Origin of the sequence: Paraburkholderia guartelaensis, from assembly GCF_004353905.1 — a bacterium.
Lineage (GTDB): Bacteria > Pseudomonadota > Gammaproteobacteria > Burkholderiales > Burkholderiaceae > Paraburkholderia > Paraburkholderia guartelaensis.
On record NZ_SMOD01000001.1, the window covers coordinates 461,374 to 510,699 of the forward strand.

The following is a 49,326-nucleotide window of genomic DNA, read 5'->3' on the forward strand; positions in this document are numbered from 1 at the left end:
ATTTTTTTGTCGGCCGGCAGATCACCAACCGGCTCGGCTTCATCAATGTCGCCGAAGAGCGGCGCATCGCCAACGATATTTTGAAGCAACAACTCGGTTTTCGCGGCGTGGGGATCGACGCGGATTCGTTGATCGCGAAACTCTCCGGCGGCGAGCGCCAGGGCATCGCGATCGGACGCGCGATGTATTTCGACAGCGATCTGATCATTCTCGATGAACCCACGGTGGCGCTTGCCATCAGCGAGGTGCGCAAGGTTCTCGACTTCGTACGCTCGATCAAGGAATCCGGCCGCGCCTGCATCTACATCGAACATAACCTCGCCCATGTGCACGAACTCGCCGATCGGCTGGTCGTGCTCGATCGTGGCCGGATTGTCGCGGATATCAAGTCAGGTGAGATGAGCCTCGAGGATCTCACGCGGTATTTGATTTCGCTACAGCAGAGCGGGCACGGTCCGGCGCCGGTTGCGGGGACAAAGACGTGAGCGATCCGATAAAAGAAAAACGGCCGGCGCGCTTAGTGCTTTTTCGCCTGCCGGGTTTTGCTCGCATGGAGGGATTGCCGAGCCTGGTCGTGTTTGCGCTCGTGGTCGGCCTGTTCATGGCAACCGCGCCGCGCGTCTTTCTGGGCTGGCCGATCTACTTCTCCTTCCTGACCACCGTGCCGCCGCTGGTGGTGTTGGCGATCGGGCTGACGCTGGTGATTGCGGCGGGGGAGATCGATCTGTCTTTCCCCTCGGTGATGGCATTCTCGGGCTTTCTGTTCGCCTGGTGCGTGAACACCACCGGATCCGCCTGGCTGGCCATTCTTGCGGCGTTGGCAGGCGGCGCGCTGGTCGGCGTGGTGAATGGGGTGCTGGTCGCGGTGGTCGGGATGCCCTCGATCATCGTGACGATCGGCACGCAGTTCCTCTGGGCAGGTGTTGCTTCGATTCTTTCCGGCGGGCTCTCCTATGCGCTACAGCAGCTCGCCAGCGGTTCAGCCTATGCAGTCTTCACGGGCACATTGTTCGGCGTGCTCCCGATGCAAGCGCTCTGGGCGCTCGGGCTCGCCATATTCATGTGGTTCATCCTCAATCGCCACCGATTTGGCGAGCACGTGCTGTTCATCGGAGACAACCGCAACGTAGCGAAGGTCGTGGGCATCAATGTGCTGCGTGAGACGGTGAAGCTGTTCACGCTGATGGGTGTGCTGGCCGGTTTCGCCACGGTTCTGCTCACGCTCGAGAACCTGAACTATTTCTCGACCCAGGGGCAAGGCTACCTGCTGCCGGCGCTGGCCGGCGTGTTCATCGGCGGAACCTCGGTGTTCGGCGGCACGGCGACGATCGTGGGGACGTTCTTCGGCACTTTCGTGATTGGCATGCTGGAGGCCGGAATCGTTGCAACAGGCATCGCCGGCTTCTGGGTACAGGCGATTGAAGGGGTGGTGTTCATCGTCGCCGTGATCCTGCATCTGTTGGTCGAGAATCCCGCCAGGCTGCGCGCGTTGCGCGAAAGATTCAGGCTTGGGCGGTGATAAAGCCGTTAAATCAGGAGATAGGAGAGAGAGATGAACAAGATCATGACGGGATTCCTCCTGGGGGCGGGCGTGCTTGCGTTCGGCCTCTCGCCGAACGCTGGTGCCACCGATCCGACCACGTCAGGGCAGCTCGGCGCCGGTATGACGATGTATATGCAGATGGGCGGAAACCCCGGCGATGGCGCGACGCTGCCACGTCAGACCGGGGCTGCCGACGCGGGGCATGCCTTCGGCATCAAGGTGATCGAGCAGTTCTCGGCGTGGAGCCCGGAGACGATGCTTGCGCAGTTTCGCCAGGCGATGGCGGCAAAACCGACGTGCATCGGCATCATGGGCCATCCGGGCGATCCAGCCTTCGCACCCCTGATCAAACAGGCGGTAGACCAGGGCATCATCGTGACGGTCGGCAATACGCCGCTACCCGACAACCAGAAGCTTTACGACGCGAAGGGCTTCGGCTACGCCGGCGTCGAACTCTACGTAGGCGGGCAAATTACCGCTCAGGCCATGCTCAACGCCGGGCTCAAGAAGGGCGACGAGGCGCTCGAGTACGGTGTCTTCAACGAGAGTGTGCGCAGCCAGTCCGACCGCGGTCTTGCCGAGACACTGGAAAAGGCTGGCGTGAAGGTGACGCGGCTCAATATCTCGCCTCAGGTGGATTCCGATTCGTCGCTCGCCGTGCCTATCCTCGTCGCCTTTATCCAGGCGCACCCTGATCTGAAGGCGATCGGCACCCAGCACGGCGGCGTGACCGGGTTCATTCCGCAGGCGCTCCAGCAGGCTGGCAAGAAGCCGGGGCAAATCATCGTGGGCGGCATCGATCTGGCGCCCGCCACGATTTCCGGGCTGCAGAGCAAATTCATCACCGCGACGCTCGATCAGCAGCTCTATCTGCAGGGCTTTTTGCCGGTTACGCAGTGCGTGCTCTCGGCGGCTTATCACTTCGCGGGACTGACCATCAACACCGGCGCAGGTGTGCAGACCCCCGCGACGATCGACTCGCTCATTCCGCTGATCAAGCGAGGGATCCGCTAAGGACGGATGGTGCGAGACGGGGCGGCCTGAGTGGTGCCGTCCAACTTTTGAACTGACTGCCAGCGCAACCGCTTTACAATGAGCGCTCTACGACTGGACCAACCGGATGAAACGCCTTTCAGTGCTGGCTATCGTTGCAATCGTGGCGCCGACCGCCGTCCTGTTCGGCGCCGCCTTGCTTTCATCGCCGGCCATCGCAGACGTTACGGCACGCCAGGAGGACGTCGCGCAACGCGGCGCGGAAGTCATGCCGTTCTCCCTGGCGGCCACCACTCACATCTTTACGAAGACGGCCGATGGCGGGGTTCAGCAGGTCATCACGAAGCGTCATGATCCGAAGCAGGCCGCGCTGATCCGTGAGCATCTGGCGATGATCGCCCGCCAGTTCTCGGCGGGTGATTTTGAGGCGCCGGAGCAGATCCATGGCAACGATATGCCGGGCATCGCCGCGCTGCAAACCGCACAGCCGGGCGAATTGAAGATTCAATATCGCGATTTGCCCGATGGAGGCGAAATCGTCTATCGCACGCACGAGCCTCGCCTCGTCGCGGCGCTGCACACATGGTTCGATGCACAGTTGTCCGATCACGGCCATGACGCGATGGCAGGGCACGATGCCGGCATGATGCACCACCATCATTCAATGGACAGCGCCGCAGCGGAGTAAACCGCGCATACGACCGGGATACCGGCGCAAGACTGTTCGCAGCCTTCTCCGCGCCTCGTCTCAGGCTGTGTTGATATGAACGCGCAAATGCAGCCGTCGAAATGCATTCGGCGTCATGCCTTTACTCTTCTTGAACAGCCTCCGGAAATATCCGCTGTCTTCGAAGCCGCATTCGTAGGCGACCTGCGCGATCGTCAGCCGGTCTTCGGCAAGAACGATGGCCGCGTGCAGCATACGGCGTTCGTGGACGGCGTCGGTCAGCGTACGGCCATAGACGGCGCGATAGATCCGCCCCAGATAGTCCGCGTTGCAGCCAAGGTGCGCTGCAATCGACGATGCGCTGACCGGCTCGTGAAAGTGCGTGCGAATCCACCGGTCGGCGCTGGCCGCCAACTGCTGCGGGGCCCCGTCGACAGCGGTAGCCGCGACGCGCGAGCGCTTCAGTTCCCAGAGCATCTGCAGGATCGTGAGGCTGTCCGGCAATGGCTGGACGCCATAGATCTGCTGGTCGTTCAAGAGACGCTGGAACATCCCCGATAAATGATCGGGCCGCTCGACGCGCGCGTGCTGGGGAAACTCCAGCACCTCGGCGGATGCCGAACCAGAAAGCGGCGTTTCGGGCACGGTGAAATGCACCCAGTAAAACTTGAGGTCGGGGGCAAACGGCGACGTGCCGCCGTGCAGCCGGCCCGGCCAGAGCAACAAGGTTTCCCCTGCATTCACGTCGAATTGCTTGCCGTCCTCGTGAAGTTTCAGACAGCCCTGCCGGACATAGATCAACTCGTAAGACTGGATGCGCCGCGACGGGTGCACGCCCACGCCGCGCGATACGAACAGGCCGCCATTGCTCGCTTCGACAGGCGGTGACCAGGCCACGCGGAGTGCAGGATCAGTCATGGGCGGAAAAGTCGGAATTGTCCTGTTTTACTGCGGTTTCTTCATCTTGCGGTGGCAAATGGGGCATGTCAATCTCTGCGCACCGGGCGTTCGTGGACAGCCGGAAAAGGCTGCTGCAACGCACAAAGGTAGAAAAAAGCCCATTTTCCCGAAGTTTGGCGGCACCTCCCGAGCGGCGAAGCCAGCATGACGGTGCGTGTCGATGACAAGAGGAGACATCCATGAATCGATGCAAGCGGTGGCTTGGCCGCCTGGCATGCGTGGCGCTGTTCGCCGCGACCCACGCACAGGCCGATGATGGCATTTCCTTCTGGGTGCGCGCGTCGGATGCCGCGTTCGTCACACCGCTCGTCGCCGCATGGAATCAAAGCCATCCCACCAGGGTCAATCTGACCGTCATTCCGAACGACGACTTCGTGACCAAGTTCGGCACTGCATCGGCAGGCGGCGCAGCGCCCGATGTGATCGCTATCGACCTGATTTTCGTGCCCGAGTTTGCGCGGGCGGGTCAACTCACCGACATCACGGACCAGGCCAAAAAGCTGCCGTTCTATCAGAGCCTCAGTCCCTCGCATCTGCGGCTTGGGAATTACCAGGGCAAGCAATACGCGCTGCCTTTCAGCGCGGAAAGCTCGATGCTTCTGTATAACAAAAGCCTCTTCAAACGCGCGGGTCTGAATCCCGATCAGCCGCCGAAGACGTGGGCCGAACTCGAAACGGACGCCAAAAAGATCACCGCGCTCGGCAACGGAATCAAGGGCTTCTATTTTTCCGGCGCGTGCGGCGGCTGCAACATCTTTACGATGACCCCCTATGTCTGGGCTTCGGGTGGCGACCTGCTCTCGGCGGATGGCAAGACGGCGACGCTGAATAATCCCGCGCTGGAAGGCACGCTCGCCATGTATCGCCGCATGTGGGAAGCAGGCGACATTCCCGCGAGCGCGAAAACCGACAGCGGTGCGAACTTCATCAATGCGTTCCTGACCGGCAAGGTCGGCATGGTCGGTTCCGGCGCATTTTCTATCGGAATACTAAAGAAGACGCATCCCGAGATCGATTTTGGCCTCGCCTATCTGCCCGGGCAGAATGGTGGCTGGGCGAGCTTCGCCGGCGGCGACTCGATCGCGATCCCGGTGGGCTCGCAGCACAAGCCTCAGGCGCTCGAATTCATCAAGTGGAGCCTCGGCGAGCAGGTCCAGGTCGACCAGTTTGCGAAGAACGGCAGTATTCCCGTGCGTGTCGACCTTGCCGACAACGCCTATAGCAAGCTCGACAGCCGCTATCTGCTGGCGGCCACGGCGATGAGCAAAGGCCGCACGCCGTACAGCACGAAGTTCAATCAGTTGATCAACGATCCCAACGGCCCCTGGCTCGCCATGATTCAGGAGGCCGTCTTCGGCAAGGGCGTCGATGCAGCCGTTTCGACTGCGCAGGCACGGTTCACCGAGATTCTGAACGCGCAATAACGCCCGATAACACTCATCTGGAGGGGCGAAGACGATGGACGTCCTGAACGAAGCGCCGCCCAGCGGCACGGGTTTCGCGTTGCCGGCCAGGCGTCGGCAGCAGCGTGGGGGAGTGGGTCGGCGCGGCGCAGGGTACTGGTTCGTGCTGCCATGCTTTGCCTTCACGGTGGTGTTTTTCCTCCTGCCGCTGGCGATGACGATCGGCATGTCGTTCTACAACTGGCCGCTGATGGGCGTCCCCTCGTTTGCGGGCTTGCGTAACTATCTGGAGCTGCTGCACGACGCGTCGTTCTGGGGCGCGCTGTGGTTCACGACCGAGTACACGTTGCTCGTGACGCCTGCCATCTTCGTGGTGGCGTTCCTGCTGGCGTTGCTCGTGAACCAGGCGAGTCGCTTCGTCGGCATCTTCCGGACGGCGTTTTTTCTGCCCGTCGTTATCGGCATGACGACGGCGAGCCTGCTGTGGGTCTGGCTCTTCAACGACCAGGTCGGCATCTTCAGTGCGATCCTCATGCAACTGGGCATCGTCAGCGAACCGGTTCAGTGGCTCGGCGACACCAACTCCGCGCTCGCCTCGCTGATCGTCATGGTGGTGTGGAAAGCCTGCGGCTTCACGATGGTGATCCTGCTGGTCGGCATGCAGGCCATCCCGCGGGATCTCTACGAAGCAGCGCGCATCGACGGCGCGCGGTGGTGGGCGCAACAGCGCTACATCACGCTGCCGATGATGCGGCGCACCTTCGCGCTCGCGCTGATCATGGCGGTGATCGGTTCCTATCTCGCGTTCGAGCAGTTTTACGTGATGACGCGAGGCGGCCCGATGAACAGCACGATCACGGTGGTCCACTGGATCTATCGCGCGTCGTTCACGTACTTCAAGCTCGGCTACGGCGCCGCGATGTCCGTGGTGCTGCTGATCGTGTTGCTCGTGCTGAGCGTGGTCCAGATGGTTCTTCTGCGAGACGACGATGAGTAACAAGCTACGTTCCGCCGAGACCGGCTTCGTGCCCATGCCGCCGGCCACGATAAAGGCAAGCGTGGCGGCCTTGAGCTATGCCGGCCATATAAGCCGGCTGAAGAAACGGCTTTCGGTGGCGCTTTACTACCTGATCTGCACTGTACTGACGTTGCTTTTTCTGTTTCCGATCGCCTGGTCCGCGCTGACCTCGTTCTATTCGGCAGCCGATGCGAGCGCGTCGCCGCCTCGCTGGATTCCGTCGCGTTTGTCGTTCGAGAACTACCTGAACCTCGCGGCCTACGGGGAAGGGATCTGGCGATATCTCGGCAACAGCGCATCCGTGTCGCTGATGACGGTTGCGATGACACTCGTGCTCTCGACGCTCGGCGGCTATGGGTTCTCGAGATTCCGCTTCCGCGGGCGCAATCTGATCTTCGTCGTGATCCTGGCGACGCTGATGATTCCGTTCCAGTCGATCCTCAACCCGCTCTTCGTGTTGCTGCGCTGGATGCATCTGCAAGGCACGCTGTTCGGGCTCGCACTCGTCTACACGACGTTCCAGTTGCCATTCGCCGTGTTCATGATGCGCAACTCGTTCGACTCGGTGCCGCTTGAAATCGAGGACGCTTCGCTGATCGACGGATGCAGTTCGCTTCAGTCGCTGCGCATGATCATGTTGCCGCTGGTCATGCCGGGGCTCGTGACAGCTGGCCTTTTCGCGTTCTTCGGTTCCTGGAACGAATTGCTGGCGGCGCTGATCCTGCTCGGCGACGCCAGACACTACACGCTCCCGGTCATGCTGCTGAACGCGCAAAGCGGACAGCTCGGCGCGATCGACTGGGGATTGATGCAGGCGGGCATCACGATTTCCATCCTGCCGTGCGCGCTCCTCTTCCTGCTGCTGCAGCGCTTTTACATCAACGGTCTGATTGCTGGCGCGGTCAAGGCATAACCTTCTCCATACATCATGAACGACACAAGAACCTTGCGACAGCCCGTAGTCGTCGATTCCGCCTCCACCCGCTACGCGCGCATCAAACCCGTTGCCGTGACCGCAGTTGAACTGCGCGGTGACTTCTGGGGGCCGCGGTTTGCGACGAACATCGACAAGACCTTGCCGAGCCAGTGGGACCTGCTCGAAACCACCGGGCGGCTCAACAATTTCCGCCGCGTGTCCGGCGATTACGATGGTCCGTTCGAAGGCATCTTCTTCAACGACTCCGACCTGTACAAGTGGCTCGAGGCCGCGTCGTGGGCGGTGGCGCGCGGACCTCACGCGCTGCTCGAAAAGCGCATCGATGAAGGCATCGCGCTGATCGAACGTGCGCAGGATGAAGACGGCTATATCGACAGCTATTTCAGCGTGGAGCGCAAGGCGGAACGCTGGAGCAACCTGCGCGACCTGCACGAGTTGTATTGCGCGGGCCATCTGATTCAGGCCGCGGTCGCGCATCACCGCGCAACCGGAAAGCGCCGCTTGCTGAACGTGGCGATCCGCTTCGCCAACCTGTTGTGCGATCGCTTCGGCCCCGAGGCGGAAGGGAAGGTCGAGGCCATCGACGGGCACGAGGAAATCGAAATGGCGCTCGTCGAACTCGCGCGCGAAACCGGCAATGACCAGTATCTCGCGCTGGCGCGCTTCTTCATCAAGGCGCGCGGCCATGGCCTGCTCGCGGGCGGGCGGTTCGGCGACGCGTATTTCCAGGACGACGTGCCGTTCGAGCAAATGGAAACGCTGGCCGGGCATGCGGTGCGCGCGTTGTACATGTCGTGCGGCGTGACCGATCTCTATCTGGAGACCGGCGAAGCAGGCCTGCTGCCACGGCTGGAAACGCTGTGGGAGCGGCTGGTCGCGCATCGCATGTATATCACTGGCGGCGTCGGCGCGCGGCATGACGGCGAGTCGATCGGCGCGGACTTCGAGTTGCCGAACAGCCAGGCCTACACCGAAACGTGCGCTGCGATCGGCAGCATGATGTGGTGCCACCGCATGCTTGCCGCGACGGGCGACGCACGCTATGCCGACCTGTTCGAGTGGACGCTGTACAACGGCATGCTGCCGGGCTGGTCGCTCGGTGGCGATGCGTATTACTACGTGAATCCGCTGGAGGACGATGGCGGGCATCGCCGGCAACCGTGGTACTACTGCGCGTGCTGTCCGCCAAACGTCGCGCGCACGATTGCGTCGCTGCCTGGCTACGTCTATGGGACCGACGCAGACTCGATCTACGTGCAACTGTATATGGAGAGCGACGCATGTATCGACTTCAACGGGCGCACGGTGGCGCTGCGCCAGCGCACGCGCTATCCCTGGGACGGCGCCATTGAAATCGCCGTCGATGCGCAAGGCGACTTCGCGCTGAAGTTGCGCGTTCCGGGATGGGTCGACGGCACGGCCGGTTTCGTGAGGGCTCGCGAGGGCGCAGCCGCCGCCGCGCGAGCGAATGCGTCGATCGGGCTGACCGTCAACGGCCAGGCGATCGACGCAACTGCGGACTCGCACGGCTACATCGTGGTCATGCGGCTATGGCAATCGGGCGACGTGGTCCGCATGACACTGCCCATGACGCTGCGCGCCTGGCAAAGTCACCCGAAGGTGCCCGACAATCGCGGCCGGATTGCGTTGAGTCGCGGGCCGCTGCTGTATTGCATCGAGCGCGCCGACATGCCGGGAGTCGATCTCGACGAGCTTTATGTCGATCCAGAATTGCTCGATGCGGAGTGGCGAGAGGAGCAACTCGGGGGCGTGGTCGTGCTCAAGGGCGCTGCATACAAACACGCAATCGATCCGGACTGGACGGGGGCGCTCTACCGGCCCCTTGCTGAAGCCGCCGATGCAACGCCGCGCAACGATGCAACCTTGATCGCCATTCCATACTTCGCCTGGCATAACCGCGAAAGCGGACCGATGAAGGTCTGGCTGAACTATCGGGGGGAGTGAACGCGCGAAGCGTTCAGGTGCGAAGGGCCATGCCACATGGCCTCCCGTGTCCCGTCACCGCGAAAGCGGGATCACGCGGATGGCGCTTGCCGTAGGGCTCGTGGACTTCGCGCGATCGACGACGTACAGCGTATGTCGGGCGTCGTCGATGGCGACGCCACGCGCGTCCTGGAAGTCATCGGCAAGGCTTGTGACAGTGCCATCCGGCTCGACGCGACACACGGCGTGCGCATGGCATTTCGTATAGAGCGTGCCGGCGCTGTCGATGGCGAGCAGGTCCGGACTCTCGACTTGCGCGACCATCGCGCCGCTTTGCGCAGGAACCGGCGCCTGCGCGGCGAGTAACACACGCAGGTCATACCGCAGAATCACATTCCTGCTCTGATCGGAGACCAGCAACGCGTCGCCGCGGACAGCGAGGCCAACCGGCTTTGTGAGGCCCGCGATCAGGTCGCGCTCGGTGGCTGCGTGCGTCGCCACGTCGTAGCTCACGAGGCTCACACCGCCCGTGATGGGCTGGCCGTCCCGCTTGATGAACCAGCTCGACAGCACGCGTCCCGGCCCGATCGGCGCAAGGCCCAACCTGCGCCGGTCGGTTGCGAGTCCGGTAAGCGGCTGCGCGCCGCCGTGCGAAGAAACGATGAACAATGCACCGGTTTCGCCGAAGCCAAAACGCGCGACAAGCAGGGCGTCGGGTTGCGCGAGCACAAGCTGGCTGAGGCCGTTGGGCTGTCCTGGGACGACCGGCACGTGCGCATAGGCTTCGTAGGTGCTGCGGTCCTGCGACCACAGGATGGCGTTGCTTCGATCATCGGTAATGAAAAGGCCGCCGTCGCCCGGACTTACCGCGACGCCGTTTGGCTGGGCGCTGAGTTCGATGCGCGCGGGCGGGGTGCCGGGCGCAACATGGCAGCCGGCGACGAACACCACGAGTGCGCAGGCAACGAGCCGGCGCAGGACGCGGCCTGCCAGTGGGACTGAGGGCACTCCGGGCAGCGGCATGGAGACTCCTGGCGGCACAGCGCGCACGGCCGCGTCGTGTTGTGAACGGGAACTCGATGGAGGTACCGGCGGATTTTACTTCGCCGCGCGTGACGTTACGTCGGCCGGCCACGCCTGTGGCCAGGCGCCATGGTCGCATGCACTTCGTTGTATCCGTTGTAATATCTCGGGCGAGCGTATTACATTTCTTTCGAAAAGGAAAATCTGACCATGCGCAATTCCCATCGCCCTCTGAGGCGCGCGTTGCTGATAGCCGGCGCCGCCATGCTTGCCGTCTGTTCGAACGCACGCGCCGACGAATTGATCGTGTCGGCCGCAGCGAGTCTCACGAACGCGTTCAAGGCCATCGGCGAAGCGTACGAACAGCAGCATCCGGGCACAAAGGTCCTGCTCAATTTCGGCGCCTCCGACGTGCTGATGCGGCAGATCGCGAAGGGCGCGCCAGCGGACGTATTCGCGTCGGCGGACCAGAAGGCCATGGACAAGGCCGTCGAGGAGAAGGTGGTCGACCCCGCTACGCGCCGGGATTTTGCCGCCAACGCGCTAGTGCTGATCGTGCCGGCCGACAGCCGCTTTACGCCTGCGACGCTGAAGGACCTGACCTCGGCGGACATCAGACGCGTGGCCTATGGCGATCCGGCCTCCGTGCCGATCGGTCGGTACGCGCAGGGCGCACTTCAGGCGGCGGGCGTCTGGGACGCGGTGAGCGCGAAGAGCGTGCTTGCCTCCAACGTGAGGCAGAGCCTCGACTACGTGTCGCGCGGCGAAGTCGACGCGGGCTTCGTGTTCGCCACCGACGCGGCCATCATGCCCGATCGCGTGAAGGTCGCGCTCACTGTTCCCACGCAAACGGCCGTGACCTATCCCATTGCGCTCGTTGAAGGCAGCCGGCACGCGAGCGATGCCAAAGCCTTCATTGCGTACGTGCTGTCGGCCGACGGCCAGGCCGTGCTCGCGAAGTACGGCTTCAAGCCCGCCGGCGCGGCGCACTGAGCCGGAGCACCACGTCATGGAGCAAGCCTGGATTCCCTTGTGGCTCTCGCTGAAAGTGGCGGGCTGGGCGACAGCGCTGAACGTCGTCTTTGGCGTGGCGGCGGGCTACGGTCTCGCGCGCTGGCGTTCCGGCGCGCGAGACGTGATCGATTCGCTGCTGACCTTGCCGCTCGTGATGCCGCCTACGGTGCTCGGCTACTACCTGCTCGTGCTGCTCGGGCGGCGCGGCGTGATCGGCCGCTGGCTGGACAGCATCGGCATCCAGCTCGTGTTCACGTGGCAGGGTGCCGTCGTGGCGTCGATGCTGGTGGCCTTTCCGCTCGTGCTGAAATCGGCGCGCGCCGCGTTCGAATCGGTCGATCCGCAACTCGAGCGCGCCGCGCGCACACTCGGCATCAGCGAGACCGCCATCTTTTTTCGCGTGACGCTGCCCCTCGCCACGCGCGGCCTGCTTGCGGGCGCGCTGCTCGCATTCGCACGCGCCCTCGGCGAATTCGGCGCGACGCTCATGGTCGCCGGCAATCTGCCCGGCCGCACGCAAACACTTTCCGTCGCGATCTACGCCGCCGTGCAAGCGGGCGACGACAGCACAGCGAACTTTCTCGTGCTCGTCACCTCGGTCACGTGCGTCGTGATTCTCGTGCTTGCCGGGCGGCTCGTGCCGCAGCATACGTTGCTGACTTCGCGCTGATCGACATGCCGCTGACCGTCGCCATCCGCAAGACGCTCGAAACGGCCGGACGCCGTTTCGCACTCGACGTCGCGTTCGAGACACACGCGCAGCGCGTCGTGCTGTTCGGTCCGTCCGGGTCGGGCAAGACGCTGACGCTGCAGGCCGTCGCGGGGCTGCTGCGCCCTGACGAAGGTCTGATCCGGCTCGATGAGCGAACGTTGTTCGACAGCGCGGGCGGCATCGATCTCAAGCCGCAGTTGCGCCGGATCGCCTATCTGTTCCAGGACTATGCGCTGTTCCCGCATTTGAACGTGCGGCAGAACATCGCCTTCGGGCTGCACAGGGGCTGGTTCAATCCGGCGCGGCGCGATGCGCATCCCGACGTCGAATACTGGCTCGATGCGCTCGAACTGCGCCACGTGGCGGGCAGTCATCCCGTGCACCTCTCTGGCGGGCAGAAGCAGCGCGTCGCTCTCGCTCGCGCGCTCGTCCCGAAGCCGCAACTGTTGCTGCTCGACGAGCCGTTCTCGGCGCTCGATCACGCGCTGCGCGAACGCATGCGCAGCGAGCTATCGGCCATGCTGACGCGTCTCGACATTCCCATGCTGCTCATCACGCACGATCCCGAAGATGTCGCCGCGTTCGGCGACGAGGTCGTGCGGTTCGTCGACGGGCATGTCGATCCGGAGGCCGGTGCGATCGTTTTCAGGCACGGCGTGCGTGCTATGCCCTAGCTTTGTACACGCTCGACGGGATGACGTTCCAGCCACGCGGATTCGCTGTCGTCGAAGAGGCGGGAGCGGGTGAGGAAGCGCAGGCCGGTCGGACGTTCGAGCGAGAACATGCCGCCGTTGCCGGGCACGCAGTCGATGATCAGTTGCGTATGCTGCCAGTATTCGAATTGCGATTCGCTCATGTAGAACGGCGCGCCCGCAATCTCGCCGAGCTTCACGTCCGAGCCGCCGACCATGAACTCGCCGACGGGAAAGCACATCGGTGCGCTGCCGTCGCAGCAGCCGCCGGATTGATGAAAAAGCACCGGGCCATGCTCGGCCACGAGCTTTTCGATCAGCGTGATCGCGGCGGGCGTCGCGACGACGCGTTGCACTTCGTCGGTCATGGCATGTCCTCGCGGGCCATGCGCCCCGCCCGCCAGGGCGAGGCGCCCGCACTCCGTTAGAAGAAACCGAGCGGCTTGTCGCTGTAGCTCACCAGCAGGTTTTTGGTCTGCTGATAATGGTCGAGCATCATCTTGTGATTCTCACGGCCGACGCCCGACTGCTTGTAGCCGCCGAACGCGGCGTGCGCGGGGTAGGCGTGATAGCAGTTGGTCCACACGCGGCCGGCCTGAATCGCCCGACCGAAGCGATAGGCGCGCGTGCCGTCCCGAGTCCAGATGCCGGCGCCGAGACCGTACAGGGTGTCGTTGGCGATCTGCAGCGCCTCTTCCTCGGTCTTGAACGTCGTGACTGAAACGACAGGCCCGAAGATCTCTTCCTGGAAGATCCGCATCCGGTTGTTGCCGCGGAAGACGGTCGGCTTCACGTAGTAGCCGTTCTTCAGCTCGCCATCAAATGCGTTGCGCGCGCCGCCCGTCAGGCACTCGGCGCCTTCCTGTTTGCCGAGATCGAGGTAGGAGAGAATCTTCTCCATTTGCTCCTGCGAAGCCTGCGCACCAATCATCGTCTTCGGATCGAGCGGATGGCCCTGCGCGATCGCGGCAACGCGCTTGAGCGCACGCTCCATGAAGCGGTCGTAGATTTTCTCGTCGATGAGCGCGCGCGACGGGCACGTGCAGACCTCGCCCTGATTGAGCGCGAACATCGTGAATCCTTCCAGCGCCTTGTCGAAGAAGCTGTCGTCCTGCTCCATCACGTCGGCGAAGAAGATGTTCGGGCTCTTGCCGCCCAGTTCCAGCGTCACGGGTATGAGGTTCTGGCTCGCATACTGCATGATGAGGCGGCCTGTGGTGGTCTCGCCCGTGAAGGCCACCTTCGCGACGCGCTTGTTCGAGGCAAGCGGTTTGCCCGCCTCCAGACCAAAGCCGTTCACCACGTTCACGACGCCGGGCGGCAGCAGATCCTCGATCAGCTCGATCAGCACGAGGATCGAGGCGGGCGTCTGCTCGGCGGGTTTGAGCACGACGCAGTTGCCGGCGGCGAGCGCGGGCGCGAGCTTCCATGTCGCCATCAGGATCGGGAAATTCCACGGAATGATCTGCCCCACCACGCCGAGCGGCTCGTGGAAGTGGTACGCGACCGTGTCGTCGTCGATCTGCGAGATGGCGCCTTCCTGGGCGCGGATCGCGCTGGCGAAGTAGCGGAAGTGATCGATCGCGAGCGGAATGTCGGCCGCCATGCTCTCGCGCAGCGGCTTGCCGTTGTCGATGGTTTCCGCCACGGCGAGCCGCGTGAGATTGGCCTCGATGCGCTCGGCAATCTTGTTCAGCAGATTCGCGCGATCGGTAGGCGAGGTGCGGCCCCATGCGTCTTTCGCCTTGTGCGCGGCGTCGAGCGCGAGTTCGATATCGGCTTCGCGCGAACGGGGAATGGAGGTGAACGGCTCGCCCGTGATTGGCGAGATGTTGTCGAAGTACTCGTTGCCGGCGGGCTTGACCCACTGGCCGCCGATAAAGTTCTCGTACTGTTTGCGGAAGGGATATTCGGTGGTGAGGTACTGCAGTTCTGCGTGGTTCATGGGCGTGCTCCTCGCATGTCGACGGGACAGGTGTTCCGCTTTCCGTTATATCGCAAGGAATATTACGCGCCTCTACGGCGATTTTTCGAAGTTTCGATTTTGCGCTGCACAAGCCGGAGTCGGGCCGGTACGGTGGGAGGCCGCGCGCTCGCCTGCGCGACGCACGGCCTCGGGGACTACGCCGGCTGATAGCGGCTCGCTTCCTCCGACCCTGTCGTCGCGTTGCCGGCGCTGTACGAATGCGCGCCGACACCCGCGAGACGTCCGCCATCGACGATCAGATACTCGTCGCGAATCGGCTTGCCGGCGAACCAGCATTCGAGAATCTCGCGCGTGCCTGCCGCGTAGCGTGCCTGCGCCGAGAGCGTCGTGCCGGACGTATGCGGCGTCATGCCCTGATGCGGCATGCTGCGCCACGGATGGTCGCGCGGCGCCGGTTGCGGGAACCAGACGTCGCCCGCGTAACCGGCGAGCTGGCCGCTTTCCAGCGCACTCACGATGGCGTCGCGATCGCAGATCTTGCCGCGCGCGGTGTTGATGATGTACGCGCCGCGCTTCATTTTCGCGATCATCTTCGCGTCGAACAGGTGTTCCGTTTCCGGATGCAGCGGACAGTTGATCGTCACCACGTCGCACACGCTGACCATCGACTCGACGCTCGGGTGCCACGTCAGGTTCAGTTCGCGCTCGACCTGCTCGGGCAGGCGATGGCGGTCGGTGTAGTGGAGCTTGACGTCGAAGGGTTTCAGGCGGCGCAGTACCGCGGTGCCGATGCGGCCCGCGGCGACGGTGCCAACGTGCATGCCCTCGAGGTCGTAGGCTCGCGCGACGCAGTCGGCGATATTCCAGCCGCCTTGCTTCACCCACTCGTGCGACGGCAGATAGTTGCGTACCTGCGAGAGGATCATCATCACGACGTGTTCCGCCACGCTGATGCTGTTGCTGTACGTGACTTCCGCCACGGTGATGCCGCGCTCCACCGCGGCCTGCAGGTCCACATGGTCCGAGCCAATCCCTGCCGTGAGCGCGAGCTTCAGCTTCGGCGCCTTCGCGATGCGCTCGGCCGTGAGATAGGCAGGCCAGAACGGCTGTGAGATCACGACTTCGGCGTCGGCGAGTTCCTTTTCGAAACGCGAGTCCGGGCCGTCCTTGTCCGACGTGACGACGAGCGTGTGGCCTTGCGACTCGAGGTAACGGCGCAGGCCCAGTTCCCCCGAGACGCTGCCGAGCATCTCGCCGGGCGTGAAGTCGATGGCCTTGGGCGTCGGCGCGCTCTGGCCGTCGTGATAGCGGGTGATGGTGGGGACTGTATCGCGCGCATAGCGTTTCGGCATGCCGTCTACGGGGTCGTCGTACAGGACGCACAAGACTTTGGCCATGATGTCTCACTCCATGATTGAAGGCTGGATCGGATGGCGGCGTGGACGGCCTCGCGGCCGTTCTGCCGGTTGCTCGATCGTTCGGTTTGCGAATGATCGATGGCCAGAGTGTTGTCGAGGCGTGGCGACGGGTCCAATTGTTTGGAAAGATGATCTGATAACCGCCGCTTATGAAGACGGGCGAACACGCGCGCGGGCAGGGCGCCCGCGCGCGTCGGACGGTGAATCAGGTGCTTTCGAGCAGCGCGTCGAAGCGGCTTTGCAGGTCGGTGCGTTGTGCCGCTTCCCACATGGCGGAAACGAGCAGCGGCATGACGGGCGTATTGCGCGTGATGAGGCCGATTTCGCGCGTGAGTTCCGGCTTGAGCAGGGTGGCGGCGAAGAGGCCGTTGCCGGGCACGCTGCCGAGCAGGCTGTGCGGCAAGACGCTGTGCATACGCACATGCTGAACCGTGGAGGTGAGCGCGAGCAGCGAGTCGGCTTCGGCGACGACGGTGGGCTGTACACCGGCCCGCCGGAACGCCGCGTTGATGACCTGACGGTTCTGCATCGATGCATCGAGCAGGCACAGGTCGAGGCCACCCATCGCGTCCCAGCGGTCGAGGCCCGCGCATGCGCCCTCGCCGCAACCGGCGGGCGACATGAGGACATAGCGTTCCCGATACAGTCGCGAGACCGCGAAGCCGGCCTGCACTTCGTTGTCGAGATAGGTGAAGCCGATGTCGAGTTCGAAGTCGTCGAGCTGGCGCAGGATGGCGTCCGAACTCAGCGAGCGCAGCGAGTAGCGGATGCCTGCGTGCTCCGCGCGGCAACTGGCGAGCAACAGGCTGACGACGGGCAGGGTGGTCGGAATCACGCCGACGCGCAAGGTGCCGCTAAGCGACACCCGCGCGGCCGACGCGTCCTGGCGCATGTGCTCGAGCGTGGCGAGCGTCTGCCGCGCCCAGCCCAGTACGCGGGTTCCCTCTTCGGTGAAGCCAAGAAAACGCCGGCCGCGCCGCACGATGACGAGACCGAGTTCGTCTTCGAGGCTGCGGATTGCAGAAGACAGCGCCGGCTGGGAGACGTTGCAGGCTTCGGCAGCGCGCGCGAAATGCTGCTCGCGCGCGAGCGTGACGAGATAGTTGAGCTGGCGGATGAACATCCGTTGCCGCTCGCGTGACCGGCGCTCGATGCGCCTACGCGAGCAGGTCCTCGTAGAATGCGCCGAAAGGACGGGTGGGGTGCGCGATCTGGATTTCGAGAATCCACAGCCCCGCCGCCGGGACTGTTTCGAACTCGCCGAGATCGCCGGCCTTGTAGATGGCGTGCGGGAAGTCGCTCACGCGGTGGCCCTTGATGTCGATGTTCAGGCGCCAGCCGTACGCTCGCGCGCGGGCCGCCGCATAGTCGTAGAGTGCAATGCCGCTGCATCCGGTGCTCCGCCAGTGCATGGCCACTTCTTCGTAGATCGTTTTGACGTCGCGCGCGCAGCGCTGCATGTCAGGATCGCTGCCGGTGACGAATGTGGCGCCCGCGTCGCCTTCGTGCTGGTTCCACACGACGCCAAGGTCGATGAAAAAGATGTCGCTCGCGCCAAGAACGGGATCGCCTTCGGAGCGCTCCTTGAAAATGCGCAGGGTGTTCTCGCCGAAGCGGATCAGCACGGGATGCCAGATGCGGTCCATGCCCAGCGCCTGCAGGATGGCCTTGCCTTGCGCGTTGGCTTCCGACTCGCGCATGCCGGGTTGAATGGCAGCCGCAATCTGCTCGACTGCCTGCCAGGTCATCACGCGTGCGTGCTCCATGCCTGCGGGCGAAAATTTTTCTCCGACCGCCTCTTTGTTGCCAGTGTTCACCTGATATTGCTCCAGTTGTCTCGCTGTCGTCGCGCGGGGAATCCTGGCCTCGTCGCGCAACGGTGCCGCGGGGACTGAAGCCGGAATCGTTATATTCTCGCGTATATTTCGGCTGGTTGACAACCGTGATCGTGGGGACCTCGCCTCGCTCGTTCGCGGAACCCAGGACGCCGCATGCTTTCGTCCGATGCATGACGATGAAGTCGAGCGTGCGCTGGTTTCAGGCGCTGCTATGCTCGGTGCTTTTCGGGAGCGTGCAAGATGATCTTCGTGAACCAGCAAAGACTCTGGGATACGCTGATGGAGATGGCGGCAATCGGCGCGACCGCGCACGGCGGCAGTTGTCGGCTGGCGCTGACCGACGATGACGTGCAGGGCCGGCGGTGCTTCATGCGCTGGTGCGAGGAAGCCGGCTGCGAAATCCGCATCGATCCGATCGGCAACGTGTTCGCGCGGCGGCCAGGCACGCAGCCCGACGCCCCCGCCGTGATGTGCGGCAGTCATCTCGACACACAACCGCTCGGCGGCCGCTTCGACGGCGTGTACGGCGTGCTCGCGGGTCTCGAGGCCATTCGCACGCTCAACGAGCTTGGCATCGCGACGCGGCATCCGATCGACGTCGTCGCGTGGACCAATGAAGAGGGCTCGCGCTTCACGCCAGGCATGATGGGCTCCGCGGTCTACGCCGGCGCGCTGGATCTCGATACGGCACGCGAGCGGCCCTGCATGCAGACCGGCGTGCGGCTCGGCGATGAACTCGAGCGCACCGGATTTGCCGGTCGTGCGCGCGAGCAGCAGTTGCCGAAAGCCTATTTCGAAGCCCATATCGAGCAAGGTCCGGTGCTGGAGAATGCGGGCGTACCGATCGGCGTCGTGACCGGCGTGCAGGGCATGTACGAACTCGATGTGACGGTGACCGGCTTCGAATCGCACGCGGGCACGACGCCGATGAGCGTGCGCAAAGATGCGATGGGCGCAGCGGCCGCGATGATCGCCGCGATCATCGAGCACGGCCATGGGTTCGATGCCGATGCCCGCGTGACCGTAGGGCATGTGGCCTGCCAGCCGAATTCGCCGAGCACGATACCCGGGCTCGTCAAGTTTAGTCTCGACATTCGCCACCCATCGCGGCCGGCGCTGCAACGGCTCGTCGCCGACATCGAAGCGATTTGCCTCCAGCGCACCGCGCTGCGCGGAACGAGCGTGCAGGTGCAGACGGTCGCCGAGTATGATCCGGTGGTCTTCGACGCCGAATGTGTTACGCGTGTGCGCGAGGCGGCGACCGCCGCCGGTTATCCCTGGATGGAGATGTGCAGCGGCGCGGGGCACGACGCGGTGAACCTCTCATACGTTGCGCCGAGCGCGATGGTGTTTGTTCCGTGCAAGGCCGGACTCAGCCACAACGAGGCGGAAGACGCCGACCCGGTGCACCTCGCGCAAGGGGCATCGGTGCTGGCGAATCTGCTGGCAGATTGCGCACGCTAGCGGATTAAGCCGTGTGGCAGGTCGCTCACCGCGCCGATCAGGGATCGTACCCCTGGCGGGACGGTTCGGGCATGGCGTATGCGAAAACGCGGGGATCTCACGCGTTTATTCGACGGGAGCAAACCCATGACGACCACTGTCATTGCCATGCTGAACGAGCTGATCGAAACGTCAAAGGACGGCGAGCACGAATTCACGAAAGCAGCCGACGAGGCACAGCACGCAAGCGTGAACGAAGCGCTGCTCGAAAGTGCCGTGCACTGCTCGCGTGGCGCGCGCGAGTTGCAGGAACTCGTCGTGAGGCTTGGCGGCAAGCCGGAAAACGGCGGCAGCGTTGCGGGCGCGTTGCATCGCGGCTGGCTCAATGTGAAATCCGCGGTTGGCACCCGCACCGACGACGCGATCCTTGCGGATTGCGAAAAGGGCGAAGATACCGCGGAGAAGCGGTTTCACAGTGCGCTTGAAAGGAATCTGCCCGCTGATGTGAACGCCGTGGTGGCGCGGCTATACAGCGATGTGGCGCAGGATCTCGACCGTATCCGCGAATTGCGTGTCCAGTTTGCCGAGACGAAACCCTGACCTGAGCGAGGTCGACGTGGGCGCTACTGGGTGGCGGATTCAGTAACGACCACCCGCACGTCCTGCGCGAAGGCGTCCTCGAACCGGATGCGCGCCACCGTAAGGCAATCCGCGGGAGTGCCGGCCCCCAGACGCACCGCAGTTTGTGCCGTGGCCTTCGCCCGATGCGACGGTCGCGCTGCAGATCCCCATCCGGCCCGCCCGTTAGCCCGCCACTGGGCTTTCAAAGGCGCGGGTTGACCCCAGGTTCACCTGAAATATCGTTGGCTATAATCGCGAACGGTCGGGCGCTGTGATCCAGCGTTCGGGCAAGCGGGAAAGGTTACCCCCCATTCCCTGATCAATGCAGTTGCCGATCCCTACAGGAGACTGGCATGGCAGAACAACTCATCATTTTCGATACCACCTTGCGGGATGGAGAGCAGTCGCCGGGTGCGTCGATGACAAAAGAAGAAAAACTCCGCATCGCGAGGCAACTCGAGCGTATGCGGGTCGACGTGATCGAGGCGGGCTTCGCAGCGAGCTCCGACGGCGATTTCGAGGCAGTGCGCGCAATCGCAAGCGAAGTGAAAGATAGCATTATCTGTTCTCTCGCACGCGCGAACGAGCGTGATATTTCACGTGCGGCCGAAGCGCTGCGGCCAGCCAGCCGTTTCCGTATTCATACCTTTCTCGCGACATCGCCTCTGCATATGGAGAAAAAACTCCGTATGTCGCCCGACCAGGTGTACGAGCAGGCGCGTCGCGCAGTGCGTCAGGCGCGCAGTTTCACCGATGACGTAGAGTTCTCGCCAGAAGACGCTAGTCGCTCAGACATGGACTTTCTCTGCCGGGTGCTCGAGGGTGTCATTGCCGAAGGCGCGACCACGATCAACGTACCCGATACCGTCGGCTATGCCATGCCGGAAGGTTATGCAGCACTGATCCGCGAACTACGCGAGCGCATTCCCAATTCAGACCGGGCGGTTTTTTCGGTGCATTGTCACGATGATCTTGGCCTCGCCGTGGCGAACTCACTAGCCGCAGTGAAATCAGGCGGCGCAAGGCAGATCGAGTGCACGATCAACGGACTTGGCGAACGGGCAGGGAATACGGCGCTCGAAGAAGTCGTCATGGCGGTCAAGACCCGGAGCGATCACTTCGACCTCGACGTGCGCGTCGATACGAGCCAGATTGTCGCGGCGTCACAGTTGGTCTCGGAGATTACCGGATTTGCGGTGCAGCCCAACAAGGCGGTCGTTGGCGCCAACGCGTTCGCTCATGCGTCCGGCATCCACCAGGACGGTGTGCTCAAAGCGCGCGATACTTACGAAATCATGCGCGCGGAAGATGTAGGCTGGAGCGCAAACAAGATCGTGCTCGGGAAGCTTTCTGGTCGAACTGCCTTCAAACAGCGCCTGCGTGAGCTTGGCGTCATAATGGACAGCGATGCAGAATTGAATGCAGCGTTCGCGCGCTTCAAGGCTCTCGCCGATCGTGAGGCCATCGTTTCCGATGGCGCGCTGGTTGCCCTGGCACGGCAGGGCGAGGGCGTGAATTCCGGCAGCGCGCATCCATAACGGTCAGCGACCAAGGCTTTCACATCACAGACCGCCGGACTGCAGGAACCCTGCGACCGCGTTATTTTCGTCATAGCTCGAAGAAACCATGAATACTGAAACAACTGCCCAGTTTGTTATTTCGCCCAGCACGACACCGACCCCACACGATGAGATCACCGCGAGCATTGCCAGCCCGGTATTTGGTCGCGTGTTCACCGATCACATGGCGACTGTCCGATGGACAAGTGACCTTGGTTGGCACGACGCGAAAGTTGAGCCGCGTCGGCCGTTTCAGATTGACCCCGCCTGCGCTGTCCTGCACTACGCGCAGGAGATTTTTGAAGGCATGAAAGCCTATCGCGGCGACGACGGCTCGATCTCGCTTTTCAGGCCTTACGAGAATGCCAGGCGGTTTCGCGCGTCGGCAGCGCGCATGTCCATGGCAGAACTCCCCGAAGCACTCTTTGTCGGCGCAGTGGATGCGCTCGTGAAGATCGATCGGGACTGGGTTCCTGGCGGCGATGGCAGTTTGTACCTGCGGCCTTTCATGTTTGCAACGGAGAGTTTTCTCGGGGTGCGAGCCGCCAACGAGTATCTGTTCTGTGTTATCGCTTCGCCCGTTGGGCCGTATTTCAAGGCGGGTAAGACGGCGGTCACGGTTTGGGTCTCCGACCAATACACCCGCGCGGCACCAGGTGGAACAGGCGCGGCCAAGTGCGGCGGAAATTATGCCGCCAGCCTGATTGCGCAAACCGAGGCGGCAGAGAAAGGCTGCGACCAGGTCGTGTTCCTCGACGCTGCGGAACACAAATGGATCGAAGAACTGGGCGGCATGAACGTGTTCTTCGTGATGGACGACGGCTCCCTGCGTACACCTCCGCTCTCGGGCACCATCTTGCCCGGTATTACGCGTGCTTCCATTATTGAGCTGGCCAAGCGGGAGGGCATCACAGTTTCCGAAGAGCCTTATGCATTTGCATCCTGGCAAGCCGATGCGATCAGCGGTCGCGTCAAGGAGGCCTTCGCCTGTGGTACGGCAGCGGTCGTGACGGCCATCGGAGAGGTTCGTCACGGTGCGGGCGAATTCAAGATCGGCAATGGTGGCGAAGGACCTGTCACACAACGAATTCGCACTACGCTCACCGGTATTCAGCGCGGCAAAATTGCAGATCCATTCAGCTGGATCCACAAGGTGTCTTAAGCGATTTTCCTGGAATCCGTGTGCAGGCATGCAAACCATCACTCGCTGCTTGACGCTTGTGCCGACGACAGGACCAATCCAATCCACTTAACACCGACGATCGAACGCGCGCACGCCCTGCGCGCTTCGACACGCTCTCCCTTCCTGGCAGCCTGGCCGACGCCCCAGGCCTGCCCCGACGGTTTGGACGCGCCAATGTTCAGACCAATCATCTGCAAAGCGGCAATCGTCGATGGCCACAACGAAAGCAGGTGCTTCCGACTGGTTGATTGTGCGACTTTGCGCCTAAGATGAATCTCGATGCGCACAAGCTGGTGCAGGCCCCCAACTGGCGGGAGCCAGAAGGCAGCGCGCGGATCGACACCAAAGACTGTTTTCATCATGGATGCGAGCGTGCGTGCGTCGGGCGCCTGTCGTGCGACTGCAATGACGCCAAGGTGCGCAACGGAGATCATTGCGCTGGCGACGTTTGGCCGGCCTGCCTGGTCGGCCTTGCTTCGCCATGTCTTGCTCGCAGTGGCTTGCGCGCTGGGCGCGGCACCGGCCTCGCACGCCGACGCACCCGCCAGGTCGGTCGATCCAGCCAGCACGGCGTACGCCGTTACCGGTGCCAGCCGTGCCGATTCCGCCATTTCGCCACGCGACGCCGCCGTGCGCCAGGTCGTGCTGGGCATCATCAGCTTTACGCGCTGGCCGACGCCGCCCGAGCGCCTGCACCTGTGCGTGACGGGCCGGCCCGACTACGCGCAGGGCCTCGTCGATACGCTGCAGGCCGGCTCGACGCCGCTCGAGGTGCAGCACGTCCAGTTTGATGATTCCACCCTCGGCACGACCTGCCAGGTCGTCTATCTAGGCGAGCTGAGCGCCTCCGAGCGACAGCAGGTCAGCGCCGCCCTGGCCGGCCATCCGGTCCTAACGATTGCAGAGCACGATCCGTCCTGCACCGCGGGCAGCATGTTCTGCCTCAATGTCGATGTCGATCGCGTCACGTTCGATATCAATCTCGATGCCGTGGCGCGCAGCGGTGTACGCGTCCACCCGAATGTGCTCAACCTCGCGCGGCGGCCGGTGACGCCATGACACAGCCCGCGCCCCCCGTTTCCCCTCCGCCTACGCCGCGCCCGACGCTGCAAGGCGTATTGCGCCGCGCGCACCTGCGTCTGGCGTTCGTCGCTGTCACAATGGCCGCGGTGTCGTTGATCATGGTCGCCGTGATTGCGTTGCGGGCTTACGCCGGCAACAACCTGAACCTGCTGGCCCGCTCGCTCGGGTATACAGTCGAGGCGGCGCTGGTGTTCGGCGACCGCGTCGCAGCAACCCAGGCGATCGAGCTGATCGCCAAAGAAGAGGACGTGGCTGAGATCGTCGTCACGGATACCAGGGGGCGGCCGTTCGCGGCATGGCGCTCGCCTGCCGCCAGTGCGATCGCCCGGCTCGAGCGGGCAGTCGCCGACGTTGCGCTGCCCGGGCCCGTGACTATACGGGTGCTGCACGACGGCATCGTCGTCGGTTACGTCGAAGTGCGTGGCCAGGGTCACCAGTTCTTCGGCTTCCTGCTCGGCGGCGTCGGGGGTATCCTGGCCTGCCTCGCCGTTAGCGTGCTTGGCGCCTATGTCAGCTCGAAGCGCGTGGTGCGCAACATCGTCGCTCCGCTGCGCGCGCTGGCCGGCGTCGCCCACGCAGTGCGGCGCGAACGCGCGTTCGAGCGGCGTGTCGAGCCCGCTGCGATTGCCGAATTGAACCAGCTAGGCGACGATTTCAACGCCTTGCTCGATGAATTCGAAGACTGGCAAAACAATCTGCGCGACGAAAACGCGTCGCTCGAACACAAGGCAACTCACGATGCGCTCACTGGCCTGCCCAATCGTTTGCAGTTCGAGGCTCGCCTCAAGCGCGCCCTGGACGAGGCCATGGTGATGGAGCAGCGGGTCGCCGTCCTCTATCTCGACTGTGACCGTTTCAAGGAGATCAACGACTGCCTCGGCCATGACGCCGGCGACGCGGTGCTGATCGGCATTGCGGCGCGACTGCGCACGCAGTTGTGCGAGGTCGATCTGGTTGCGCGCCTGGGCGGAGACGAATTCGCGGTGATGCTGGCGCCGATGCGCGAACTGGCCAGCGCCGCCCGCATCGCCGAGGACATACTGTCCGGCATGACGCCGTCGATCACGTTGCCCGATGGCCGCACGGCGGCCACCATGATGAGCATCGGGATTGCGCTGTATCCCGATCACGCGAGCGACGCGACCGGCTTGATGCGCGCTGCAGATGCAGCGATGTACCGGGCCAAGCGCGCGCGGCCGGGCTCGTGGCAGTTTGCCGAAGGTGTCGCCGGCCCGGCTTGACGGATGGCATGGCACAGCAGCTGGCCCCGCCGCAGGAATTCGAAATAGTGCGCGCCTGGCCGGCGTGCTCGAGGGGAATGTAATGAATAAGCACTCGTTTCCTGCAGGTATCTGGCGAACAGGCGTCGGGAGCGCGCTACTCCTGTGTCTGCTGCTTGGAGGCTGCAAAACGCCGCCGCTTTACCGCGGTCTGACGCAGACGCAGGTTCAGGCACTCACGTCGGCGGGGTTCCAGGAGACCGAGCAGGGTTTCGAGTTCGGCTTGACCGGACCCATCCTGTTCGACTTCGACCGCTACAACCTCAAGCCCGATGCCCGCCGGATTGTCGAGCGCGTTGGCCACACGCTTAAGGGGGCGGGGCTTACCAGCATGCGCGTCTATGGCTATAGCGACGGGGAGGGCACGAACGCCTATGACCTCGAGTTATCCAGACGCCGTGCGGAGGTCGTCGCGCTCGAACTGGTCGACACTGGCCTTCCTGCCGAACACATCGAAATCATCGGGAAGGGCAAGCGCGACCCGGTGGGCGACAACCGCACGGAAGCCGGCCGCGCACAAAACCGCCGGGTCGCAATTGTCGTCTCGCCGCGCTGAGCCGGTGCGGAGTTCCGTCTATGGGCATCTTGATCTGCTGTGTCCGCATCACAGCGTCGTAGAAGCGCCCTCCGCACGACGCGTTACTCGACGCGGCAATTGCATCGCATGAACTTGCGATAGATCTGAAGCGCGAGCCCGCCGGCCACCACGATCAATGCGCGACCGATACTCGAGTCGACACTCGCCATGACCTCGGTGAAATAGATCGCGGCTCCTGCTATCAGGGGATGAGAGAGCCCCTTATCATGAAGTTCATCCATTTGAACTCTCCAACGTATAGTCCGCGGCCGGACAGCCCGCGCAATGCTTTTCCACGTGATACCGAAGGCGGCTTTGTCGCTGATTCGCTGCAATGCTTCGCATACCTGATTTCGTCTTTCCATGATCGGCCGATCGTCCTGTCTAGCTACTGCACCGTTCTTTTTCCTCTTTCCCGAGGATGTAAGCGAATCATAGGGATCGCATGACCGCGATTCAATTACCTCACGGGTAATCGAGGCGCTTCGATGAAGCCGGCGCGCGCTACGGTTGTCGATCAGTCGGCCACCACTCCGACATGCACCGCATCTTCGTAAGCCTGCGATAGCAGATCCTCAGTTCCGAAGAAGTCGTTGGCACTTTCGTCCCGCCAGGTGCGCTCCAACCCTCCATCGCGATTGCACGAAACGATGAGTGTGTAGTGAAACGAAGCTGCCGTCGGTGCACTCACGTCCTTCATGACTGGCTCCTGTTCTTCAACGATCGCCGCTGCAGGATCGCGAAAGAGGCCGCGACTCAAGCCGCGCGTGTATTGCGTGGCGCACTTCTTTGCAAATCGAGTGTGCTTAGGAGTGCGATTAAAAAGTTTCGTGGCCTGGGTGTAAGAATCTGGTACGCACCTGGTTGGTCGGTCTACACCGTGGTTTAGAGGAGCCGGCGGATCAAAGACCCTCTTGAACGAGGCATTCCGCGGCGGCGGGTTTTAGTAGTGCTCCCGCCGCTCAAACTCACTTCACGCATTCCACGCGTAGGGCTGGAACATTTCTTCGAGGGGAGGCTGGGTGACGCTTGCGGTGTAGTTCGTGATCGTCGAGGCGGCGACCACGAGAATGACGTCGAGCACGAGTGCCTGATCGAAGCCAGCTTCGGTGAACGCAGCGATATCGTCATCATCGACGCGGCCGCGCTTTTCGATCAGCGTGCGTGCCAGGCGCGACAGTGCCGCGAGCTTGGGATCCTGCGGGAGGCGGCGTTCGCGGATCGCCTGCACGTCGGCCTCGCTCAGGCCTTCCTTGAGACCGAGGCACGAGTGGAATGCGACCGGCCAGGTGGCGCCATTGGTCACCGCATTGGTGAGCAGCAGCACCTGCACGTGCGCTTCGGAAAAGTTGCCGCCGTGCGCCTGCTGAAACAGACCGACGAGGCCATTGATCAGCTTCGGCGAGCCGGCAATTGCGCCAGCGATATTGGGCACCATGCCGAAGGCCTGGGCGAGCCCGTTCAGCGCGGGCTTCGATTGTTCAGGGGCGGAATCCAGCGTATAGATGGGGAAGTGAGCCACAATATTTCCTTGGGAGTTGACGGTATCGCAGAGATCGATCACGCGACAATCACAGGTTAGTGAGAGACACGAGGCTCGCCAATTACAAGGCATGTAATGAGCCGAATCATTCTCGGACCGCTACGCGTCGGCAGCGTTACCCTCCACCTTGCCCCCAAGATCAACCGTATCGACAAAATCCTCAGTCACGCGAGGCAGCGTCCGTCCACGTTTCTTAACAAGCGCAATCGGGCGCACGAACGCCGGATCGTCGATCGGCCGCATGACGAGACCACGCTCGGCATGCACTTCGCGCGCGGACTCCGGCAGTACGGAGATTCCGAGACCCCCGCGCACCATCGCAACGGCGGTCATCATGTACATCGGCTCGCACGCGATATCGGACGTGCAACGTGCGTTCGACAGCGCGGCGTCCACAACCGCACGCACACTGGTTCCCGGCGCGGTCAGCACGAGCGGCATCGAAGCGAAGTCATCGACTGTCACCTTGCGCTTGCGGGCTAGCGGGTGGGTCTTCGGGCACACGATCACGAGGCGATCCTCGCCCGTCTGCAGGACATCGAGCGTCGCATCGACGCTGTGACCGCCCGTCAGGCCGATATCCACCTCTTCATTGCGCACGAGCGCGTTGACAGCGCTCGCGACGACATCGCGAACCTGAAACCGCGCCTGTGGCACGCGCTTGCGAAACGCCTGGATCAGCTCGGGCAGCGCGCTGGCGGCGAACGTCGGCAGACACGCGAGCCGCACCGTGCCGCTCGATCCGTCACCGAGCGCGCGCGCATCTCGCAGGGCCTGCTCCATATCGCTTAGCGATCGCGTCAGGATAGGCAGCAGTTCGCGCCCCGTTTGGGTCAGCGCAACGCTGCGGCTGTTGCGATCGAACAAGCGCGCGCCCACCGTTTCCTCGAGGCGTCGAATCTGCACGGTTAGCGCGGGCTGCGACAAATGCAGCCGGGCCGCCGCGCGCGTGAAGTTGCCCGCGTGCGCCACGGTCACGAAAGCACGAATGTCGCGGAGATTGAGATCCATAACGAACTGTGATAGCTGCGATCAATTCATTTCAATTGTGTTATTGCAGCGCCGAACTTACGCTGGTCCGCACTAAAAGACAAGACTGGAGACACAACATGCTGGCTTTGCTGGGGCTCGTGACGATCGTGGTGTTGCTGGCCGCGATTCTTTCAAAACGCATGTCGCCGCTCGTCGCGCTCATCATCGTGCCGATCGTCGCGTCGCTGATTGGCGGATTCGGCTTCCAGACGAGCAAGTTCGTTATCGACGGGTTGAAGGGCCTCGCGCCCGTCGTCGGCATGTTCGTGTTCGCGATTCTCTATTTCGGCACGATCACGGATGCGGGCACGCTCGATCCGATCATCGACCGCATCCTGCGCACGGTCGGCACCAGACCGACGCGTATCGTGGTGGGCACGACGCTGCTCGCGCTGCTCATTCACCTCGACGGCTCGGGCGCCGTCTGCTTTATCGTCACGATCCCCGCCATGCTGCCGCTGTATGAGCGCCTGAACATGGACAAGCGCGTGCTGGCCGCGGCCGTTTCGATGGCGGCCGGCATCAACTTCCTGCCATGGACAGGGCCGATGATCCGCGCATCGGCGTCGCTGCATCTGCCGATTTCGGCGCTTTTCAATCCGCTGATTCCGGTCCAGGCGATCGGCCTGGTGTTCGTGTTCAGCATGGCCTGGTGGCTCGGCCGCCGTGAGGAAAAGCGCCTTGGCTATTCCTCTGCCAGCGGCACGATTCCGCTGCCCAAACGTGAACTCACACCCGAGGAGCAGGCGCTGCGCCGCCCGAAGAACTTCTGGTTCAACATCGTGCTGACGATCGTCGTGCTCGGCACGATGGTCGTGATGGGCGAGAAGATTCCGCCCGCGATCATGTTCATGGTGGGCTTGTGCATTGCGCTGATGGTGAATTACCCGAACGTCGACATGCAGCGAAAGCGCGTCGACGCCCACGCGCGCGCCGCGCTGATGATGGCGGGCATTCTGCTCGCAGCGGGCGTGTTCACCGGCATCATGCAGGGCAGCGGCATGCTCAAGGCGATGGCGCAGGCAGCGGTCGGTTTCGTGCCGCCTGCGTTTGCCGGGCACATTCCGGTCGTGCTCGGCGTGCTGTCGATGCCGCTCTCGATGCTCTTCGATCCCGATTCGTTCTATTTCGGCGTGCTGCCGGTGATCGCCGAAGTGGCGTCGCAGCTCGGCGTGCCGGCGGTGCATATCGGACAAGCGGCGCTGCTCGGCCAGATGACCACCGGTTTTCCCGTGAGCCCGCTCACGCCAGCGACGTTTCTCGTCGTCGGCCTGTGTGGAATCGATCTCGCCGATCATCAGAAGTTCACGTTTCCGCTGCTGTTCGGCGCGTCGATCGTCATGACGATCGCGTGCGTCGTGCTGGGCGTGTTTCCGCTGTAAAGAGGAGTGGTAGAAGTCATGAACCGGACCGAATCATCGAAGCGCGTACGGATAGGCGCGGGCGCAGGCTACTCGGGCGACCGCATCGAGCCTGCTGTCGAACTCGCGGAGCACGGCGCGCTCGATTACCTCGTATTCGAATGCCTCGCGGAACGCACGGTCGCGATCGCCCAGCAGGCGCGCCGTCACGATCCCGAACTCGGCTACGATCCGCTGCTCGAATCCCGCATGCGCGCCGTACTGCCGGTCGCCGTGCGCAACCGCGTACGCATCATTTCGAACATGGGCGCGGCCAATCCGCGCGCGGCGGCGATCAAGACCGCGCAGATTGCACGTGAACTTGGACTCAGCGGACTGAAGATTGCCGCAGTCACCGGCGACGATGTGCTCGATGTCGTCTTGCGGTCCCAACTGCGCTTCGAAGAATCCGGCGACGATGTCAGTCAATACGCAGACCGAATCGTTTCGGCGAATGCGTATCTCGGTGCGGCGCCGATTGTCGAAGCGCTCGCGGCGGGCGCGGATATCGTGCTGACGGGGCGCGTCGCGGACCCGTCCTTGTTCACGGCGCCGCTCATTCACGAGTTCGGCTGGCACATGGGCGACTGGGACACGCTCGGGCAGGCGACCGTCGTCGGTCATTTGCTCGAATGCGCGGGGCAGGTGACGGGCGGCTACTTCGCCGATCCCGGTTTCAAGGACGTACCGGATCTCGCGCGGCTGGGTTTTCCGATCGGCGAAGTGAGCGCCGATGGCAGCGTCGTCGTGACGAAGGTGCCGCATGCGGGCGGCCGCGTGACCGAGGCGACATGCAAGGAGCAATTGCTCTACGAGATTCACGATCCGCAACGCTACTTGCAACCCGATGTCGTCGCTGATTTCACCGGGGTGCGTGTCGTAGAAGAGGAGAAAGACCGCGTGCGCGTAACGGGCGGACGCGGTAGCGCTCGAACCGGAACGCTGAAGGTGTCGGTCGCGTATGTGGATGGCTATATCGGAGAGGGACAGATTTCCTACGGTGGACCGGGCGCGGTTGAACGCGCGCGACTTGCGCTCGACATCGTGCGGGAGCGCCTCGCGGCCACGGGCGTCGACACGAGCGAACTGCGTTTCGACCTGATCGGCGTGAATGCGCTGTATGGCGACGCCCTTGCGGCACATCACGACGCGCCGTACGAAGTGCGCGTTCGCGTGGCGGGGCGCGTAGCGAACGCAAAGGAAGTGGCGCGCATCGGCAACGAGGTCGAAACGCTCTATACCAATGGGCCTGCGGGCGGCGGGGGCGTCACGAAATCGACTCGTGAGGTGCTCGCCGTGCAGTCCGTGCTTCTGCCACGCGAACAGGTGAATCCGGTATTCCAATTTGTAGAGGCAAGCGATGAAACTGCGTGAACTGGCCCATGGCCGCACTGGCGACAAAGGCAATACGCTGAACATCTCGGTGATCTGCTACGACGCGAAGCACTTCGCCCATCTGCGCAACGTCTTGACGCCGGAGCGCGTCAAGGCGCATCTCGCCGACGTGGTCAAAGGCGAGGTCGTGCGCTACGAACTGCCGCTTCTGGGCGCGTTCAATTTTGTGCTCGGCAACGCGCTGGGTGGGGGCGTGACGCGTTCGCTGGCGCTGGATGCGCACGGCAAGTCGATGAGCATGGCGCTCCTTGATCTCGAAGTGGACGACGTTCCTGATTGAACGCAACGCGGCGCGCTTTCCTAACGCCGCCGCGGGAAACACGATTGAGCCTTAAGGGTTCTCCCCAATGCAGACCCATGTCCTAAAATTTGTATGATGACCCTATGACATGGCAAATCTGCTGATATGTTCGAGAAAATTCCCAACCGGGCGCTGAGCGACACCGTCGCGCAACAGCTGCTCGCACAGATCGACAAGGGCACGTTCGCGCGCGGCGGTAAGCTGCCGACGGAAGCCGTGCTCGCCCAGGAGTTCGGCGTCAGCCGCACGGTGATCCGCGAGGCCATTTCGCGCCTGAAGAACGAGGGTGTGGTCGAGCCGCGCCAGGGCAGCGGCGTGTACGTGGCCGCGCATGGCGCAATCCGGCCGCTGCGCATCGACTACGCGGAAGCGATGGAAGGCGGCTCGGTGCTGCAGATCCTCGCGGTGCGCCGCGCGATCGAAGCCGAAGTCGCGGCGGAAGCCGCCATGCGCCGCACCGACGCCGACATGATGGCGATCGACGCCGCGCTCAAAAAGATCGATGAAGCCGTCGCCGACGGCCGCGACGGCGTTGCCGAAGACGTCGCGTTTCACCGCGCGATCGCCAGCGTGACGGGCAATCCGTACTTTCTGAAGACGCTGACGTTTCTCAATCAATACCTCGAAGCGGGCACGGTCATCACGCGCCGCAACGAGGCGCTGCGCGAGGACTTCTCGCGGCAGGTGCGCGACGAACACGCAGCGATCGCCGCGGCGATCCGCGCAGGCGACCCGATGGCCGCGCGCAATGCCGCGCAAACCCACATGTACAACGCGGCGCGCCGTCTGGCCGAAGCCGGTATCTGCTGATTCACAGGCGCATTTTGCAGACGCATTCGCTCGCGATGCGCAGCGCGCAGTCTGCAGCACTGTTCGTAGAGGAAAGGGTATGTCGAGAAATGTCGGAGTGATCGGTCTGGGCGCGATGGGTATGGGGGTCGCGCGTTCCCTACTGCGCGGCGGTTTCAACGTCCATGCGTGCGACGTGCGCCGCGAAGTGCTCGACCAGTTCGTGGCCGCTGGCGGCACGGCCTGCGCGAGTCCCGCCGAGCTTGGCGCGCAATGCGATGTGGTCGTCACGCTCGTCGTCAATGCCGCACAAACGGAAACGGTGCTGCTCGGCGAGCAGGGCGCTGTGAAGTCGATGAAGCCGGGCGGCGTCGTGATTGCGTGCGCGACGGTTGCGCCCGACTTCGCGATCGACCTCGGCCGCCGCGTGGAAGCGGCCGGCCTGCAACTGCTCGATGCGCCGGTATCAGGCGGCGCGGCGCGCGCGGCATCGGGCGAAATGACGATGATGACGTCCGGCCCTGCGGCCGCGTATGCCGCGTGCGAGGACGTGCTCGCCGCGATGGCGGGCAAGGTCTATCGTCTGGGCGAGCAGCACGGCGCGGGCTCGAAGGTGAAGATCATCAACCAGTTGCTCGCGGGCGTGCACATCGCTGCCGCCGCTGAGGCGATGGCGCTCGGTCTTCGCGAAGGCGTCGATCCCGATGCGCTCTACGACGTGATTACGCACAGCGCCGGCAACTCGTGGATGTTCGAAAATCGCGTACCGCACATTCTCAACGGCGATTACACGCCGCTGTCGGCCGTCGACATCTTCGTCAAGGATCTCGGCCTCGTGCTCGATACCGCGCGACGCTCGAAGTTTCCGCTGCCGTTGTCGGCGGCTGCGCATCAGATGTTCATGATGGCCTCGACGGCCGGCCACGGCGGCGAAGACGATTCGGCTGTCATCAAGATCTTCCCGGGCATCGACGTGCCCGCGAAGCGCTAAGCGGGAAGGGCGCAACGACATGACGAATACGAACGCCTCTACCGGCAAGCCGCTGCTCGGCTGCATCGCCGACGATTTCACGGGCGCGACCGATCTCGCAAACATGCTGGTGCGCGGCGGCATGCGCACCGTGCAGACGATCGGCGTGCCTGGCGCCGACACGCGCATCGAAGCCGACGCGCTCGTGGTCGCGCTGAAGTCGCGCACGATCGACGCCGCCGACGCCGTGGCGCAGGCGCTTGCCGCACTCGAATGGCTGCGCGCGCAAGGCTGCCGCCAGTTCTTCTTCAAGTACTGCTCGACCTTCGATTCGACCGATCAAGGCAACATCGGGCCCGTCGCCGACGCGCTGCTCGAAGCGCTGTCGCGCAATGGAGGCGACGCGCCGTTCACGATCGCGTGTCCCGCGTTTCCGGAGAACGGCCGCACGATTTACCGCGGGCATCTGTTCGTCGGCGACGTGCTGCTGAACGAGTCGGGCATGGAGCATCATCCGCTCACGCCGATGACGGACGCGAACCTCGTGCGCGTGCTGCAACGTCAGACGCGCTCGAAAGTCGGCCTCGTGCGCTACGACGCCGTGGCGCAAGGCGCGCAAGCCGTGCGCGCATCGATCGAGGCGTTGCGTGCCGATGGCGTGCGCATGGCAATCGCCGATGCTGTCTCCGATGCCGATCTCTACACGCTCGGCGAAGCGTGCGCGGACTTGCCACTGATCACAGGTGGCTCGGGTGTCGCGCTCGGGTTGCCCGCGAATTTCCGCCGCGCAGGTTGGCTCGCCGATTCCGCCGATGCAGGCGAGCTGCCGCATATCGACGGCGTGTCGGCGGTGCTGGCGGGCAGTGCGTCGAAGGCGACGAATGCCCAGGTTGCCGCATGGCGCGAAACGCGTCCCGCGTTCCGCATCGATCCGCTTGCGGCGGCGCGTGGCGAACCCGTCGTCGAGCAAGCGTTGGCTTTCGCGCGCGAGCACATGCACGCGGCGCAGCAGCAGCCCGTGCTGATCTACGCGACGGCATCGCCCGACGAGGTGAAGGCGACACAGCGCGAACTGGGCGTGGCGCAAGCCGGCGAACTGGTCGAACGCACGCTCGCGTCGATCGCGCGCGGTCTGCGCGATCTCGGCGTGCGCAAGTTCGTTGTCGCAGGCGGCGAGACCTCGGGCGCGGTGGTGCAGGCGCTTGGCGTGGACATGCTGCGCATCGGCAAGCAGATCGATCCAGGCGTGCCCGCAACGGCCACGATCGCTGCCGAACCGCTTGCGCTCGCACTCAAGTCCGGCAACTTCGGCGCAGTCGACTTCTTCGCGAAGGCGCTGCGTGTGCTCGACGGAGGCACGCAATGACGGCTGCCATTCACACGAGCGGCGAAGCGAAAGTCCGCGAAGAAATCTGCGTAACGGGCGCGAGCCTGTACGAGCGCGGTTACACCGTCGGCAGCGCGGGCAACATCAGCGCGCGGCTCGACGACGGCTGGCTCATCACGCCGACGGATGCGTGCCTGGGTCGGCTCGATCCCGCAGAGATCGCGAAGGTCGACCTCGACGGCAACGCGGTTTCGGGCGGCAAGCCTTCGAAAACGCTGGCGCTGCATCGCGGCGTCTACGAGCGCAACCGCGAAGCGCGCGGCATCGTGCATACGCATTCGACACACCTCGTCGCGCTCACACTCGCGGGCGTCTGGAGCGACGCCGACGTGCTGCCGCCCATCACGCCGTACTACGTGATGAAGGTCGGGCATATTCCGCTGATCCGCTACCGGCGTCCCGGCGATCCCCAGGTCGCGCAACAGATCTCTTCGCTCGCCGATAGCGTGCGCGGCGTGCTGCTCGAACGGCTCGGGCCCGTCGTATGGGAGCGTTCCGTTTCGCAGGCTTCGTACGTGCTCGAAGAACTGGAAGAGACGGCGCGCTTGTGGCTGATGACGAACCCGCGCCCCGCGCCGCTCGACGACACCGCGCTCGAGGAGTTGCGCACCGTGTTCGGCGCGCGCTGGTAGCCCGCGCGGGCACATCGAGCTTTCCGCGCGCCGACGCGGACCCTCCGTATCACCCACCTCAGGCAATAAGCCGGAGGGCCGTCCGACATGACGCGGACGGCCTGCAACCGGCGCCACACCGAAGGAGACAACGCATGACAAGCTATCAGGCGGCATCCGTTCGCCCTGCATCCGCCGCCGACGCTGCCGGACAACCCGGCGCGGCCGAAATCGAACGCACCTACGGGAAGGTGTTCTGGCGCATCGTGCCGTTTCTGATGCTCTGCTACGTGGTCGCGTATCTGGACCGCGTCAATGTGGGTTTTGCGAAACTGCAGATGTCGCAGGACCTCGCGTTCAGCGAGACCGTGTTCGGTCTCGGCGCGGGCGTGTTCTTTGTCGGTTACTTTCTCTTCGAACTGCCCAGCAACATCCTGATGCATCGACTCGGCGCGCGTATCTGGATTGCGCGCATCATGATCACGTGGGGATTGCTCTCAGCCGTGTTCGTTTTCGTACGGACTCCGATGCAGTTCTACGCGCTGCGCTTCCTGCTCGGTCTCGCCGAGGCGGGTTTTTATCCGGGCGTCATTCTGTACCTGACTTACTGGTTCCCGTCGCATCGCCGCGCAAAGATCATCGTCGTGATGAACATAATGGGGCACAGCGCGGACAAGCGTCGCGAGCGCCGCTGGCATCTGATCGGTCCGGCGCTCGCGGGCGCGGTGGGTTTCACGGTCGCGGCTTCGTTCGCGGACAACACGGCCGTGTCGATCGCGTTCCTGTCGATCGCCGCTGCGGGCGTGCTGACCTGCGCGCCGCTCTTCTGGTCGCTGCCCACGGCGTTCATGTCCGGCGCGACGGCCGCTGCAGGCATCGCGATCATCAATTCAATCGGCAATCTGGCGGGCTTCGCAAGCCCGTACATGATCGGCTATCTTAAGGATCTCACGCACAGCACGCAGACCGGCATGTACGTGCTGGCCGCGATGCTCGTGATCGGCGCGCTCGCCGTCTGGCTGACGCCCGCGCGGCTCGTGAACCGCTAACCGTATTCAAGGAGTCGCTTCGATGCCACGCTTCGCCGCCAATCTTTCGATGATGTACAACGAACACGCGTTTCTCGACCGTTTCGCCGCCGCTGCGCGCGACGGCTTCGAGGCCGTGGAGTTTCTGTTCCCTTATGAGTTTCCGGCCGCCGACATCAAGCAGCGTCTCGATGACAATGGCCTCACTCAGGCGCTGTTCAACGCGCCACCGGGCAACTGGGCGGCGGGCGAACGCGGCATGGCGTCGTTGCCGGGCCGCGAGGATGAGTTTCGCCGCAGTATCGAAACCGCACTCGAATACGCCCGTGTACTCGGCAACGACAAGCTGCACGTGATGGCAGGATTGATCAAACCGGATCAATCGCGCGCCGCGCATCGCGAGGTGTATCTGAAGAATCTCGCCTATGCGGCGAAGGCCGCGCAGGCTCACGGCATCACGGTCGTCATCGAGCCGATCAACACGCGCGATATTCCGGGCTTCTTTCTGAACCGGCAAGACGACGCGCAGGCCATCTGCGCGGAAGTCGGTGCGCCGAACCTGAAAGTGCAGTTCGATCTCTACCATTGCCAGATTGTCGAAGGCGATCTCGCCGTCAAGCTCAAGCGTGACATGAAGGGCATCGGGCATATCCAGATTGCGGGTGTGCCCGAGCGGCACGAGCCGGATCTTGGCGAAGTGAACTACCCGTATCTGTTCTCGCTGATCGACGCACTCGGCTACGACGGCTGGATCGGCTGCGAATACCGGCCGCGCGCAGGCACGTCGGAAGGGCTTGGATGGATCAGGCCGTACGTCAAGGCGCGCACCTGAGCGCACGTAGCTGAGCGTATTCGACAGACACACTGAGGAATAACGGCAACATGAAAGTACTGATCACGGGCGGTGCGGGATTTCTGGGCCAGCGTCTCGCGCGCGAGCTGCTCGCACGCGGCGAACTGAAGGGCGCGGATGGGCAGCGCGAGCCGATCACCGAACTGGTGTTGCTCGATGTCGTCGCGGCGCCGGGGCCGGCTGACGAACGCGTGCGTGTCGAAGTCGGCGACATTGCCGAGCGCAGCGTGCTCGAACGTCTGATCGACGAGAAGACGGCGGCGATCTTTCATCTCGCGGCGATCGTCAGCGGCCAGGCGGAAGCGGACTTCGATCTCGGCATGCGGATCAATCTCGACGCTTCGCGGCTGCTGCTCGACGTATGCCGTGAGCGCGGACATCGGCCGCGCGTCGTGTTCACGAGTTCGGTCGCCGTCTATGGCGGCGATCTGCCCGAGGTCGTCCTGGACGAAACCGCATTGAATCCGCAGTCGTCGTATGGGGCGCAAAAGGCCGTCGCCGAGTTGCTGCTCAATGACTTCTCGCGGCGCGGTTTCGTCGATGGCCGCGTGCTGCGGCTGCCGACCATCAGCGTGCGGCCAGGCAAGCCGAATGCAGCGGCGTCCTCGTTTGCCAGCGGCATCATTCGGGAGCCGCTGAACGGTGAGCCGGCCGTGTGCCCGGTGAGCGGTTCGACGCGGCTGTGGCTGCTGTCGCCACGCAAGGCCATCGAATGCCTCGTTGCCGGATGCGAGATCGACGGCGCGGCGCTCGGCAACCGGCGCACGGTGAATCTGCCCGGCGTCTCGGTGACGGTCGACGAAATGATCGCCGCGCTGCGGGAAGTCGCGGGCGATGCCGTCGCGGCACGGATCGAATTTAAGGCGGATAAGCGTGTGGAGAAGATCGTCGGCAGCTGGCCCGCGCAGTGGGACATCGCGCGCGCGTCCCAGCTTGGCCTGCACGGCGACGCGTCGTTCGAGGACATCGTGCGCGCGTTCGTCGACGATGAATTCGGTGGGAAGATTGCGCAGCGTTGATTGCCTGCCCGGCTTCTTGCGCGAGAAATAACACACGCCGCCTTCGCAGACCTGAGTCTTTGCGAGGCGGCGTTCTCGTTTTACCGCAGTTGGAGACCCTCGCGGTGCTGCGGGCCGCGCGGACCGTAGTCGAGCTCGGCGCCCAGATTGCTGCTTCGCGTGATCGCCGCGGGTGCATCGCAGGCGTCCATGATCGATTCGACGAAAATCAGTTTGTCGTTCGGCGCGGCGAGGGCGTTTTGCAGATCCCCGCAGGTCCTGGCCACGAACGACTGCACGGAGGCGCCGGGATGGAGCACTTTCGGCAGCTCCGCGTAGGCCCAGTTCGCGATGTCGTTGTAGGGCTCGGTTTTGCCGAGATAGCCGCGTTCGATGGTGTAGCCGCCATTGTTGATCAGCAGGATCGCCGGCTTGTGATCGTGGTGCAGGATGGTCGACAACTCCTGCGCCGTGACCTGGAACGAACCATCGCCGATGAGCAGCACGTGGCGGCGCTCAGGGGCCGCAGTCAGCGCGCCGAGCAGGGCGCCGACTGAATAGCCAATCGACCCCCAGTTGATCGATCCGATGAAGGTGCAGCCCGGCGGCAGCTTCAGGCCGAGAAGGGAAAACGACGTGCCATTGTCGACATAGAGGACGTCGCCGGGCCGCAGATAGTCCTGGACAGACTGCCAGTAAGCGGCTTGTGTCAGCTTCGCGGCAGCCTCGACGTGCATCCGTGCGGCCGGCGCGTCGACCGGGCCTTGCACGCGCGTCGCAACCTGCGGAATTGCATCGATCACGCCCCGTAGCACTTCCTTGAGCGTCACCGCCTGATAGTTGTCTTCGCCGACGTCCACGGCGTGTGCACGCGCGTGGATCGTGCGGGCGGGGAGCGTCGCCGTGAAGTCGCCCGTGGTCACTTCGATCGGCCGGTAGCCCACGGCGAGAAGGCAATCGCTGCTCTCGATCGTTTCCTGCACCCCAGGCTCGCTGCCCTTGCCGGCGTAGATGCCAACGTATTGCGGGTGCGATTCGTCGACCACGCCCTTGGCGGCGTTGATCACCGCGACCGGAGCCTGCAGCTTTTCCGCCAGCGCCACGAGTTCGGGGACGACGCCGAACCGGTCGGCGTCCGTATCCACGAGGATCGCCGGTGCGGTTGCCGCGGAAAACTGTTGGGCGAGCGCGGCGATGCACGTTTGCAACCGTTCCGGATCGCTCGGAACGTGGGCAAGTACGAGCGGCGCGGCCGGCACCTCGATCTCGAGATAGGCGATGTCGGAAGGCAGCTCCATGTAGACGGGGAGCTTTTCCCGCCAGGCGGTGAGGATCAGCCGGTCGATTTCGACGACGGCGTTGCGCGGGGTGATCCTCGCCTGGGCCACCGTCACCGGCGCATAGGCGCGCAGAAAGTGGTCGAAGTTGCCGTCGGCCATGGTGTGGTGCATGCCGAGGCCGCGATCGATGGAGCGCAGCGGGATCGAACCGCTGATACAGATGACGGGGACGTGCTCGGCATAGGCGCCCGCCACACCGTTGAGCGCGCTCAAGGCGCCGACGCCGTTCGTGACGAGCAGCGCGCCGAGGCCATTGAGCCGGGCATAGCCGTCCGCAGCATACGAGGAGGTCAACTCGCCCGTCGTGCCGACCCATTCCAGCTCACCGCTATCCTGGAGTTGCTGCAACAGCGTGAGGTTGTAGTCGCCCGGGACACCAAACAAATGACGAATACCGGCTTCCTGGAGACGGCGCAGCAGGAAGTCGCCAATCGTCATGCGTTGGGTGAGTTTGGCCGTGTTTTGCGTGATTTCCATGGAGGACTCCTAAGGTGGGTCATTGGAGGAAGGGGCGGTACCGGTGATCCATTGCACTCCGCGGAAACGGCGCTGCGTAAATCGGTATGCGGTACAACGGAATCGAAGTCTAGGCGCCCTGCAAAAACAAGAGCGTGACCGAGTCATTACAAGAAAATATCAGGGAGGGAGCATGCTGCGTTTTGTCATTTCTCTGTAATGACTGAGTAACTGCCCTGTTGGAGCGCGCGGCCTAGACTGCTCTCACGCTCGGCTGGTATAGGGGCGCAAACGAGCACAGAATCAGTGACACACGCATGAGAGTGCAGGGATCGGACGCCATGAAAATCCTCGTCATCGAAGACGAAGCCAAGACCAGCGAGTACATCCAGAACGGCCTGACGGAAGCAGGCTACGTGGTGGACGTGGCCACGAACGGCATCGACGGGCTGCACCTCGCGCAGGAGATGGGTTACGACCTGATCCTGCTCGACGTGATGATGCCGGAGATGGATGGCTGGACCGTCATGAAGAAGCTCGGTGCGCGCATCAAAACCCCTGTGTTGTTCCTGAGCGCGCGCGGCACGCTCGAAGACAGGCTCAAGGGACTCGATCTCGGCGCCGACGATTATCTCGTCAAGCCTTTTTCGTTTGCCGAGTTGCTGGCGCGCATCCGCATCATATTGCGGCGCGGCCAGCCTCAAAAGCAGGAGGAGCAGGTCTTCGAAGTCGGGGATCTGCGGGTGGACGTGCCGAAGCGGCGAGTTGACCGGGGCGGCGCGCGCCTCACGCTCACCAACAAGGAATTCAACCTGCTGGCGTTCTTTCTGGAGCATCAAGGCCAGGTGCTGTCGCGTGCACTGATCGCTTCGCGCGTCTGGGACATGAACTTCGACAGCGATAGCAACGTTGTCGATGTTGCGGTGCGCCGGTTGCGGCAGAAGATCGACGACCCGTTCCCGGTTCGTCTGATTCATACGATTCATGGCGTGGGATACCGCTTCGAGTACGAAGCATGAAGCGGCTTTCACTCACCACGCGCCTTGCGTTGCTATACGCACTCATCGTATTTACCGCGATGGCGTTGCTCGGCACCTTGCTGTATCGCGGGCTGGAGCGGCAGTTGATCGTGCGCGACGACGCGGCGCTGGTGACGCGCGTGGACCAGCTTCGCACGCTGATGAACGATGTCGACGTGCGTGAGCTGATACGCGACAAGCCCCATCTCTTCGCGAACATGCTCGGCAATACGGAATCGCTGCTGATCGTGGGCTTTCCGGGTGAAGCGCCGCTCATTACGGTGAATCCCGGTCACCGGGCGGTGCCGGACATGAAGCCGGTGCCGGTGGACATGCCGCTCACGCTCGGCGCGGTCCAGCATACGGTTGCGGCCGATGGGACGCCGTTCATCTACGTCGCCGCTGCGGCGCACGACGTCGCCGGAAAACAGGACCTGCAGATCATCTCCGGCCGCTTGCTGACCGAACGCACGCAGTTGCTGCGGGCATATCGGAACCAGATACTGCTATTCGCCTCCGCTGGCGCGACTATCGTTGCCTTGCTCGCTTTCGTCCTCGCGCGCCGCAACATGCAGCCGTTGCGTGTGCTCGCGGCGCAAACCGGGGCGATCGGCGTCAGCACGCTTTCGACGCGCATCGAGCAGCGCGCCACGCCGCCCGAACTCGACGCACTGATCGCCGCATTCAACGGCATGCTCGACCGGCTCGAGCGCGGGTTCACCCAGTTGAAACAGGTGTCGGCCGACATGGCACATGACCTGCGCACGCCCATCGGCAATCTGCTCGGGCAGACCGAAGTCGGCTTGAGCCAGACGCGCGACACCGCGTATTACCAGCGGCTTCTCGGTTCGAACTACGAGGAGTTGCAACGCCTCTCGAAGATGATCGACAACATGCTGTTTCTCGCGCGCACCGAGCAGGCCGATAACGCCATCGAGCGCAAGGACGTGCCGCTCGCGGTGGAATTCGAGCGCATGCAGGAGTACTTCGAAGGTCTCGCGGAGGACCGCAACGTGAGCCTCGAATGGCGCGGCGAAGGCCACATATGCGCGGATCCGGATCTGCTGCGCCGTGCGCTGGGCAATCTGCTTGCGAACGCCTTGCGCTATGCGGAGCCGGGTACGGCGATCTCGACCGTGGCGCAGCAAGGACCGGAGGCCACGACACTCCATGTCGAGAATCGCGGACCGACGATCGAGCCGCATCATCTCGACCGGATCTTCGACCGCTTCTATCGGGCCGATCCGTCACGGCACCGCTCGTCGGAGTCCAGCGGGCTCGGGCTTTCGATCGTGCGCAGCATCATGTTGCTGCACGGCGGAACGTGGCAAGCGTCCAGCAGCAACGGCGTGACGCGCTTTACGCTCGTGTTCCCGCGGCAGCGCGAGCGGCTGGGCCAGTAGGCGCCCCAGGGGCGGCGGTGCGACAAACCGCGCTATGATGGGCTGCCTTGAATTGGGGAATGCGGGACGCAACCCGTCGGTGCGCGCGTGGGTTGTTCGTACGAGTGGAATTCAGCATCTATTCCAGTCATGAAGCCCAGTCATGAAGCGTAGAAGAAGCGATGAAACAACGTACATGGCCCAGACTCGCTGTCGTTTGTTCATTCCTGGCTTTCATGCCGCTTGCGGGTTGCGCGGCCCGCGGCGCGCCGTCCTGGTCGCTCTTCGGTGCGTACTTTCCGTACTGGCTCGTGAGCGCCGTGATCGGCATCGTGGGCGCGCTCGTCGCGCATCGCGTCTTCATCTCGACTGGCTGGGTTCGCGTGGTGCCGTACCAGCTTTCCGTCTGCACCGCGATCGGCGTTGTCGCCGGGGTGCTCGTCTGGCTGTGGGGAACGGGGCAGCTCTGACATGAAAATGGCCGGCCAGAACCCTCGACATGCATGGAAGGGCCGCGCGATCGCCGTCGTGATCGTCCTGCTCGGCGCCGCGGCGCTTTGGTACGCGTACGACCGGTCGTCACGCTATCCGTCCACCGATGACGCATCCATCGACGCGGACGTCGTGCACGTCGCGTCCCCCGTGGGCGGCCGCATCATACGTGTGCCCGTAGAGGAGAACCAGCATGTCGCCAAGGGCGACGTGCTGTTCGAAATCGATCCGGTGCCGTACCGGCTCGCGGTCGCGCAGGCGCAGGCCGAAGTCGAGCTGGCGCGCGCCTCGCTCGCCACGCGCCGCCGCACGCTGATCGGCGAGACGTCGAACGCGACGATCGCCGCCGACCAGACCCGTCGTGCGACGCACAATTACGACCTCGCGACGCGCAGTGTCGACCGGCTGCGGCCGCTCGAGGCGCAAGGCTATGTGTCCACGCAGCAGCTCGACCAGGCGGTCGTGGCGCAGCGCGACGCGAGCGTCTCGCTCGCGCAGGCGAAGGTGCAGCAGCGCTCTTCCGCGCAGACGATAGGCGACGACACCGACGCCATCGCGGCATTGCACGCGCGCGAGGCCGCGCTGGCCATCGCGCAGCGCGCGCTCGACGATACGGTCGTGCGCGCGCCGTTCGAAGGCTACGTGACAGGACTGACGATCCTCGCGGGCGAGACGGTCGCGCCGAACCAGTCCATCTTCACGCTGGTTCATTCGGGCGAATGGTTTGCCGTGGCGAATTTCCGCGAGACGGCGCTCGGCGCCATCGAAGTGGGCGACTGCGCAACCGTGTACTCGATGATCGACCGCAGACAGCCGATGAGCGGCAAGGTGATCGGCATCGGCGCGGGCATCATGGACACGGACCGTGTGAACCTGCCGCGCAGCCTGCCGTACGTGCAGCAGTCGGTGAACTGGGTGCGCGTGGCGCAACGCTTCCCGGTTCGCGTGCGCATCGACGCGCCGGTCAACAGACTGGTGCGCATCGGCGCCAGTGCGATCGTCGAGGTCCGGCATGGCCAGTCTTGCCGGTGACATCAGGAGGCCCGGTCCGCGGGAAATCGCGAAGCTGCTCGCGCCGTTCCCTGGGCGCGCCGCGATCGTTTCGCGCATTGCGCTGATCTGCGCGCTCACGGTGCTCATGACGGCCGGCTACGGCACGCCCGATGCCGCGACTTCCGCGTATATCGTGTTCTTTCTGAACCGGCCCGACCGCATGACGAGCATTGTCATGTCGTTCGCCTTGATGCTGCTCGTGACCGTGATCATCGGCATCGTGATGATCTTCGCAATCCTCACGATCGACCAGCCGCCGCTGCGCGTGGCGAGCATGGCGCTCCTGTCGTTCGGACTGCTATTCGCTACGTCGGCGAGCAAGCTTCGGCCAATCGGCGCGATCCTGGCGATGATCGTCGGCTTCGGGCTCGACGAACTCGGCCTCGCGCCGGTGGGCGAAGCGGCAACGCGCGGCCTGCTGTACGCGTGGCTGATGGTCGCGATTCCGATTGGCGTGGCGATCGTCGTGAATCTCGTGATCGCACCGTCGCCGCGCCGGCTCGCCACCTCGCAGTTGGCGCGGCGGCTGAGGCTCGCTGCGCATCGCCTGACGGGCACGGCGACCGACGATGAGCGCGCCGCATTCGAAGCGTGCATGCGGGAGGGCGACCATCAGATCCTCACGTGGCTCAAGCTCTCCGCGCTCGAAGGCACGTTGACACCGGCCGACGGTGCGGCGTTGCGCCAGGCGGCGGCGTCCACGACGGCGATCCTGGTCGCGACGGATTTCGCGGCGAGCGAAGCGGGCGCGCGCCTGCCCGACGCATGCGCGGCGCAACTGGCCGAAACGATGACCCAGATGGCCGCGATGCTCGACGCGGGCGGCTATCCCGTGGACGTCACGCTCGATGTGCAGGACCTGCCCGAGGGAGCCGCGCTATCGGGGCTCGTACTCGCCGACCTGCGCACCGCGTTGGAGGGCTTCGCGGTGCCGCCTTCGCAGGCAGCCGCAGCGCCGGTTCCGGCTCCTGAAAAAGCCGCCGAGCCTCCCGCACGCAGCGGCTTTTTCGACGCCGATGCGTTCTCGAATCCCGATCACGTCCGTTACGCGCTGAAGACCACGGCAGCGGCGATGTTTTGCTACGTGCTGTATCAGCAGCTCGACTGGCAGGGCATCCATACGTGCTTCATCACCTGCTATATGGTGTCGCTCAGCACCACGGCCGAAACCGTCGAGAAGCTGACACTGCGGATCGCGGGCTGCCTCGTCGGCGCGTTGCTTGGCACACTGGCGATCGTGTTCGTGACGCCTCGCTTAACCTCGGCGGGCGAGCTGATGGCGCTGGTGTTCGCGGGCGCCTGGCTGGCCGCGTGGGTGGCGATGGGATCCGCACGGATCTCGTACGCGGGCATGCAGATCGCGTTCGCTTTCTTCCTGTGCGTGATCCAGGGCGCGGCGCCCGCGTTCGACCTCACGCTTGCGCGCGACCGCGTGATCGGCATCCTGATCGGCAACGTCGTGACCTATCTGGTCTTCACGCGCGTCTGGCCCGTGAGCATCGCCAGCCGGATCGATGCGACCCTCAAGGCGCTCGTTGCGCAATGGACCCGTATCGCGCGCGCAGCGGACGCCCGCACGCGCAGCGCGCTCGCGGCAGGCGCGCTCGCCCAATACGGCGGGCTGCGCCAGGATATCGGCCTGATTCACTACGAGCCTTCGTGGGTGCGTCCCGAGCCGGCGTGGGTGGCGAGCCGGCGGCGCGCACTCGCGGAAATCGAGGCGCTGGAGGGGCCGCTGGTCCTCGCGGCAGGGCGGGCGGGCGCGGCGCGGCTGGGTGAAATCGCCCAGCGTCTCGCGGCCGGCGACGACGCGCACGTGCAAGCAGCACAGCGTGCCGCCGATACGCAGACGCCAGGTGCCGAGGCCGCGGAGGACCACACTGCCGACCCCGCACTCGGTGCGCTTCAGAACGTCATCGCAAAGCGTTTTGGACAGATCGCCGACATCACGCGCCCAGCCTCGGCCACGGAGACGACGACCGATGCGCGCCCTTGAACCGACGCCCCGGCTCATCGCAATGGCTGCCGCGATGGTTGCCACATTGGCCATAGCGTCGCTCGAGGGCTGCGCGACCTCATCGATCGATCTCGCGCCTCCCGCGGCGGACCGTCCCTGGCAGCCGCAGACGGACGCTGGTGGCAACATCGTGCCCGGCCCGCCGCACAGCGCCAGCGACTCGACGCAGGCGGGCTACACGTTGCCGCGCAGCTCAGCGCTCGCTGCGATCGAACCCGCTGCGACGCTCGATGCGAACCACGCGTATACACTGCCCGAGCTGATCGATCTCGCGGAGTCGACGAACCCGCTCACGCGAATCGCCTGGAACGACGCGCGCAATGCGGCGCTCGCTGCGGGCATCGCGAAGACCGCGTATTTGCCGCAGCTCACCGCCACCGCCATGGGCGGATACGAAGCGGCGAGCGGCGCGGCATCGACGCCGCTGCTCGGCACCACATCGACCAACTCGAACATTCACGGCACGGTTTCGGTGCTCGCACTGCAATGGCTGCTATTCGATTTCGGCGGCCGCCGTGCGCGCCTCGATGCGGCCAAGCAGCTTTCCGTGGCGGCGAACGTCGCATTCACGTCCGTTCACCAGCACGTGATCCACGACGTGAGCATCGCGTACTACACGTACGAAGCCGCGACTGCGAGAGAGCATACGGCGCAGCAGGCGCTCGACAACGCGGACGGGATTCTTAGCGCCGCGCGCGCGCGGCGAAAGCAGGGCGTGGGCACAGTTGTCGAGGTCGCACAGGCCACGCAGAACCGCGCACAGGCCAATCTCCTGAAGGTGCAGGCAGACGGCGCGTTGAGCGACAGCTATCTGAGCCTCGTCTCTGCGCTCGGCATATCGCCGTTGTCGAAACCGGTGATCGCCCCGTTGCCCGCGCGTACGCTCACGCTGGCGCTGCACCAGAGCGTCGATGAAATCGTGACCGATGCGATTGCGCGGCGGCCGGACGTGCAGGGCGCTTTTGCGCTGGAAGAGGCCAACCAGGCGAAGATCCGCGCGGCCGAATCCGCCTTCATGCCGAAGATATTCCTCTCCGCCACGGCCGCGTACGGCACCGGCACGACGTCGATCACGGCAATTCCCCCGGTCGGCGATCAGGCGGCGACGGTGAACCTGAACGGCAGCCGGCGCAGCGGCAGCATATTTCTTGGTGTGACGATTCCCCTATATGACGGCGGCTTGCGTTCCGCCGTGCTGATGCAGGCGCGCAACGATGCGGACAGTGCATCCGCGCAATTGACCCATACGAAGCAGGAAGCCGTTCGACAGATCGTTGCCGCGCAGAATGGGCTTTCCACGAGCCTCGCGTCGAACGATGCCGCGAAGGCACTGGTCGAGGCCGCGCAGACGACCTACGACGCGGCGTTCACCGCGTACCGGCACGGCGTCGGCACCATTACCGACGCGCTCCTCACGCAGAACCAGCTGCTTGCCGCGCAGAACGCGTATGCCGACAGCTACAGCGCCGCGCTCTCCGCCGCTGCGACGCTCGCCCTTGCAACGGGCGAGATCGGCTCGCCCTCTATGGAAGGCGAGCCGTCTCAGTAGGATCGCTAAACATACCGCGCCGGTGATTCAGCTGCCGAAATACGTCATGCAAAAGCTGGCCGGGCCGACGCAGGTGGACGGTGCGGGCGTATGCGTACGAGAACCCGCGGCCGAGCTGCTCCCCATCGATACGCCACCCATATCGCGTTGCGCCGAATCTTGCGCGTATTGTGCCGCTGCGACCTTGGCCTCGGCAGCCTGAACGTCAGCGGGATAGTCGATGTCGTCGCCGCGGCCCGGGCTGTATCCGGCCTGCTCGACACGCACGAGATCCGCGCGCACTTCGGCGCGGGTCAGGGGTTGAGTGGACTGCGCGAAGCTATATGCCGGAACGGCGACGGCGGAAGCAGCGACGAGAATGCTGAGAAGAAGCCTGGACATGATCAATACTCCTATATATCCGTAGAGCGGATGAGTCGGGAAGGAAAGCCGCAGCATCGACTGTGCATGGACGCGAAGACAGGCTTAGGGACGAACAGCTTGAAACTTGGCTAAGCGAGGCAAAGCGTTACTGCGTGGTTGCAGTGTAGGAAGGTGCTTCGGTCGCCAAGGTTACCCAGTCATTACAAGAAAATAACGAATCATCCGCCCCTTTGATTCGATGCCCCCGGCGCGGGCACGTCATTATTTCGTAATGACTGGGTAACCCTCTCGTTCGAGGCAGCTTTCTAGACTGGCCGTGTTGTCAATCGATTCGTTCACACCGCGTCATTCCGAGGAGCTGCCATGTCTTTCCCTTCCTTCCGTTCTGCCGTTGCTCATGCTGCAGCGGCACTTTGCCTGGTTGCCGGTGCCGCTACGACAGCGCAGGCCGCGCCCATCAAGAACGTCGTCCTCGTGCATGGCGCGTTTGTGGGTGGCGCCGGATGGCGCCCGGTGTACGACATTCTCACGAAGGACGGCTACAACGTGACGCTCGTGCAGGAACCGCTGACGTCATTCAAGGACGACGTGACGGCGACGAAGCGCGTCATCGATAGCCTGGATGGGCCGTGCGTGCTCGTCGGCCATAGCTACGGCGGCGCGATCATCACGGAGGCGGGCAACGACGAACATGTGAAGTCGCTCGTCTACATTGCCGCTCATGCTCTTGATGTCGGCGAAACTGAAGTCTCGAATGGCAAGCGTTATCCGAACGCGACGCCCCATGAGGACATTGTGAAGACAGCCGACGACTATCTGTACCTGAATCCGGCCGACTATCCGCGCGATTTCGCAGCCGATCTTCCGATTGCGCAGGCCGAATTCGAGGCCCATGAGCAAATGCCGACTGCGGCGGGTGTATTCGCGTCGGAAATCCCGGATCCGGCATGGAAGATCAAGCCCACGTTTTATCTGGTCGCGAAGGCGGACAAGATCATCAACCCGGACCTCGAGCGTATGTACGCGAAGCGCGCTCACGCCCAGACGGTGGAAATCGATGGCGCGAGCCATTCGGTTTACGAGTCGCATCCGAAGGAAGTGGCCGCGTTGATCGAGCAGGCTGCGCAGCAACAGGGGCAGTGATTTTGCGCGCGCGCCGGTTGGGTTGAGGCTGGCGCGCGGCGAGTGAAAACACGACATCTGAACTTGGGACTCACAAATCATGTCATGGCCAGATACAGATGTCCGCTTCCCGGCCAAGTTCAAATGTCCGGGTTTAGCAGGTTCAGGATTCGTCTTTCATGCGTCTGAAGCCTGTACGGTATCGAAGGACGGATCCTGAGCGGGAAGGGTGTCTGCGTCAGTTCCACTGCTGCCTGCAGACCGCCGGCCAGGTTTTTGGGGCGATTGCTGCACCTGTCTACGCTGGGCAAGATCCGTGATCGCCTGCTCGACATCCGCCTGCGTGAACTCGCGTTGTTTCTTCTTGCCCGGTTCGTGTTCGTTGCGCCTG

At 63.8% G+C, this 49,326-nt stretch carries 49 protein-coding genes and 2 pseudogenes (1 of these 51 only partly in view); 36 read left to right on the forward strand and 15 right to left on the reverse strand.

The window, feature by feature from the left end:
• The 4 genes from E1N52_RS02010 to E1N52_RS02025 form a co-directional block, all read left to right on the forward strand.
• A protein-coding gene (locus tag E1N52_RS02010; protein WP_133179696.1) for an ATP-binding cassette domain-containing protein crosses the window boundary here: on the forward strand, positions 1-485 show its 3' portion. It extends 337 nt beyond the left edge of the window; 485 of the gene's 822 nt are visible here — the last part of the coding sequence; its start codon lies off the left edge, out of view; it ends in the stop codon at positions 483-485.
• Positions 482-1,519, forward strand: coding sequence for an ABC transporter permease (locus tag E1N52_RS02015; protein WP_246088914.1), 1,038 nt, complete (start codon positions 482-484; stop codon positions 1,517-1,519). Before E1N52_RS02010 ends, E1N52_RS02015 begins: the two co-directional genes overlap by 4 nt.
• 33 nt (positions 1,520-1,552) lie before the next feature.
• Complete coding sequence (locus E1N52_RS02020) at positions 1,553-2,557, forward strand: substrate-binding domain-containing protein (RefSeq protein ID WP_133179697.1); 1,005 nt, start codon at positions 1,553-1,555, stop codon at positions 2,555-2,557.
• Positions 2,558-2,663: 106 nt separating this feature from the next.
• Entirely contained in the window at positions 2,664-3,224 is a 561-nt protein-coding gene (locus tag E1N52_RS02025; protein WP_133179698.1) for an aspartate carbamoyltransferase, read from the forward strand.
• A 60-nt stretch (positions 3,225-3,284) separates the two neighbouring features.
• On the opposite strand, the gene E1N52_RS02030 is transcribed toward E1N52_RS02025, so the two are convergent.
• Complete coding sequence (locus tag E1N52_RS02030; RefSeq protein ID WP_246088915.1) at positions 3,285-4,043, reverse strand: AraC family transcriptional regulator; 759 nt, start codon at positions 4,041-4,043, stop codon at positions 3,285-3,287.
• Between the two features lie 76 nt (positions 4,044-4,119).
• Between E1N52_RS02030 and E1N52_RS02035 the strand changes: the two genes are divergently transcribed.
• Genes E1N52_RS02035 through E1N52_RS02055 form a run of 5 tightly spaced genes read left to right on the forward strand, consistent with a single transcriptional unit; the run spans position 4,120 to position 9,486 of the window.
• Positions 4,120-4,311 (forward strand): hypothetical protein, encoded by a 192-nt coding sequence (locus tag E1N52_RS02035; RefSeq protein ID WP_133179700.1) that lies wholly within the window; start codon positions 4,120-4,122, stop codon positions 4,309-4,311.
• A gap of 31 nt (positions 4,312-4,342) precedes the next feature.
• Positions 4,343-5,587, forward strand: a complete 1,245-nt coding sequence (locus tag E1N52_RS02040) for an ABC transporter substrate-binding protein (protein ID WP_133179701.1) — start codon at positions 4,343-4,345, stop codon at positions 5,585-5,587.
• Between the two features lie 34 nt (positions 5,588-5,621).
• Positions 5,622-6,563, forward strand: coding sequence for a carbohydrate ABC transporter permease (locus tag E1N52_RS02045; protein WP_133179702.1), 942 nt, complete (start codon positions 5,622-5,624; stop codon positions 6,561-6,563).
• The gene (locus E1N52_RS02050; RefSeq protein WP_205965552.1) at positions 6,556-7,497 is read left to right on the forward strand and encodes a carbohydrate ABC transporter permease; all 942 of its coding nucleotides are present in this window, start codon (positions 6,556-6,558) and stop codon (positions 7,495-7,497) included. Before E1N52_RS02045 ends, E1N52_RS02050 begins: the two co-directional genes overlap by 8 nt.
• Positions 7,498-7,512: 15 nt before the next feature.
• Entirely contained in the window at positions 7,513-9,486 is a 1,974-nt protein-coding gene (locus E1N52_RS02055; protein ID WP_133179703.1) for a glycoside hydrolase family 127 protein, read from the forward strand.
• A 54-nt stretch (positions 9,487-9,540) separates the two neighbouring features.
• Here E1N52_RS02055 and E1N52_RS02060 read toward each other — a convergent pair whose 3' ends face one another.
• The gene (locus E1N52_RS02060) at positions 9,541-10,488 is read right to left on the reverse strand and encodes an NHL repeat-containing protein (protein ID WP_133179704.1); all 948 of its coding nucleotides are present in this window, start codon (positions 10,486-10,488) and stop codon (positions 9,541-9,543) included.
• Positions 10,489-10,698: 210 nt separating this feature from the next.
• Between E1N52_RS02060 and modA the strand changes: the two genes are divergently transcribed.
• Genes modA through E1N52_RS02075 form a run of 3 tightly spaced genes read left to right on the forward strand, consistent with a single transcriptional unit; the run spans position 10,699 to position 12,888 of the window.
• Positions 10,699-11,481, forward strand: coding sequence for a molybdate ABC transporter substrate-binding protein (modA, locus tag E1N52_RS02065; protein WP_133179705.1), 783 nt, complete (start codon positions 10,699-10,701; stop codon positions 11,479-11,481).
• Positions 11,482-11,497: 16 nt separating this feature from the next.
• The gene (gene modB / locus E1N52_RS02070; RefSeq protein ID WP_028203909.1) at positions 11,498-12,172 is read left to right on the forward strand and encodes a molybdate ABC transporter permease subunit; all 675 of its coding nucleotides are present in this window, start codon (positions 11,498-11,500) and stop codon (positions 12,170-12,172) included.
• A 5-nt stretch (positions 12,173-12,177) separates the two neighbouring features.
• The gene (locus E1N52_RS02075) at positions 12,178-12,888 is read left to right on the forward strand and encodes an ATP-binding cassette domain-containing protein (protein WP_133179706.1); all 711 of its coding nucleotides are present in this window, start codon (positions 12,178-12,180) and stop codon (positions 12,886-12,888) included.
• Here E1N52_RS02075 and E1N52_RS02080 read toward each other — a convergent pair.
• The 5 genes from E1N52_RS02080 to E1N52_RS02100 form a co-directional block, all read right to left on the reverse strand.
• Positions 12,885-13,274 (reverse strand): DUF779 domain-containing protein, encoded by a 390-nt coding sequence (locus tag E1N52_RS02080; RefSeq protein ID WP_133179707.1) that lies wholly within the window; start codon positions 13,272-13,274, stop codon positions 12,885-12,887. The genes E1N52_RS02075 and E1N52_RS02080 overlap by 4 nt on opposite strands.
• Positions 13,275-13,330: 56 nt before the next feature.
• A complete protein-coding gene (gene adh / locus E1N52_RS02085) occupies positions 13,331-14,851 on the reverse strand; it encodes an aldehyde dehydrogenase (protein WP_133179708.1) in 1,521 nt (506 codons plus the stop codon).
• A 176-nt stretch (positions 14,852-15,027) separates the two neighbouring features.
• Entirely contained in the window at positions 15,028-16,230 is a 1,203-nt protein-coding gene (locus E1N52_RS02090) for an NAD-dependent formate dehydrogenase (protein ID WP_133179709.1), read from the reverse strand.
• Positions 16,231-16,456: 226 nt separating this feature from the next.
• Entirely contained in the window at positions 16,457-17,374 is a 918-nt protein-coding gene (locus E1N52_RS02095) for a LysR family transcriptional regulator (protein WP_133179710.1), read from the reverse strand.
• 34 nt (positions 17,375-17,408) lie between these two features.
• A complete protein-coding gene (locus E1N52_RS02100) occupies positions 17,409-18,068 on the reverse strand; it encodes a M24 family metallopeptidase (protein WP_133179711.1) in 660 nt (219 codons plus the stop codon).
• Between the two features lie 261 nt (positions 18,069-18,329).
• On the opposite strand from E1N52_RS02100, the gene E1N52_RS02105 reads away from it, so the two are divergent.
• From E1N52_RS02105 to E1N52_RS02120, 4 genes and pseudogenes are all read left to right on the forward strand, one after another.
• Entirely contained in the window at positions 18,330-19,553 is a 1,224-nt protein-coding gene (locus tag E1N52_RS02105) for a Zn-dependent hydrolase (protein ID WP_133179712.1), read from the forward strand.
• Between the two features lie 126 nt (positions 19,554-19,679).
• On the forward strand, positions 19,680-20,132 hold the full coding sequence (locus E1N52_RS02110; RefSeq protein WP_133179713.1) for a ferritin-like domain-containing protein: 453 nt from the start codon (positions 19,680-19,682) through the stop codon (positions 20,130-20,132).
• A 374-nt stretch (positions 20,133-20,506) separates the two neighbouring features.
• A pseudogene (locus tag E1N52_RS02115) lies at positions 20,507-21,617 on the forward strand (2-isopropylmalate synthase); the annotation flags it as partial.
• A gap of 162 nt (positions 21,618-21,779) precedes the next feature.
• Positions 21,780-22,874 carry a branched-chain amino acid aminotransferase gene (locus E1N52_RS02120; RefSeq protein ID WP_133179715.1) on the forward strand — a complete coding sequence of 365 codons (1,095 nt, stop codon included), beginning with the start codon at positions 21,780-21,782 and terminating at the stop codon, positions 22,872-22,874.
• A 38-nt stretch (positions 22,875-22,912) separates the two neighbouring features.
• On the opposite strand, the gene E1N52_RS45750 is transcribed toward E1N52_RS02120, so the two are convergent.
• On the reverse strand, positions 22,913-23,506 hold the full coding sequence (locus tag E1N52_RS45750) for a hypothetical protein (protein WP_484217449.1): 594 nt from the start codon (positions 23,504-23,506) through the stop codon (positions 22,913-22,915).
• Between E1N52_RS45750 and yfiR the strand changes: the two genes are divergently transcribed.
• From yfiR to yfiB, 3 genes are all read left to right on the forward strand, one after another.
• Positions 23,391-23,954 carry a regulatory sequestration protein YfiR gene (gene yfiR / locus E1N52_RS02130; RefSeq protein WP_484217448.1) on the forward strand — a complete coding sequence of 188 codons (564 nt, stop codon included), beginning with the start codon at positions 23,391-23,393 and terminating at the stop codon, positions 23,952-23,954. The genes E1N52_RS45750 and yfiR overlap by 116 nt on opposite strands.
• Complete coding sequence (gene dgcN, locus E1N52_RS02135) at positions 23,951-25,219, forward strand: diguanylate cyclase DgcN/YfiN (RefSeq protein ID WP_133179718.1); 1,269 nt, start codon at positions 23,951-23,953, stop codon at positions 25,217-25,219. Before yfiR ends, dgcN begins: the two co-directional genes overlap by 4 nt.
• 82 nt (positions 25,220-25,301) lie before the next feature.
• Positions 25,302-25,814, forward strand: coding sequence for an outer membrane lipoprotein YfiB (yfiB, locus tag E1N52_RS02140; RefSeq protein WP_133179719.1), 513 nt, complete (start codon positions 25,302-25,304; stop codon positions 25,812-25,814).
• A gap of 83 nt (positions 25,815-25,897) precedes the next feature.
• Here the strand turns inward: yfiB and E1N52_RS02145 are convergent, their stop codons facing one another.
• The 4 genes from E1N52_RS02145 to E1N52_RS02160 form a co-directional block, all read right to left on the reverse strand.
• Positions 25,898-26,077 carry a hypothetical protein gene (locus E1N52_RS02145; protein ID WP_133179720.1) on the reverse strand — a complete coding sequence of 60 codons (180 nt, stop codon included), beginning with the start codon at positions 26,075-26,077 and terminating at the stop codon, positions 25,898-25,900.
• Positions 26,078-26,352: 275 nt separating this feature from the next.
• The gene (locus tag E1N52_RS02150) at positions 26,353-26,535 is read right to left on the reverse strand and encodes a hypothetical protein (RefSeq protein WP_133179721.1); all 183 of its coding nucleotides are present in this window, start codon (positions 26,533-26,535) and stop codon (positions 26,353-26,355) included.
• Between the two features lie 273 nt (positions 26,536-26,808).
• Complete coding sequence (locus E1N52_RS02155) at positions 26,809-27,357, reverse strand: carboxymuconolactone decarboxylase family protein (protein ID WP_133179722.1); 549 nt, start codon at positions 27,355-27,357, stop codon at positions 26,809-26,811.
• A 120-nt stretch (positions 27,358-27,477) separates the two neighbouring features.
• Positions 27,478-28,389 carry a LysR family transcriptional regulator gene (locus E1N52_RS02160; protein ID WP_133179723.1) on the reverse strand — a complete coding sequence of 304 codons (912 nt, stop codon included), beginning with the start codon at positions 28,387-28,389 and terminating at the stop codon, positions 27,478-27,480.
• 98 nt (positions 28,390-28,487) lie between these two features.
• Here E1N52_RS02160 and E1N52_RS02165 point away from each other — a divergent pair, with 98 nt between their 5' ends.
• The 10 genes from E1N52_RS02165 (at position 28,488) to denD (ending at position 38,163) form a co-directional block, all read left to right on the forward strand.
• The gene (locus tag E1N52_RS02165; protein ID WP_133179724.1) at positions 28,488-29,792 is read left to right on the forward strand and encodes a CitMHS family transporter; all 1,305 of its coding nucleotides are present in this window, start codon (positions 28,488-28,490) and stop codon (positions 29,790-29,792) included.
• A gap of 18 nt (positions 29,793-29,810) precedes the next feature.
• Entirely contained in the window at positions 29,811-31,184 is a 1,374-nt protein-coding gene (locus E1N52_RS02170; protein ID WP_133179725.1) for an acyclic terpene utilization AtuA family protein, read from the forward strand.
• On the forward strand, positions 31,171-31,485 hold the full coding sequence (locus E1N52_RS02175) for an AtuA-related protein (protein WP_133179726.1): 315 nt from the start codon (positions 31,171-31,173) through the stop codon (positions 31,483-31,485). The genes E1N52_RS02170 and E1N52_RS02175 overlap by 14 nt, the downstream gene beginning before the upstream one ends.
• 126 nt (positions 31,486-31,611) lie before the next feature.
• Entirely contained in the window at positions 31,612-32,316 is a 705-nt protein-coding gene (locus E1N52_RS02180; RefSeq protein ID WP_133179727.1) for a FadR/GntR family transcriptional regulator, read from the forward strand.
• 79 nt (positions 32,317-32,395) lie between these two features.
• The gene (ltnD, locus tag E1N52_RS02185) at positions 32,396-33,286 is read left to right on the forward strand and encodes an L-threonate dehydrogenase (RefSeq protein ID WP_133179728.1); all 891 of its coding nucleotides are present in this window, start codon (positions 32,396-32,398) and stop codon (positions 33,284-33,286) included.
• A gap of 19 nt (positions 33,287-33,305) precedes the next feature.
• Positions 33,306-34,631 carry a 3-oxo-tetronate kinase gene (gene otnK / locus E1N52_RS02190; protein ID WP_133179729.1) on the forward strand — a complete coding sequence of 442 codons (1,326 nt, stop codon included), beginning with the start codon at positions 33,306-33,308 and terminating at the stop codon, positions 34,629-34,631.
• Positions 34,628-35,284 (forward strand): 3-oxo-tetronate 4-phosphate decarboxylase, encoded by a 657-nt coding sequence (otnC, locus tag E1N52_RS02195; RefSeq protein WP_133179731.1) that lies wholly within the window; start codon positions 34,628-34,630, stop codon positions 35,282-35,284. Before otnK ends, otnC begins: the two co-directional genes overlap by 4 nt.
• Before the next feature lie 134 nt (positions 35,285-35,418).
• Complete coding sequence (locus E1N52_RS02200; protein WP_133179733.1) at positions 35,419-36,312, forward strand: MFS transporter; 894 nt, start codon at positions 35,419-35,421, stop codon at positions 36,310-36,312.
• 22 nt (positions 36,313-36,334) lie between these two features.
• Complete coding sequence (gene otnI / locus E1N52_RS02205; RefSeq protein WP_133179734.1) at positions 36,335-37,123, forward strand: 2-oxo-tetronate isomerase; 789 nt, start codon at positions 36,335-36,337, stop codon at positions 37,121-37,123.
• 50 nt (positions 37,124-37,173) lie between these two features.
• Entirely contained in the window at positions 37,174-38,163 is a 990-nt protein-coding gene (gene denD / locus E1N52_RS02210; protein ID WP_133179736.1) for a D-erythronate dehydrogenase, read from the forward strand.
• An 80-nt stretch (positions 38,164-38,243) separates the two neighbouring features.
• Here denD and E1N52_RS02215 read toward each other — a convergent pair whose 3' ends face one another.
• Positions 38,244-39,920, reverse strand: coding sequence for an alpha-keto acid decarboxylase family protein (locus E1N52_RS02215; RefSeq protein ID WP_165979307.1), 1,677 nt, complete (start codon positions 39,918-39,920; stop codon positions 38,244-38,246).
• 359 nt (positions 39,921-40,279) lie between these two features.
• Between E1N52_RS02215 and E1N52_RS02220 the strand changes: the two genes are divergently transcribed.
• The 6 genes from E1N52_RS02220 to E1N52_RS02245 all read left to right on the forward strand — a co-directional run bounded on the left by E1N52_RS02220 (position 40,280) and on the right by E1N52_RS02245 (position 47,450).
• Positions 40,280-40,957: a heavy metal response regulator transcription factor gene (locus E1N52_RS02220; protein WP_133179740.1), complete on the forward strand. Its 678-nt coding sequence runs from the start codon at positions 40,280-40,282 to the stop codon at positions 40,955-40,957.
• On the forward strand, positions 40,954-42,360 hold the full coding sequence (locus E1N52_RS02225) for a heavy metal sensor histidine kinase (protein WP_133179742.1): 1,407 nt from the start codon (positions 40,954-40,956) through the stop codon (positions 42,358-42,360). The genes E1N52_RS02220 and E1N52_RS02225 overlap by 4 nt, the downstream gene beginning before the upstream one ends.
• 161 nt (positions 42,361-42,521) lie before the next feature.
• The gene (locus E1N52_RS02230) at positions 42,522-42,809 is read left to right on the forward strand and encodes a hypothetical protein (protein WP_133179744.1); all 288 of its coding nucleotides are present in this window, start codon (positions 42,522-42,524) and stop codon (positions 42,807-42,809) included.
• A gap of 1 nt (position 42,810) precedes the next feature.
• Entirely contained in the window at positions 42,811-43,863 is a 1,053-nt protein-coding gene (mdtN, locus tag E1N52_RS02235) for a multidrug transporter subunit MdtN (protein WP_133179746.1), read from the forward strand.
• Positions 43,844-45,880, forward strand: coding sequence for an FUSC family protein (locus tag E1N52_RS02240; protein ID WP_133179748.1), 2,037 nt, complete (start codon positions 43,844-43,846; stop codon positions 45,878-45,880). The genes mdtN and E1N52_RS02240 overlap by 20 nt, the downstream gene beginning before the upstream one ends.
• Positions 45,867-47,450, forward strand: a complete 1,584-nt coding sequence (locus tag E1N52_RS02245) for a TolC family protein (RefSeq protein WP_133179749.1) — start codon at positions 45,867-45,869, stop codon at positions 47,448-47,450. Before E1N52_RS02240 ends, E1N52_RS02245 begins: the two co-directional genes overlap by 14 nt.
• 27 nt (positions 47,451-47,477) lie before the next feature.
• Here E1N52_RS02245 and E1N52_RS02250 read toward each other — a convergent pair whose 3' ends face one another.
• Entirely contained in the window at positions 47,478-47,831 is a 354-nt protein-coding gene (locus E1N52_RS02250; protein WP_133179751.1) for a DUF4148 domain-containing protein, read from the reverse strand.
• 345 nt (positions 47,832-48,176) lie between these two features.
• On the opposite strand from E1N52_RS02250, the gene E1N52_RS02255 reads away from it, so the two are divergent.
• Positions 48,177-48,956 carry an alpha/beta hydrolase gene (locus tag E1N52_RS02255; protein WP_133179753.1) on the forward strand — a complete coding sequence of 260 codons (780 nt, stop codon included), beginning with the start codon at positions 48,177-48,179 and terminating at the stop codon, positions 48,954-48,956.
• Positions 48,957-49,112: 156 nt separating this feature from the next.
• On the opposite strand, the pseudogene E1N52_RS44545 reads toward E1N52_RS02255, so the two are convergent.
• A pseudogene (locus E1N52_RS44545) lies at positions 49,113-49,326 on the reverse strand (ISNCY family transposase); the annotation flags it as partial.

Excerpts from the sequence above, each read along its gene's own strand:
- E1N52_RS02020 (WP_133179697.1), top strand. The coding sequence starts at position 1,553 with ATGAACAAGATCATGACGGGATTCCTCCTGGGGGCGGGCGTGCTTGCG.
- E1N52_RS02025 (WP_133179698.1), top strand. The coding sequence starts at position 2,664 with ATGAAACGCCTTTCAGTGCTGGCTATCGTTGCAATCGTGGCGCCGACC.
- E1N52_RS02035 (WP_133179700.1), top strand. The coding sequence starts at position 4,120 with ATGGGCGGAAAAGTCGGAATTGTCCTGTTTTACTGCGGTTTCTTCATC.
- E1N52_RS02040 (WP_133179701.1), top strand. The coding sequence starts at position 4,343 with ATGAATCGATGCAAGCGGTGGCTTGGCCGCCTGGCATGCGTGGCGCTG.
- E1N52_RS02045 (WP_133179702.1), top strand. The coding sequence starts at position 5,622 with ATGGACGTCCTGAACGAAGCGCCGCCCAGCGGCACGGGTTTCGCGTTG.
- E1N52_RS02050 (WP_205965552.1), top strand. The coding sequence starts at position 6,556 with ATGAGTAACAAGCTACGTTCCGCCGAGACCGGCTTCGTGCCCATGCCG.
- E1N52_RS02055 (WP_133179703.1), top strand. The coding sequence starts at position 7,513 with ATGAACGACACAAGAACCTTGCGACAGCCCGTAGTCGTCGATTCCGCC.
- E1N52_RS02060 (WP_133179704.1), bottom strand. The coding sequence starts at position 10,488 with ATGCCGCTGCCCGGAGTGCCCTCAGTCCCACTGGCAGGCCGCGTCCTG.
- modA (WP_133179705.1), top strand. The coding sequence starts at position 10,699 with ATGCGCAATTCCCATCGCCCTCTGAGGCGCGCGTTGCTGATAGCCGGC.
- modB (WP_028203909.1), top strand. The coding sequence starts at position 11,498 with ATGGAGCAAGCCTGGATTCCCTTGTGGCTCTCGCTGAAAGTGGCGGGC.
- E1N52_RS02075 (WP_133179706.1), top strand. The coding sequence starts at position 12,178 with ATGCCGCTGACCGTCGCCATCCGCAAGACGCTCGAAACGGCCGGACGC.
- E1N52_RS02080 (WP_133179707.1), bottom strand. The coding sequence starts at position 13,274 with ATGACCGACGAAGTGCAACGCGTCGTCGCGACGCCCGCCGCGATCACG.
- adh (WP_133179708.1), bottom strand. The coding sequence starts at position 14,851 with ATGAACCACGCAGAACTGCAGTACCTCACCACCGAATATCCCTTCCGC.
- E1N52_RS02090 (WP_133179709.1), bottom strand. The coding sequence starts at position 16,230 with ATGGCCAAAGTCTTGTGCGTCCTGTACGACGACCCCGTAGACGGCATG.
- E1N52_RS02095 (WP_133179710.1), bottom strand. The coding sequence starts at position 17,374 with ATGTTCATCCGCCAGCTCAACTATCTCGTCACGCTCGCGCGCGAGCAG.
- E1N52_RS02105 (WP_133179712.1), top strand. The coding sequence starts at position 18,330 with ATGATCTTCGTGAACCAGCAAAGACTCTGGGATACGCTGATGGAGATG.
- E1N52_RS02110 (WP_133179713.1), top strand. The coding sequence starts at position 19,680 with ATGACGACCACTGTCATTGCCATGCTGAACGAGCTGATCGAAACGTCA.
- E1N52_RS02120 (WP_133179715.1), top strand. The coding sequence starts at position 21,780 with ATGAATACTGAAACAACTGCCCAGTTTGTTATTTCGCCCAGCACGACA.
- E1N52_RS45750 (WP_484217449.1), bottom strand. The coding sequence starts at position 23,506 with ATGGCGGAATCGGCACGGCTGGCACCGGTAACGGCGTACGCCGTGCTG.
- dgcN (WP_133179718.1), top strand. The coding sequence starts at position 23,951 with ATGACACAGCCCGCGCCCCCCGTTTCCCCTCCGCCTACGCCGCGCCCG.
- yfiB (WP_133179719.1), top strand. The coding sequence starts at position 25,302 with ATGAATAAGCACTCGTTTCCTGCAGGTATCTGGCGAACAGGCGTCGGG.
- E1N52_RS02145 (WP_133179720.1), bottom strand. The coding sequence starts at position 26,077 with ATGGATGAACTTCATGATAAGGGGCTCTCTCATCCCCTGATAGCAGGA.
- E1N52_RS02150 (WP_133179721.1), bottom strand. The coding sequence starts at position 26,535 with ATGAAGGACGTGAGTGCACCGACGGCAGCTTCGTTTCACTACACACTC.
- E1N52_RS02160 (WP_133179723.1), bottom strand. The coding sequence starts at position 28,389 with ATGGATCTCAATCTCCGCGACATTCGTGCTTTCGTGACCGTGGCGCAC.
- E1N52_RS02165 (WP_133179724.1), top strand. The coding sequence starts at position 28,488 with ATGCTGGCTTTGCTGGGGCTCGTGACGATCGTGGTGTTGCTGGCCGCG.
- E1N52_RS02170 (WP_133179725.1), top strand. The coding sequence starts at position 29,811 with ATGAACCGGACCGAATCATCGAAGCGCGTACGGATAGGCGCGGGCGCA.
- E1N52_RS02175 (WP_133179726.1), top strand. The coding sequence starts at position 31,171 with ATGAAACTGCGTGAACTGGCCCATGGCCGCACTGGCGACAAAGGCAAT.
- E1N52_RS02180 (WP_133179727.1), top strand. The coding sequence starts at position 31,612 with ATGTTCGAGAAAATTCCCAACCGGGCGCTGAGCGACACCGTCGCGCAA.
- ltnD (WP_133179728.1), top strand. The coding sequence starts at position 32,396 with ATGTCGAGAAATGTCGGAGTGATCGGTCTGGGCGCGATGGGTATGGGG.
- otnK (WP_133179729.1), top strand. The coding sequence starts at position 33,306 with ATGACGAATACGAACGCCTCTACCGGCAAGCCGCTGCTCGGCTGCATC.
- otnC (WP_133179731.1), top strand. The coding sequence starts at position 34,628 with ATGACGGCTGCCATTCACACGAGCGGCGAAGCGAAAGTCCGCGAAGAA.
- E1N52_RS02200 (WP_133179733.1), top strand. The coding sequence starts at position 35,419 with ATGACAAGCTATCAGGCGGCATCCGTTCGCCCTGCATCCGCCGCCGAC.
- otnI (WP_133179734.1), top strand. The coding sequence starts at position 36,335 with ATGCCACGCTTCGCCGCCAATCTTTCGATGATGTACAACGAACACGCG.
- denD (WP_133179736.1), top strand. The coding sequence starts at position 37,174 with ATGAAAGTACTGATCACGGGCGGTGCGGGATTTCTGGGCCAGCGTCTC.
- E1N52_RS02215 (WP_165979307.1), bottom strand. The coding sequence starts at position 39,920 with ATGACGATTGGCGACTTCCTGCTGCGCCGTCTCCAGGAAGCCGGTATT.
- E1N52_RS02220 (WP_133179740.1), top strand. The coding sequence starts at position 40,280 with ATGAAAATCCTCGTCATCGAAGACGAAGCCAAGACCAGCGAGTACATC.
- E1N52_RS02225 (WP_133179742.1), top strand. The coding sequence starts at position 40,954 with ATGAAGCGGCTTTCACTCACCACGCGCCTTGCGTTGCTATACGCACTC.
- E1N52_RS02230 (WP_133179744.1), top strand. The coding sequence starts at position 42,522 with ATGAAACAACGTACATGGCCCAGACTCGCTGTCGTTTGTTCATTCCTG.
- mdtN (WP_133179746.1), top strand. The coding sequence starts at position 42,811 with ATGAAAATGGCCGGCCAGAACCCTCGACATGCATGGAAGGGCCGCGCG.
- E1N52_RS02240 (WP_133179748.1), top strand. The coding sequence starts at position 43,844 with ATGGCCAGTCTTGCCGGTGACATCAGGAGGCCCGGTCCGCGGGAAATC.
- E1N52_RS02245 (WP_133179749.1), top strand. The coding sequence starts at position 45,867 with ATGCGCGCCCTTGAACCGACGCCCCGGCTCATCGCAATGGCTGCCGCG.
- E1N52_RS02250 (WP_133179751.1), bottom strand. The coding sequence starts at position 47,831 with ATGTCCAGGCTTCTTCTCAGCATTCTCGTCGCTGCTTCCGCCGTCGCC.
- E1N52_RS02255 (WP_133179753.1), top strand. The coding sequence starts at position 48,177 with ATGTCTTTCCCTTCCTTCCGTTCTGCCGTTGCTCATGCTGCAGCGGCA.